A 56488-nucleotide genomic window follows, 5' to 3' on the forward strand; every position below is an offset into this window, starting at 1 on the left:
TGTTATGTACGTATTTACTGGTTCGGTTATGCGAAGCCGATATTAACCAGAACAACTTCCATACTCGTGTGAGTTTTCGCATTTATCGTGAAACACTTTCGCGTTTTTCGTGCGCCGCTTCACCAGTCATTCTGGTGCTCACCAGAGAGGAAGGCGTGTTGCGTGCTTTTGCGCGGAGGGCTAAGCTGCTTCGCAGTAGCAAGCTCTCCGCAACCCAGTTGCTTTGTTATTCCCGCTTCCTCATCTATAAGGGGCGGGACAAGTACATAATCGACGATGCACAGCCGGTGGAGGTCTTTTTTGACTTGCGGCGCGACATCGGGAGCCTGTCCCTTGCCCAGTATTTCTGTGAGCTCGCCGGTGCGTTGGCTCCACAGGAGGCTGGGGCAGGGGATTTTTTGCGCCTGCTTTTGCGGGCTTTTTTCTACTTATCAAAAGCAACCCGCCCACATCTGCTTATCAAGGCGGCGGTGGAAATGCGGATGTTGTCCTTGGCGGGTTACATGCCCGACCTGGTCTGTTGCGCCGGTTGTGCCTGCTATGAGGCGGAAACGATGTTTATTTCTGCCGCGAAGTGGTACGCTCTATTGCAATTCCTGTTACTCTCAGATAACGGAACCCGCTCTTCCGCTTTCCACCGGTGCTCTGACAGCATTGCGGCACACGGTATATGCAGATTTTGATAAACTGTTTGCGTTTCGTTTGCCACAAGCAGGTCTATGGCAGGTGGCGCGTGCCAGTGAGGCTTATGTTCTCAGCACCTTGGGGCGTAGCTTTCCAACCCTGGATTTTTATCACCAGGCGGAACCAGGGGCAATGGCAGCCGTGGGCAATCCACCGCAGGACGCCTAAAATCGAATGATACTTCGTACCGTTGTTTTTCTAGGGACGAATACCGACAAAGGACGGGAATGACATGATTACCAATCGATGTACAAGAGGGTTGACGGAAAATCCAGAGGCGAAACAGATCCGTCAGACCGTATTTGTAGAGGAACAGGGTTTCCACAATGAATTTGATGCGATGGATGCGGAAGCTTGGCATGTGGTCTTATGGAAAGATGAACATGCCATTGCGACTGGCCGTACGTTTCCAGCGCAGGGAGAGACCCATGCTTGGACAATTGGCCGCGTGGCGGTTCGGAAACCCTACCGTGGCCAGGGGATTGGCGCGCTGGTTGTACGGAAACTGGAAGAGATTGCGCGGCAACATGGCGCGGTTTCATTTATGTTATCCGCCCAGGTGCGTGCACGCGGATTTTATGAAACCATTGGTTACCACGCCGTAGGAGAACCCTATTTGGACGAATACTGCCCGCATGTAACGATGATAAAAAGGGCGGGCGAGGACAATAAAGAGGAACTACCATGAGTGAAACAGTACAACGACATTTGAAGGCTTTGGAGCTGGATAAAATATTACATCTTTTGGCGGAAGAGACAGCTTGTGATGCGGCGGCGGAATTGGCGGTAAATCTTCGCCCTGCTACGTCGCTCTCACAGGTCAAACGCCTTTTAACGGAGACGGACGAGGCCCACACAATGATGGCGCGTTTTGGAGCGCCGTCCTTTGGAGGTCTCAAAGACGTTTCGAATTCCCTGCGCCGTGCAGAAGCGGGCGGAACGCTCAATATGGGCGAGTTACTGCGAATTTCGATGGTTCTGCGGACTTTGCGTGGAATTGTGGATTGGCGCAGTAAAAGTGAAGGCGTCAAAAGTATCCTCGACGATCGATTTGACGCAATTATGCCGAATAAATATCTGGAGGAACGGATCAACCATGCGATTCTTTCCGAAGAGGAGATGGCGGACAGTGCTTCTCCACAGTTGGCAACGATCCGGAGGAAAATTCGTTCCGCTTCTTCTCGTGCAAGAGAACAGCTGGAAAAAATGGTGCGTTCTCCTGCGACGCAGAAGTACCTACAGGACCCGATCATCACGATGCGTGACGGCCGCTTTGTTGTGCCCGTCAAAGCAGAATGCCGAGGTGACGTGCCGGGATTGGTGCACGACACCTCTTCTTCCGGTGCGACGGTGTTCGTCGAACCGATGGCGGTTGTAGAGGCAAACAATGAGGTTCGTGTGTTGCTCTCCCAAGAGCAAGCGGAAATCGACCGTATTCTGGGGGAACTCTCCGCAGAAGCCGGCAATTTTGCCAGCGGCATCATCTCCGGCTACAAAGAGGCGGTGGAGTTAAATCTGATTTTTGCCAAGGCGAATTTGGGGTACAAAATGAAGGCAACTATGCCGCTTGTCAATGAGGAAGGGAAAATCGAGCTGAAGCGGGCACGCCACCCGCTGATCGACAAGGAAAAAGTGGTTCCGACCGATATTGAACTTGGTATACACTTTGACACCTTGGTGATTACAGGTCCCAATACCGGCGGAAAAACAGTATCCCTAAAAACGGTCGGACTTTTAACACTAATGGCAATGTGTGGGCTGTTATTGCCCGTTGCAGATAACAGCCAGATATCCATCTTTACCAATGTTTTGGCTGATATTGGCGATGAACAGAGTATTGAGCAATCCCTGTCCACCTTTTCTGCCCATATGACAAACATAATCAAGATTCTGGAACACGCGGATGGTTCCAGTTTGATCTTGCTCGATGAGCTTGGCGCGGGGACGGACCCGATCGAGGGGGCGGCGCTGGCCATGTCGATTTTAGAGGCTTTGCGGAGAAAGGGGGCGCGCATTGCGGCGACAACCCACTATGCGGAGCTGAAAGCGTATGCTTTGCAGACCCCCGGCGTGGAAAATGCATGCTGTGAGTTCGACGTCACAACCCTGCGGCCAACATACCGCCTGCTGATCGGCGTGCCGGGCCGCTCCAATGCCTTTGCCATTTGCTTGCGCCTGGGGATGGTGCCAGAGATTGTTGAGCACGCAAAGGAATTGGTTTCCAGCGAAAATACCCGGTTTGAGGATGTTGTTCAAAGCTTGGAGACAAGCCGTCAGCGCTTAGAAGAAGAGCGAAAGGAAGCGCAGCGCCAGCGCTTGGAAGCCGAAGAAGCCAGTCGGGCGGCTAAGGAGCGAAAGGATTCCATTGATGCACAGGCGGAGCGTGAGATGGAGGAAGCGCGCCGCCGTGCCGCAGAATTGATTGCCCGAACGCGCGGCCAGATTGATGCCATGCTTAACGAGATGGAGGAGCTCAAAAAGCAGAAGAATAAAGCGCTGACCGCAGAGCAAAAGGCAAAGCTTAAATCCGGCCTGCGCGCACTGGAAAACGAGGCAGATCCGGTCCGAAAGAAGGACGGTGAAGCGTATGTTTTGCCCAGGCCACTTAAAAAAGGCGATTCTGTTTTGATTTATGACATCGACAAGAAGGGGACCGTTTTGCAGCCTCCGGAGAAAGGTGGCAAAACAGCTCTGATTCAGGCTGGCATTATTCAGACCCGCGTACCGGTTTCCAACCTCCGGTTGTTGGAAGAAAAGCCTGTGAAGAAACCCCAGGGTTCTGTTACCCGAAGCGTCACCCGGGCCAATGTTCGTGCAGCGATGGAACTCGACGTGCGTGGACAGACTTCTGACGAAGCGTTGATGAATGTCGATCAATTCATCGATTCTGCGGTATTGGCAGGGATCAATCTGCTCACTATCATCCACGGAAAAGGGACAGGAGCACTGCGGGCGGCTGTACAACAGCATCTTAAGAGGCACCCGAATGTAAAAAGCTTCCGTCTGGGGACCTTTGGAGAAGGGGAAGCGGGCGTTACGATCGTAGAGTTGAAATAAAGCGAGGAAACCGAATGACAAAGGGGAGAGAAAAGGACAGAATGTGGCTCATTTTTGCAGTTGGTTCCGCTGTATTTGCAGCGCTGACTTCCATCCTGGCAAAGATCGGCATTGAGGATATGAATTCCAACCTGGCAACGGCAATTCGTACGGTTGTGGTGTTAGTGTTGGCATGGGGGATTGTATTTGCAACTGGAGCGCAGACCGGTATTAGCCACATCTCTGCGAAGAGCTTTTTGTTCTTGATTTTGTCCGGATTGGCGACGGGGCTGTCTTGGATTTGCTATTACCATGCTATTCAAGTTGGTCCGGTTTCCAAGGTGGTCCCAATTGATAAATTTAGTGTGGTTATCACCATGGTTTTGGCCTTTTTGTTCCTGCATGAGAGAGTGGATGCAAAGACCGTCATAGGTGGAATTCTGATTACCGCAGGGACTTTGGTTATGATTTTGTAACTGTATAATCCAACTTTCCCCGACATATATAAGGAATTAAGGTCCAGGCAGGCGGTTGTACTGTCTGGACCTTTTCGAAAGTATCTGGAAAAGGAGGAATCACAATGAATGAGACGAGAAAAAGCAGAAAGGGGTGGCTATCGGAATAACGCTCATACTGTTGTTTTTGGCCGCTGTGGGCGTAACGATCGGCATGGCGGTCAGTGACCCCTATGAGGATACGGTACAAGCTACTGCACAGCCGGAGACAGTCGTACCCAAGTTGGCGAAGTCTTTGCTTACAGGGGAGCCGGCTTTATTGACCAAAGAGGAGGTCAGCAGCCTTTTATCCAGCCAAGTGGCCGGACTGCATGGAGGCGGCTTTCAGGTTTTAGATCTGCAATGTGTTTCTGTAGAGGATGGGACGGCGGAGTTCTATATTCCGGTGTCTTACTCCGGTTTGCGCTTGGGGGTCAGCGCCCGCTTCACCATGGGTTGTGATACGGAGGCGGAAACCATCTGGGCAGAATTGCAAACCGTGCACCTGGGGAGGCTGCCGATTAAGGCGGAATGGGTACTGGAAATTGCAAAAAATCTGCTTCCCTCTGAGGTTAAAGTCGAAGGAAAGCGTCTCTCTGTTTCCGATTCCTTTTTCGATGAAACCGTGTTAGGCGGCGCGGTGGGCCTGAAGGTTCAGGATTTGCGAGTAACGCCCGAGGGATTCCAGGTACAGGTACAGGGAAATCTAGAGCGAATTCAGAGCCATCTGGGGCAATATTTGGAACAGTTTCTGGCTACGGGGGATTGACAGATGAAAGGTTTTGTTGTATAATCTCCAACTGTAAAGGAAATGGCTTTACAGTTGGAGGGAGGGCCAAACGTGGCAAAGGATTTGGAAATTTCCTTTTTGCTGGATTTCTACGGCGACATGCTGACCGAAAAACAGCGTGAGGTGATTGAATTCTATTACAACGAAGACCTGTCCCTTTCTGAAATCGCCGACAACGAGGGAATTACACGCCAGGGGGTGCGCGATTCCATCAAGCGGGCAGAGGCGCAATTGTTCGATATGGAGCAGCGCCTTGGGCTTGCAAAGCGGTTTCGTGAGATGCGTGGCGGGCTGGAACAGATCCGCGAAGCGGCCCAACGCATCCAGGAGTATAATAAGCACTATGTGTATTCTCACGATCTTTCGGAGGATGCGCAGACGATTATAGACTTGGCGCAAAAGCTATGTGAATAGCAAAGCGCGCGGGAGGGAGATACGATTTGGCATTCGAAGGACTGGCTGATAAACTCTCCGCGGCCTTTAAACGGCTGAAGTCGAAGGGAAAACTGAGCGAGGACGATGTCAAAGAGGCCATGCGAGAAGTGCGGCTTGCGCTTCTGGAGGCTGATGTCAATTATAAGGTTGCAAAAGATTTTACCAAAAAGGTGACAGAGCGAGCTGTCGGCGCGGAGGTTATGGAGAGCTTGACCCCAGCGCAGATGGTTGTGAAGATTGTTGATGAAGAATTGACCGCCTTGATGGGCGGCGGTGAGACGCGTTTGGTTTCCCCACCGAGTCCGCCGGCGATTATCATGATGTGTGGATTACAGGGTTCTGGTAAGACCACACACTGTGGTAAATTGGCAAAGATGCTGAAAAGCAGGGGCCACCGGCCCCTGCTTGTGGCGGGCGACATCTACCGCCCCGCTGCGATTAAGCAGCTGCAAGTGGTGGGTTCCCAAGCGGGAGTTGCTGTGTTTGAAATGGGCACGGAAAAGCCGGTGAAAATTTGCAAAGAGGCGATCCGCAGGGCCAAGGATTATGGCAACGACTATGTAATTATCGATACGGCGGGCCGCCTGCAAATCGATGAAAAGCTGATGGAGGAGCTACACAATATCAAAGATGCGGTTCATCCAACGGATATTCTGTTGGTCGTCGATGCGATGACCGGCCAGGAAGCGGTCAATGTTTCTAAGACGTTCGATGAAAAACTGGATATTACCGGTGTTATCCTTACAAAGCTTGACGGCGATACCCGCGGCGGCGCGGCGCTTTCGGTGCGGGCTGTGACGGGCAAGCCGATCAAGTTTGCCGGCACTGGCGAAAAATTGGATGACTTGGAGGTTTTCCATCCGGACCGTATGGCGTCTCGAATCCTTGGGATGGGCGATGTGCTGACTCTGATTGAGGAAGCACAGGTCAAAATGGATCAGAAAGCGGCGGAGAAAGTATCCCGCAGGATGTTGGAAAACAAAATGGATCTCAACGACCTGTTGGATCAATTTAAGCAGGTCAAACGGATGGGGCCGCTAAAATCTGTCCTCAGCAAAATGCCGGGAATGGAAAAGCAGCTCAAGGATGTGGAGATCGATGATCGCGATATGGACCGTATGGCGGCGATTATTTTGTCGATGACCAAAGAGGAGCGTGCGAAGCCTTCCATTATCAATCCATCGCGTAAGCGCCGGATTGCGGCGGGCAGCGGCATGCGTGTGGAAGACGTCAACCGTTTGTTGCGCCAATTTGAACAGACACAAAAGCTCATAAAGCAGCTCAAAGGGAAGGGCGCAAGGCGCCGCTTTGGATTTTAAAAGGTGATCTTACCAAAACTTTTGGTGGAGATAGAAATGATTCTATTTTGGAGGTGAACATCAACATGGCAGTAAAAATCAGACTGCGCAGAATGGGTGCAAAGAAAGCTCCGTTCTATCGCATTGTTGTTGCAGATTCCCGTTATCCGCGTGATGGCCGTTTCATTGAGGAGATCGGTACGTACGATCCGATGCAGGAGCCTTCTGTAGTGAAGGTCGATGCAGAAAAGGCGAAGAAGTGGATTTCGAACGGTGCACAGCCGACCGATACCGTGAAGACGCTGTTCAAGAAGAACGGCATCCTGTAAGGGAGGCAATGCGTTGTATACGGAGGTTAAGATGAAGGAACTGCTGATTGCAATTGCTCAGGGCCTCGTGGAAGACCCGACCGCCGTGAACGTCGATGTTGACGATTCCGCGGAGGACGGCTCCATTGTGTACCATCTGCACGTTGCAGAGGCGGACATGGGCCGGGTGATCGGCAAGCAGGGACGCATCGCAAAGGCAATCCGTGTGGTGATGCGTGCCGCGGCAACCCGCACCAACAGCAAGATTTCTGTTGAGATCGACTGAGCATAAAAGAGGAGGGCAGACTCGCGTCCGCTCTCTTTTTGTTTTCTGCGAAGGAGGAAGAAAAATGCGCAAGCAATTTTTAGAGGCAGGCCGTATTGTGGGAACCCATGGGGTCAAAGGAGAACTGCGCGTGGAACCGTGGTGTGATTCTGCGGATTTTTTGGCCAAGATCCATACGCTATATTGGAACCGAGGGAGCGAGAAATTACCAGGTGGTTTCGTCGCGTGTCCACAAAAGCCTGCTGCTTCTGAAGCTGGAAGGGATCGATACGGTGGAGGAAGCGGATGCGCTGCGCGGCCGGATTCTCTATTTAGATCGAGCAGATGTGAAATTGCCCAAAGGGCGTTATTTCGTGCAGGATATGATCGGTCTGACCGTTATGGATGCGGATACAGGCAAACGGTATGGCTCATTGACAGAGGTAATGCCCACAGGGGCGAACGACGTCTATCAGGTGACCGGGGAGGATAAGGTGAACTATTTGGTTCCTGCTATCCCGGATGTGATTGTCGATGTGGACATCGACGGGGGCACTCTCAAAATTCGGCCCATAAGGGGGATCTTTGACGATGCGAATTGACATTCTCACGCTTTTTCCGGAGATGTGTGAGACCGTCATGGCTGAAAGCATCATCGGACGTGCCCGTAAGCGTGGAGCGGTTCAGGTGTGCTGTCACCAAATCCGTAATTTTGCGTATGATAAACATAACCGGGTAGATGATACCCTATTCGGCGGTGGGATGGGCATGCTGATGATGGCGGAACCCATCGCTTTGTGCATGGACGATTTGGTAGAACAGTTGGGGAAAAAGCCCTATGTTCTGTACATGTCTCCCCAGGGAAATGTTTTGTCCCAAGAAAAAGTGAAAGAATTGGCAATGCATGAGAATATTGCCATTCTATGTGGGCATTATGAAGGTGTGGACGAGCGCGTGCTAGAGGCATATGTCGACGAAGAGATTTCCATAGGAGACTATGTGCTGACCGGTGGCGAGCTGCCTGCGCTGGTGGTTGCGGACGCGGTTTGCCGGATGAAGGATGGCGTCCTGTCAAACGATGTTTGCTTTGAGGAGGAGAGCCACTACGACGGCTTGCTGGAATATCCGCAGTATACCCGGCCGGCAACTTGGCGAGGAAGGAGCGTCCCTCCCGTCCTCTTATCGGGTAATCATGCAGCAATTGCCCGTTGGCGCAGAGAGCAATCCATTTTGCGCACTATGCACAAACGTCCCGACTTGTTTGCCCGGGCAGAGCTGACCAAACAGGACAAAAAATACCTTGCTTCGTTGGAAACTCATGTAGAAAAAGAATAGATACTTATACAATCTGTCTGATTTTGACATTCTCGATTTTTTGAAAATATGGAATACGGCACAAAAGTTTTCAACAAACATGGCAAGGTGCACAAAGGAGTTGGGGACAAAAAAGCCCCAATTCGGTTATCAATCCAAAGTTTTTTCAAATTTGTTGACGGCCTTCCGAATTGTGATATAATAACTGCATGATCTAGCTTTCATGCTGTGTTGTATTTTAGATTTTGGTTGGTTGGAATGGTTTGATTTTGATTTTGTTTTAGGAGTGAGTAAGAATGTGCGTTAAAGAGGTTTTGGTTCAGAATCAGGTAGGTCTCCATGCACGTCCGGCAACGTTCTTTATCCAGAAGGCAAATGAGTATAAGTCCTCGATTTGGGTGGAAAAGGAAGAGAGACGTGTGAATGCAAAGAGCCTGCTGGGCGTATTGTCCCTCGGTATTGTGGGCGGCACGTCCATCCGCATCATTGCAGATGGTTCCGACGAGGAAGAGGCAGTGGAAAATCTGGTGGAGCTGGTAAAGTCCGGTTTTGCTGAGTAATTTTTCAGCTGTGTCCAATTGTATGGGATAGAGTTCCCATATGAGTCAAGTCCAATGGTTGGAACGAGATGAAAAAGGAACGCCCGATGGGCGTTCCATTTTTTTATGGTGCCTTACGGTCCGGAGATATAGATGAACCAATGGAGTGTCCAATCAAAGGGGGGAATTTCGATGGAAGAGCAAGAGCAACGTTTGGAGCACATACGCGAGTTGCGGAAAAAGGCGATGCGTCTGCCGTTGCATCCCGGGGTATATATCATGCACGATAAGACCGGCAAGATTATTTATATTGGTAAAGCGAAAGCCCTGAAAAATCGCGTTAGCCAATATTTTGGCAGTGAAAAGAATCACGATGAAAAGGTTCGCCGGATGGTCAGTAACGTAGAATACTTTGAATATATTCTAACGGACAGTGAGTTTGAGGCGTTGGTGTTGGAGTGCAGCCTGATTAAGCAGCATACGCCCAAATACAATATTCTCCTCAAAGATGACAAGGGGTATCATTATATCAAGGTAACCCGAGGACCATGGCCGCGGATTTCGCAGGCAAAGCAGATGCTGGACGACGGCGCGGATTACATCGGCCCATTTGTCAGTTCTTGGGCGACAAAGGAATCGGTGGACGAAGCGTTGAAGATCTTTCGTCTGCCCTCCTGCTCGCGCAGATTTCCGCAGGACATCGGGAAAGGACGTCCCTGTTTGAATTATTATATCAAGCAATGTAGCGCCCCTTGCCAAGGAAAGATTTCGCAGGAGGATTATAACGAGGCAGTCAAAGAAGCGATCGACTTTTTGCGGGGTGGAAGTGCGGAATGTGTGCGTAGTTTGACGAAAAAAATGGAAGAAGCAGCGGAAAACCTTGAGTTTGAGCGTGCAGCACGCATCCGCGATCGTCTTGCCGCCATCAAGCGCATGAGCGACCGCCAGAAGGTGGTAGCCTTAAAGGTCCCGGAACAGGACATCATTGCACTGGCACAAGGCCCTGAGCGAAATTGTTTTGAGGTGTTTCGCTTTATGAATGGCCGCCTGTGTGACCGGGAAACGTACTTGATGGGAGAGATCGGCGAACCAGAGGCGGCCCGCAGCGAATTTATCGAACGTTATTACTCCATGCGAGATCGTGTGCCGCCGCGTGTGAGTCTGGATGCGCCCGCTGCAGATATGGACTTGCTTTCCGAATGGCTTAGCCAGAAGGCAGGGCGGAAGGTGACGGTTTACGTCCCGCAAAAGGGAGAACAAGCGCAACTGGTGGAGATGTGCCGCAACAATGCAGCCGAGCAATTGGCACAGTCGGTCGGAAGGACTGGCAGAGAGGCTTCCGCGCTGGATGAGCTTGCCCGCCTGTTGGGAATGGCGCATCCACCGGCCTATATTGAGGCATACGACATCAGCAATTTGGCCGGTGGAGACAATGTAGCGGGTATGGTGGTCTTTGAAAACGGTCGTCCGCTGAAAAGCGCTTACCGGAAGTTTAAAATCAAGACCGTTGTGGGGCAGGACGACTATGGTTCCATGCGTGAGGTTATAGGGCGCCGGTTACAGGAGTATTTTGACCAGAAGGATAGTGGAGAGGGCTTTGGGCGTCTTCCAGATCTAATCCTTTTGGACGGAGGAAAGGGCCATGTGTCTGCGGTCCGGCCTATTCTGGAAGCCTCCGGGCTGGATATTGCCCTGTTTGGTATGGTCAAAGATGATAAGCACCGCACGAGAGCCATCGCGGAAGACGGGGGAGAAATTGCAATCAATTCCAATCGCAAGGCGTTTACCCTGGGTATCCTCTATTCAGGAGGAGGTCCACCGTTTTGCAATTGGGTATCATCGCCAGACACGAAAGAAAAATACCCTGACCTCTACTTTGACGGAGATTGAAGGGATCGGCGAGACGCGCGCACGCGCGCTTTTGCGCCATTTTCGAACGCTGACAGCTATCCGGGAGGCGGACCTTGCTGAATTGGAGGCGGCCCCCGGAATGACCAAACCGGCCGCTCGAAAAGTCTACGTGCATTTTCATGGCGAAGAGGTTCCCCAAAAGCCTTGAAACCGTTAGTCCGTGTATCGCTGCACGCTTGACAGACGCGGAAGATAATGGGATAATAAAAAGACCATTTTACGTCTTCGATTTTTGAAGGAGCATTGCATATGCGAATTATTACAGGTTCAGCCCGTGGCAGACGTCTTTTAACGTTGGAAGGCGAACATGTTCGTCCAACAACGGAGCGGGTAAAGGAGGCTTTGTTTAGCATCCTACAGTTTCAGATCGAGGGGCGGCGTGTGCTGGATCTTATTTGCGGGGTCTGGCCAGCTCGGTTTGGAAGCGCTCAGCCGCGGTGCACGAGAAGCCGTCTTTGTGGATGCGGGAAAGGAACCCATATCGATCATTGAAAAAAATATCGCCAGCACCGGTTTGGGAGAGCGTGCAAAGGTTTTGCATATGGATTATGCAGCCTTTCTTTTACGCCGTAACGAGCCCTTTGACATCGCCTTTTTAGACCCGCCTTATCGGACAGGCCTACTACAAAAGGCGATACCGTTGACAGTGGCTATTCTGAACAAGGGCGGCGTCCTCGTCTGTGAACATCCAATCGACGAGGAGATTCCCGAGGCGGCAGGGGATTTCGAAAAAAAGCGCGACTACCGCTATGGAAAGATTGTGCTGTCGGTCTACCGGCACAAAGATCTATAAGGGATTCGTGTGGATACAGGATTCCACACATGGGAAGAGTTTTGGAAAGGAAGAGACCTATGAAAATTGCAATTTGCCCAGGCAGCTTTGATCCGGTCACCATCGGACATTTGGATATTATTGAACGTGCAAGAAAGATTTTCGATCATGTGATTGTGGCTGTAATGGTGAACCCGGAGAAACACACGATGTTCACCACGGAAGAGCGAATTGCCCTGATTCAGAAGTGCACCAATGGCATGAGCGGTGTGGAAGTGGTCAGCTTTGACGGTTTGCTGGCAGATTATGCCAAGATGCGCGGGGCGACGGCGATTGTCAAAGGCCTGCGGGCCATGTCCGACTTCGAATATGAATTTCAGCAGGCGCTGACCAATCGGAAACTCAATTCCGAGTTAGAAACCGTATTTATGATTACCAGGTCGGAAAACATGTTCCTGAGTTCCAGCATAGTCAAACAGATCGCCAACTTTGGCGGCGATGTCTCCAACTTTGTTCCAGCGTGTATCTTGGATGACATCAAAGAAAGAATGTATGCCGCGAAGAAGTAAACATATTCTGGGTGGGAATGCGTGTATCCGGTTCCGTTTTCCCATGCGCAACTCTGCGGCCCTCTGAAAGGATGGATCAATACGATGAACGTGGAAGAACTGATCGACGAATTGTATGAGATGGTAGAGAAGGCGTGGAACCTTCCGCTCAGCCGCGGCCGCGCGGTGCTGGATGGCGAAGAGGTCAAACAGATTTTGGATGAGATCCGCGAAAACCTGCCCCAGGAATTGCTCAAAGCGAAAGCGATTGTGGCGGATCGCAATCAGATTATCAGCACGGCAAAGATGGAAGCCGAGACAAAGATTCGGGTCGCAGAAGAGCGGGCCCGGGCGATGGTGAACCAGGATGAGATTGTCAAGCAGGCGCAGCAGAAGGCAAACGACCTATTGACGCAAACACAGATAAAAACACGTGAAATGCGGAAAGCAGCAAACGAGTATGTGGACGATCTGATGCGCCGTACAGATGAGGCCCTTGCGGCAAACCTGGCAGAACTGCGCAAGACCCGTCAAAACATCAAAGCGACTCAGCGTTCCGGTCAGAATTGATCGAAACATTTGTAAGTTTCCGCTAGAAAAATTTGGTAATATTTGGATAATATAGAAAATCTCAATTCTTAACCTAAAAAATGCACCACAAGATATTGTGGTGCATTTTTTTATGCTACTAAATAAGCGAATTTTGTTCAAAAGAGAGTCGGTATTTGTTGGATTAGTTGACATAATCAAAATAAATCAGTTGCATTTTTGTTACGAATCGAGTATAATCGTAATCAACAAGTGGAGGAAGGTGGGGCAAAATAGCACGATGTGGTTCAAGTACCCATCTTTTGCCCTGAAAAGGCACAGCGGTTATGTTGATTGGCGAATACCAACATAATATTGACGCGAAGGGCCGCGTGATCGTTCCGCCCGGTTCCGGGAGGACCTGGGGGAACGTTTTTATGTCACGAAGGGCCTGGATCATTGTCTCTTCGTTCTTCCGCCTACAGAATGGACTAAATTGCAGGAAAAAATCATGGCAATGCCCATGGGAAAAGCCCGCGGTATCCAACGCTTCTTTTTTCCGGCGCTGCTGAGGTGGAGCCGGACAAGCAGGGACGCATCCTTCTTCCACAGCATTTGCGGGAATACGCTGGGCTGGAAAAAGATGTAGCCTTTATAGGAACCTCAAACCGGGCGGAACTTTGGGATGCCCAACGCTGGGCTTCGTTTAATGCGGAGTTGGATGACAGCAGCTTGATTGAGGTGATGGAAGAACTGCAATTTTAAGTGTATCTTGTTAGAGAGAATCCACAGTGGGCGCTTCCGAACGGAATTTTAGGCGGTAGGACAGGCCCCGGGAACCGGAGGCGCACAGAGATGGAATTTCAGCATAAACCCGTGTTGTTTGATGAGGCGATTGCTTCTTTGGCGATTCAGCCCGACGGAATCTACATCGATGGAACAGCGGGAGGCGGTGGCCATTCCAAGGCCATTGCAAGCCGTTTAACAACTGGAAAACTGCTTTCGATTGATCAGGACCCAGATGCGATTGCCGTGGTGCGAGAACGCTTGAAGGGGATGAAGTGTTCCCTTGTTGCACACGCCAATTTCAGCGAAATGGCTCAAGTTGCAAAGGAGCGAGATTTGGTGCCTGTGGATGGTGTCCTCTTGGACATCGGCGTATCCTCTTATCAACTGGATACCCCTGATAGGGGATTTTCGTATCATTCGGATGCACCGCTTGATATGCGTATGAGTAAACAGGGCCCCAGTGCAAAGGATTTGGTGAATACGCTTTCTTGGCAGGAGTTGGCTGGGATTATCAGCCGCTATGGGGAAGACCGTAACGCAAAGAGTATTGCCAAGGGGATTGTTCACGCCCGAGAGAGCGGACCAATTGAAACCACAGGGCAACTAGCCGAGATCATCAAGGCTTCTGTTCCCGCGGCTGTACGCAGAGAACAGGGACATCCCGCGCGTAAGACGTTTCAGGCTTTGCGCATTGAGGTCAATGGCGAACTGGACGCTCTTTCGGACGGATTGGATGCCGCATTCTCAATTTTAAAGCCGGGGGGACGCTTGGCTGTAATCACCTTTCATTCCCTGGAGGACCGCATAGTCAAGCAGCGCATGGCATCCTGGTGTCAAGGATGTACGTGTCCGCCGGATTTTCCTGTGTGTGTCTGTGGGAAGAAGCCGAGAGCAAAGCTGCTTTATAAAAAAGGACTTGCTCCGACGGAAAAAGAATTGGAACAAAACCCAAGGAGCCGCAGCGCGCGGTTGCGGGTTTGTATCAAGCTATAGATATAAAACATAGATGAGGAAAGAAGGGTCTGTGAATGGCGACGCGAACCAGAGGCGAAGCGTATGATTTTGAGCTTTTTGAACCAAAGAGAAAATCGGAACCGCAGCAACAAACGAATAATATCATACGGCTTCCGCAGGAAGAACTGGAAAGAAACCGCCGTCCAAAGCACAGATCGTTAAAGGTCCTTTCCATGAGTGTCTTTTTAACCGTCATGTTGGGAATTGTTGGGACCTTTGTCTATGGACAGGTTCGTCTTTCAGAATTGACGAACGAGATCAATCTTTCTACAACAGAACTGGCCGAACAGGAAAGCCTGTACACCCAATTGAAGATGAAATCGCAGTCCAAGCTGTCGCTTGAAACGGTGGAGGAATACGCGGAGACACAGCTCGGAATGCGTAAGCTGGAGCAGAGCCAAGTGGAATATATCAGTTTATCCCAGGGGGACAAGGGCCAGGTGTTAGAGGGGGATTCTTCAGAAAATTGGCTCACATCGATTTGGAACTTTATCGAACAGTTGCTGTCATAAAGCAAACCATTTCTCATATAGATAAAAAGGGACCGTTCAGAAGAGGGGATTCCTGTTCCATATGGATGCGTCAGGACTGATCCCGGAATCAATGATTGTAAAAGCGGGAGAGTTAAGAGAACATCTTGACTCTCCGCTTTGTAATATGGAGGTTGCAAATGGCAAAAGGAACAACGATCCGTATGTGGAGACGTACCGCTTTTCTGTTGGCTTTGATTATCGCCGGCTTTGCCGTGGTTGTCGTAAGTCTTTTCCGCTTGCAGCTGGTGCAGGGAGAAGAGATGCAGACCCGCGCCGTGGACCAGTATTTGAAGGATACGTCCATCAGCGCGCAGCGCGGTACAATCTATGACTGCAATATGAAGGTTTTAGCGAAGAGCGCCGCCGTCTGGAAGGTGGTGTTGGAGCCCAATTATATCGACGACGACAACCGGGAGTTGATCTGCAACGGACTCTCCCAAATTCTCGGTTTGGACAAAGCCGATCTGATCGAACGAAGCAAAAAAAGAACCTACTATGATGTGGTCAAGAATAAGGTAGAGACCGATGTGAAAGATCAGATTGTTGCTTTTAAGGAAGAGAACGAAATTACCAATGGGATTCGCTTGATTCCTGACTACAAGCGGTACTATCCGTATGGAAAGTTTGCCTCATCCGTCCTGGGCTTCACTGGGTCGGATAACCAGGGCTTGGCGGGCATCGAAGCGCAGTATGATTCAGAGTTGACCGGCGTTCCTGGGAGGCTCGTGACAGCTAAGAATGCCGTTGGAACCGATATGCCATTTGATTATGAGCAGATGGTGGACGCACAGAATGGAAACAGCTTGGTTCTCACCATCGACGAGGTCGTGCAGCATTTCTTGGAAAAGTATTTGGAAGAGGGCGTAGCCAACAGCGGTACCCGAAACCGCGCCTGTGGCATTGTGATGAACGTCAAAACCGGCGCCATTTTGGGAATGGCTGTGAAAGGAGACTTTGATCCCAACGACCCATTTACTTTGACCGACCCAAAAGAACAGGCTGCCGTTGATGCGCTTCAGGGGGAGGAACGCACGAAAGCATTGAACGAAGCGCGCCAAAAGCAATGGCGTAACAAATGTGTCAGCGATACATATTATCCCGGTTCTGTTTTTAAGATGGTGACCTCATCCATGGGCTTTGAAGAGGGCATTATCAGTGAAAATACCCCTTTCTCCTGTCCTGGCTATTATGTGGTTGCCGACCGGCGCATCAGCTGCTGGAAGTCGGGAGGCCATGGGTCCGAAACATTTGCGCAGGGGTTGTGTAATTCTTGTAACCCGGTGTTTATCCAGGTGGGTGAAAAGCTTGGTGCGCAGACATTCTTTGAGTACTTTGAAGCGTTTGGATTTACCCAGAAGACAGGTATTGACTTACCTGGCGAATCCAGAAGTATCTATTACGATGAGACGATGGGACCTGTAGAATTGGCGACGGAATCCTTTGGTCAGAACTTCAGTATTACACCGATTCAGATGATTACTGCGGCTGCAGCAGTCGCAAATGGCGGTTATTTGGTACAGCCGCATGTGGTGGCACAGGTAATCGACGACGAGGGCAATATCATTCGCACCACGGATACAACGGTGAAGCGTCAGGTGATCTCGAATGAGACATCCCGTCGTGTCAGCGCTATTTTACAGCAAACCGCTACCACTGGGACGGCAAAAAATGGCTATATTGCAGGTTATCGGGTAGCCGGAAAGACCGGTACCTCGGAAAAAATTGCGGAATGGATTGCGCAGGGAAAGCAAGGGGAAAAAAAGTACATTGCTTCTTACTGCGGCTATGCTCCGGCTGACGATCCACAGGTGGCAATGCTGGTGTTCTTTGACGAACCTTTGCCGCAGGGCGGACAGGTGTTTGGCAGTGCAATTGCAGGCCCACCATTTGCAAAGACCATGAGTGAGATTCTGCCGTACCTCGGGGTAGAAGCCAAATATACGGAGGAAGAACTTGCAAAGCTGGATACCAGTGCCCCGGATGTCCTTGGGAAAAGTGTCCAAGAAGCCCAAAACCTGATTCAGAGCGCAGAGCTCAACGTGAAAGTGTATGGTCAGGGGGATACGGTGCTCTCGCAGGTACCGGAGCCGGGCAAGAGCATTCCGAAGAGCGGCCAGGTGGTGCTGTTTACCGATGAGGAGAGTGCCGCGCAGACTGTGACCGTTCCGAAACTGACCGGGCTTACTCTGGCACAGGCAAATTCTACGGCGGCCAATGCGGGAATCAATATCAGTATTTCTGGCGCTGCACTCACTGGGAAAAATGCAGTTTCCAATCTACAAAGTATTCCAGAGGGCAGCCAAGTTCCGCCAGGTACGATGGTGACGGTCGATTTTGTGGAATTGGATTCCGTAGAATAGAACCAAGAAATGGTCTGAAAAAGGCTATATATCCGTGCTTTTTTCCAATGAACCAGCGGGGAAAAGATGGTATAATAAAGATCATATAAAAATTCCCATTTGGAATGTAAAAAGCCGCCTGTATGGCAATCATGGGCGGCTTTTCCATTCGAATGGGTTATAATAAAATCAACCGCATGGGCGCGGCAAACGGTGACAAAGGGGATATTGCATATGGCGGACGGCATCTGGATATTGGCGGCGGCAGTGATTGCATTTGCAGTGACGGGGCTTTTGGGGAAATGGATGGTGCCATTTCTGCACAAAATCAATTTTGGACAGACCATCCGGGAAGTAGGACCAAAGTGGCATCAAAAGAAAAACGGTACGCCGACGATGGGCGGGTTCATGTTCATCATCGGTATTTTTGTGGCTGCAGCTGCCAGTTTGGTGCTATTCTATCGGACCTCGGGACAGAACCCGCAGGATATGAACATGCAGACAAAACTGGTAGCCGGATTTCTGATGGCGTTGGGCTTTGGCGGCGTGGGTTTTATTGATGATTATATCAAGGTGGTAAAAAAGCGCAATCTCGGTTTGAATGAAAAGCAAAAGCTGATTTTGCAGTTTTTGGTCGCAGGGGCGTATCTGTTTTCTTTGTATCTCTCCGGAGGCTCGTCGGTGACCTTGATTCCCTTCTTGGGCGGCGTGGACCTGGGGATATTTTATTGGGTGATTTCCCTGCTTGGGATTGTTGGAATGGTGAACGCTGTCAATTTCACCGATGGAATCGATGGACTGAATGCGTCGGTGACATTCTTCGCCTCTCTCATCTTTATGGTGATCGCTGGCGTTCTAGGCGCCAGCGGTATGGGGATTCTTGCGGCGGCAACGGCGGGTGGCTGCTTAGGCTTCCTGATCTGGAATTTCAACCCGGCCAAAGTTTTTATGGGCGACACAGGTTCCCTATTTTTGGGGGGATGGTTTGCGCACTGGGCTATGGCCTGAATTTGCCAGTTTTAATTCTGCCAGTGGGTATCATTTATATTGTGGAGATCCTCTCCGTTGTGCTACAGGTCACCTATTTTAAGGCCACTGGCGGGAAGCGATTGTTTAAAATGAGCCCCATCCACCACCACTTCGAAATGTGTGGTTGGAGCGAAGTGAAAATCTGTACAGTTTTCAGCCTGATTACCTTGTTGTTTGGCGTGCTTAGCGTAGCGTCGGTTTGGTTTGGGCTGTAAGCGTTAAAATGACATTTTTGGCAGCCGGTTTGTGGTTAAATGAGGAAAGGCCCCACAGAATCTAGGGGGTTTTCCGGAATTTGTCTGGATTTGAAAGGAGGCGGCTTTATGGCGACAAGGGCGGACAGTAAACGCGGAGCAAACGTGACGCACTTGCCAACCGCGCGAAAATCCGACACAAAGGAGATGCCTCCAAAGGTGTCGTTTGGAAGACGGATTCGAAAGAAATTTCGTCTTTTTCTGTACGCGCGGGTATGGATCTGCCTTTTTTCTTTCTGGTGCTCACCCTCCTGGTGATCGGCCTGATTATGTTGTTTTCCTCCAGTTATGCTTATGCCTATTACAATTATGGAAACAGCTATTACTTTATCATCCGTCAGGCGGGATTTGCCGTCGCAGGGATTTTTATTATGGTGGTGATCTCTTACTTTGATTACCACCACCTGCATAAATTGGCTATCCCCATCCTTCTGGTCACGTATATGCTTTTGGTTCTGGTTCTGTTTATGCCGGAGCGCAACGGTGTACGGCGCTGGATTTATCTAGGCCCAGTCAATTTTCAGCCTTCAGAGATCGCAAAATTTGCTTTAATTTTGATCTTTGCACATCTGATCTCGATTAATTTCAAGCGGATGAATACCTTCCGGTTTGGCGTTCTTCCGTATCTGTTGATTTTGGGTTCAATCGCAGTTTTGGTTCTTTTGGAAAAACACGTTTCTGCGACGCTGATTTTAGTTGCTTTAGCAGGTGTTATGCTTTTTATCGGCGGCGTTCAGCTGCGCTGGTTTGGAATTGCGTTCGGTATGTTGGCGGCAGCTGTGGCGTATGTCGTTCTATTTAGTGCAAAATTCGGATATGCGAGCGACCGTATTTCTGGTTGGCTCGACCCTTTTGGAAATACCGTGGATACATGGCAGACGCGCCAATCCTTGATGTCGATCGGTTCGGGCGGGCTGCTGGGGCTTGGCTTGGGCAATCCCGGCAAAAGTATTTGTATTTGCCAGAGCCACAGAACGATTTTATTTTTGCCGTGGTTTGCGAGGAGCTCGGGTTTATCGGCGCTCTGTTGATTGTCATTCTTTTTGCGATGCTGGTTTGGAGAGGGATAACCGTATCCCTCAAAGCCAAGGATAAATTTGGCATGTTGTTGGGTATCGGTCTGACCGTACAGGTGGGCTTGCAGGTGATCTTGAATATTGCCGTTGTGACGAACACCATTCCAAATACAGGCATCAGTTTGCCCTTTTTCAGCTATGGAGGCACCTCCCTGTTGATTCTATTGGCAGAAATGGGAGTTGTGCTGTCGATTTCACGGACATCGACGATTGAAAAAACCTAGCCTTTAGGCGGTTGTACCACGATAGGGAGACGGTATTTTATGAAAGTTTTATTTGCAGGCGGAGGAACCGCCGGACATATCAATCCCGCACTGGCGATTGCAGGATATTTACGCGAGCGCGAGCCAGATGTGGAAATTTTGTATATCGGGGCAAAAGGCGGTATGGAGGAGCGATTGGTCCCCGCCGCCGGATATCCTTTTAAAAGCATCACCATCTCCGGCTTTCAGCGAAAACTGAGCTGGGAAAACCTAAAGAAAAATGCCAAAACGGTGGTACGCATGTTCACCTCGAGTCAAGAAGCGCGGAAGATCCTAGAAGCATTTCGGCCGGATGTCTGTGTAGGGACGGGCGGCTATGTCAGCGGCCCGGTGATCCGAGATGCGATAAAAATGGGCATTCCATCCGTCGTTCATGAGCAAAATGCATATCCGGGCGTGACCAATAAGGCACTGAGCCGGCACGCGACCCGGACTATGTTGGCGGTGGCGGACGCACAGCGGCATCTGGACCCAAAGGCCCGCTGTGTGCTGACGGGAAATCCCGTGAGACAGGAGGTCATCCGTGCCCGGCGTGCCGATGCGCGCAAGAAACTGGGACTGGATGAGCGGCCTCTGATCTTGTCCTTTGGTGGAAGTTTGGGCGCCCGCAAGATCAATGAAGCAGTTGCCTCTCTTTTGGTTTGGAGCGCCCGTTCGGACAAGTTCCAGCATATTCACGCTTACGGCCAATGGGGAAATGGTTCCCCGATCTCCTCAAAGAAAAAGGTCTGGATGTTGCCGGGCACCCCAATATGGACATTCGCGAGTACATCAACGATATGCCGGATTGTCTGGCAGCAGCAGATCTTGTGATCTGCCGTGCCGGTGCGATTACGCTCAGTGAATTGCAGGCACAAGGGCGCGCGTCTATATTGATTCCATCCCCAAATGTGGCGGAGAATCATCAGTACCATAACGCAATGGCTCTTGTGAATCGCGGTGCAGCAGCCATTCTGGAGGAAAAAGATTTGAGTGGAGAAGCGCTGTGCCAAAAAGTAGAAGAGTTGTTTAACAATCCTGACACGATTCCCACCTTTGCAGCAAACGCCAAGAAGATGGCAATTTTGGATGCAAATGAACGAATTTATCATATCATAAAGGAGATTGTAAAGTAGCGATTGCGCCTTTTTCCCTGTGTGCACAGCATACCTTCCCGGTGCATAGTATACAGCAGTTCAAAAAAACCTGTGATACGTGGAAAACGCCGGGCACCGGCATTTTTCCCGGGGAAAAGGGGTGCGGCTATGTCAAAACTTTTGATTCAGGGACCCAGCCGGTTAAAGGGGGAGGTTCGCGTACATGGTGCGAAAAACAGTACGCTGCCGTTAATGGCTGCCTCGCTGCTCTGTGACAGCACTTGTGTGCTACATAACTGTCCAGTTCTCTCCGATGTCCAAACTTCGGAAAAGATTTTACAGCATTTAGGATGCCATACAGAGCGATCCGGTGCGGATGTTGCGATTGATCCACGCAGTGTGGAGCAGAGCGACATACCGGAGTATTTGATGCGGGAAATGCGTTCCTCCATTGTCTTTTTGGGAGCGATTATCTCCCGTATGGGTCGGGCGGAGCTTTCTTTTCCTGGAGGCTGCGAACTGGGCCCCCGCCCGATTGATCTGCATCTTTCCGCACTGCGGAAGATGGGGGTGGAGATTCAGGAAGATCACGGTTGCTTAAAATGCAGTGCTCCAGAGGGGCTCAAGGGCGTAAATATTGCCTTTTCTTTCCCAAGTGTTGGTGCAACCGAAAACGTTCTTTTAGCCGCCTGCTGTGCGCAGGGAACAACTGTAATTACCAATGCAGCGCGTGAACCAGAGATCTGTGATTTAGCGGAGTTCCTCAATCAATGTGGCGCCAATATCCTTGGAGCGGGAGAGAGCACCATCGTCATAGAGGGGGTCAAAAACCTTCATGGCTGTGAGCATGAGGTGATTCCAGATCGGATCACAGCGGCCACCTTCCTTGCAGCAGCAGCGGCGACGGGAAGCAGCATTACGCTAACTCATGTACTCCCAGCCCACTTGGCGCCGGTCCTTCCTCTATTTGAGGAGAGCGGGTGCCGTTTTGAGATTCGGGGAAAAGAAATCCGTATGCATACCCCGGACCGTCTGAGCCGCATTAAGAATGTACGGACTATGCCTTATCCGGGCTTTCCGACGGACGCGCAGGCCCCGATGATGGCAATGACAGCAGTGGCGAATGGTACGAGTATCTTTGTAGAAAATATCTTTGAAAGCCGCTATAAGCACGTGGGAGAATTGCTTCGCTTGGGGGCGAATATCAAAGTGGAAGGCCGTGTAGCCGTGGTAGAAGGGGTAGGACATCTTTCCGGGGCTCCGGTCGAGGCGGCAGACCTGCGGGGTGGAGCGGCCTTGGTAGTGGCTGGCTTGGCTGCCCAAGGGGAGACACTCGTCAGCGGCGTACGGCACATCGATCGCGGGTATGAATGTTTGGAGAAGAGTTTGTGTGCACTCGGTGCACAGGTAACGCGTCTTTCGGATTGAACAAAGAACTGGAAAGGAAGTCCAGATGGAAGGAAGTGAAACCGTATGGCAAGGACACCCAATGGCACGCGAGGTGGACCGCCCGGCCGAAGGCCTCCGCAAAATCCACGGCGGGAACCACCGGAGCCGCCGCCGCGCTTTTCGAATGGGCGGCAAGTGCCGCGTGGAACAGAGCAGAGAGCAGCCCTGCGGCGCCGTCGAAAGCGCCGGCGTGCGATTTTGTTTTACATAGCGACATTTCTGCTTGTCGTGGTCGCCGCGGTTACACTTTCCTTAACCGTGTTGTTTAAAATTGACACGATTCAAGTGACGGGAACATCCCGTTACCCAGCGCAACAGATCGTGCAAATCAGTGGAATTGTGCGGGGGAGAACCTTTTTTTAGCAAAGACCAAAGAGGCCCGCGCATCCATTGAAAGGGAACTTCCCTATATTAAATCAGCGAAGGTTTCCAGACAGCTTCCTGCCACCATTGTCATTCACGTGGAAGATGATACAGCGAGTGGAGCGATTGCCTATGAAGGGCGGTATGCATTGCTTGGAAGCAGTGAAAAGGTGCTGGAGTTTGCAGATACCGTCCCGGAAGGAATCACATTGGTCAAAGGCCTGGAACTAGCCAAAGCAGAGGTAGGAAAGCCGATTGTCTATGCAGACGATGTGGAAGAGAATACTTCCTCTTCCACAGCAGAAGGCGATGCCTCTGCTTCGGCTGAATCCTCCACAAGCTCATCGGAAGCCGTTTCGGCAGAGAGTACAGGGGTTAGTGGAGAAGAATCCACTCTGCATAAATCGAAGGAGATTTTTCAAGAATTGCGTGGGGCCATCGAGGACAGCGGGTTGGACAAGATCACAGAGATCGACCTCAGCGACCGGTACAACCTGACGATTTTGTATGACGGCCGTATCACGATGGAACTTGGCCTTCCTACCGATTTAGATTATAAACTCGATTACGCAAAAGGAATTCTCGATACTGGTGGAATCAAAGAAAATGAAAAAGGAACGTTAAACCTATCGGATGCAGTAAATAACAGGGTACCATTCGAACCGGACTATTCGAATGAGAGTGCTTCGGCGCCTGGATAGGGTAGAAATACTTGGAAACTTTCAAGCTTATGTAAATAGTTATTGAAATTACTTTGCAAAAGTGATAAATTAGTAATATCCTAGGCAAAGTCTGGCGCTATGGAATAAAAGGATGTTTAAGGGGGACGCAGCAATGCCTTTTGAGATTGATAATGATTTTGACAATATTGTACAGATAAAAGTAATTGGTGTCGGCGGCGGTGGCGGAAACGCGATCGACCGCATGGTTACGATGGGCGTACAAGGGGTGGAATTTATCTCCATCAACACCGATAAACAAGCGCTCTATCGTTCCAAGGCGACTCAAAAAATTCAGATTGGTGAAAAGGTGACCCATGGAAAGGGCGCAGGGTCCAAGCCTGAGATGGGGCAGAAGGCTGGCGAAGAGAGCCGTGAGGCGATTGCAGCGGCAATTCGCGGCAGCGATATGGTGTTTATCACCGCAGGTATGGGCGGGGGTACCGGTACAGGTGCAGCTCCTATTGTTGCAGAAGTTGCCCGTGACATGGGCGTGTTGACCGTAGGTATTGTGACAAAACCCTTTGCATTTGAAGGCAGGCGCCGCATGGAACAGGCAGAAAGTGGCATTGCTGCCCTGCGAGAGCATGTGGACTCCCTTGTTGTCATTCCAAATGAACGCCTTAAGCTGGTGAGCGAGCAGCGGATTACGCTTGTTAATGCGTTCTCCATTGCGGACGATGTGCTTCGTCAGGGTGTACAGAGCATTTCGGACCTCATCAAGCTTCCCGGCCTTGTCAATTTGGACTTTGCAGATGTTACAGCTATTATGAAGGATGCTGGCTATGCACACATGGGCGTTGGACGCGCTTCCGGCAAGGATAAGGCGGAGACAGCGGCCAATATGGCGATTTCCAGCCCATTGTTGGAGACAGCGATCAATGGCGCCAAGGGCGTTATTGTAAACATCACTTCTTCTCCGGATATTGGCTTGGACGAAATTGAAACCGCTTCTTCTATGATCGCCTCTCAGGCGCACGAGGATGCAAATATCATCTGGGGTGCCGCATTCGATGAGAGCATGGAGGATGAGATGAGCGTCACAGTCATTGCGACTGGTTTTGCGACACATGACGGAACCAATGAGGCGATGTTGGATGAACGCAAGAGCAGTACATCGGCAGGTGCCTATGCCAATACGGCGCGTGATAGCCGAGAGGGCCAATCCCGCAGACCCGCCCCAGCGCCGATCGACGACGATGATACCTTTACGGATATTATGTCCATTTTCAATCGCAAGTAATTTTACATATTGAATTGTTTGAAAGCCCGGATTTTTTTCCGGGCTTTTTGTTGGCCTTTTCTCATGGTTTGATGAAAAAAGAATGATTTTAGGCCAAATTGGGCTGTGTACGGCATTGGAGGGCAAATTTTCGGGAATAATATGCAAAATGTGCTTCACACCCTTGAAATCTCCTTTTTCTGTGCTATAATGAATTTGTTATAAATGATTATCATATTCGCGCGTGGACCCGCGCGCATTTTTTTGCGCATTCCGGCGCTCGTTGGGAGGTGGCATTGTGAAACCGGACCCTTTATGCGGCGACATACGAAAAGATAATAAAGGAGATGAACGCAATGCTGTCCTACTACAAGACGATTGACGGACACATTACCCAGTTGGAGGCATGCGAGCCCGGTTGTTGGATCAACTGTATTGCTCCGACGGATGCAGAGATCAGCGGTTTGATTGAGGATTTTCAAATTGAGCCAGATTTCTTCCGTGCGGCAATGGACGAGGAGGAATCTTCCCATATTGATACAGAGGATTACAGTACATTGGTGATTATCGATATGCCGGTGATTGAGACGACTGGCAGCCATGTGACTTATACCACGACGCCGCTCGGTATCATTATCACAGAGAAAAACGTAATTACGGTCTGCACGCGGGAAAATCCTGTAATTGATGAGTTTACCGACGGAGTGGTCAAAGGGGTACAGACGAATCTGAAAACGCGCTTTATCCTCCATCTGATGCTTCGGATTGCAACAAAGTATTTGCAGTATTTGAAGCAGATTGATAAGCTCAGCAGCCATGTGGAGCGGGAATTGCGCAAATCGATGAAGAACTCTGAGCTGATTCAGCTTTTGGATATTGAAAAGTCCCTTGTTTATTTCTCTTCTTCACTCAAAGGCAGCGAAATCACAATCGAAAAGATTTCGAGAGGAAGAGTGATTAAGCTCTATGAGGATGACCAAGATCTGCTAGAGGATGTGTTGATTGAAGTGCGGCAGGCGATTGAGATGTCCAGCATCTACCTCAACATTCTTTCCGGAACGATGGATGCCTTTGCTTCGGTCATCAGCAATAACCTGAATATTGTGATGAAGGTTTTGGCTTCGATCACACTGTTGATTTCTATCCCGACGGTTATTTCCAGTTTTTATGGCATGAATGTATCGGGCCTGCCTTTGCCGTATTTTTGGTTCCCGTTGCTTTTGGCGATTGTGAGCATGGGGGCTGCTTACCTGATTCTTCGAAAGAAGGATATGTTCTAAACAGACGGACTGAAATGGGGAACTGCTGGGCAGCTCCCTTTTTTATGGAGGATTCAACTATGGAACGCATTCAGATTCATACAAATGAGCTGCTTCAATGTGCGAAGACACTTCGCGCAGGGGATCAAATTTTGCTGAGCGGCACCATTTACACTGCGCGCGATGCCGCGCATAAGCGGATTTGCGAGCAATTGGACCACGGGGAAGAGCCTCCGTTTCCTTTAAAAGGAGCTACGGTGTATTACGCAGGGCCAACTCCAGCCCCAGAGGGGTTGCCGATTGGTTCGTGCGGGCCTACGACTTCTTCCCGCATGGATGTCTTTGCGCCACGCCTGCTAGATCTGGGCATGATTTGTATGATTGGAAAGGGGAATCGTGCCCCGGCAGTGGTGGATGCGATTCGCCGCAATGGGGCTGTGTATCTTTGCGCCATTGGTGGTGCTGGTGCGTTGGCTGCCAAATGTGTGCGAAATCTCAAAGTGCTTGCTTATGAGGACCTCGGTTGTGAGTCGGTCAAGGAGCTTCAGATCGAACAGTTTCCCCTATTTGTAACGATCGATTGTGTGGAGGAAGCCTCTTTGTGGATTAGAGCGCCAAAGCGAGGAGAATGGTATGACCGATTTCTTAGTGCGTCTGTTCATTAAAAATTATCAAGATGTAGAGAACCATGCAGTGCGGGAACAATATGGTAAATTTGCAGGGATTGTAGGAATTGCCACCAATGTGCTGTTATTCTGTATCAAGATTTTGGCAGGCATCGCATTTCACAGCGTCGCCATTGTGGCCGATGCAGTCAATAACCTGTCGGATTCAGCGTCCTCGGTGGTAACCCTAGTGGGTTTTAAGCTTTCTGCAAAACCAGCGGATAAAGAACATCCGTATGGCCATGCGAGAATTGAGTATATCAGTGGGCTGATTGTATCGTTGGTTATTCTATTGTTGGGATTTCAGTTGGCGCAGTCCTCTTTGGAGAAGATTCTTCATCCAGAGGATAGTGAGATCAGCTTATTGGCAGTGGTGGTCCTGGTGGTCTCTGTATTACTCAAGCTGTGGCAGTTTGTGTTCTACCGCACAATTGGCCGGCGGATTGCATCGACGACGCTGGAAGCAACGGCGGCAGACAGCCGGAATGATGTGTTCAGTACAATTGCCATTTTAGCCGGTATGGCGGTCACCAAGCTGACCGGTTACAATCTGGACGGTTGGATGGGGATGGTTGTCGCTATTTTGATTGTCATTGGTGGTGTTCACCTGATTATGGAAACCAGCAATCCCCTGTTGGGAAGTGCTCCAACAGAAGAGCTGGTGCAAAGTATCTATGAAAAAATACTCAGTTATGACGGTGTTTTGGGCCTCCATGATTTGACTGTGCATAACTATGGGCCAGGGCGTTGTTTTGCCTCCGTTCACTGTGAAGTTCCTGCGGAGCAGGACATTTTGGTCAGTCATGACATCATTGACAATATTGAAAGAGATTTTTTGCGGGATATGAATATTCATCTGGTCATTCACTTGGACCCGGTGGTCACAGACGATGCGCGTACGACAAAGCTGAAAGAACAAGTGATACATCTGCTCGAAGAACTTTCCGAGCAAATCAGTATGCATGATTTTCGCGTTGTTTGGGGAACGACGCATACCAATGTAATTTTTGATGTCTGTGTACCATTTGATTTTCAGTGGAGTGATTCTGAGTTGATACAGCGGATTTCGCAGGGCATTTCCCGATTGGACCCAACCTATTTTACAGTGCTGACGGTAGACCACGATTATGTACCGCATTTGGCAAAAAAATGAAATTCCTACCAACGAAAACAGACTTGTGTATCCTGAATCGGACATTCCGGCGGCGCTGGAGTGTCCGATTTTAGTATAAACGCAGCTTATGAAAATCAATTTGTGGAGGGACAAACATGAAGAGATTTCTTATAACTGGTGGGACTGTCTTTGTAAGCAGATATATTGCTGAGTATTATGTTTCAAAGGGATATGACGTATACGTATTAAATCGGAATACGAGAGAACAGTCGAAAGGCGTAAAGCTTATTCAAGCGGATAGGCATCATCTGGGAAACGCACTTCGCAATACTCATTTTGATGTTGTGATCGATACTGCATACACTGGTAACGATATTGCATTATTGCTGGATGCTTTGGATGGTTATGAAGATTACATCTTTATTAGTTCAAGCGCTGTATATCCGGAGTATTCCCCTCAACCCATTAAAGAAGAGGCGCCATTAGCAATTAATAAGTTTTGGGGGGAATATGGGACAAGGAAAATAGACGCTGAAGCAGTTCTATTGAAAAGAAACCCAAATGCGTACATTCTTAGGCCCCCGTATTTATATGGTCCCATGAATAATGTGTACAGAGAAGCGTTTGTTTTTGATTGTGCCATGAAAAACAGAACGTTCTATCTGCCCCAAAATGGGGATATGAAATTGCAGTTTTTTCATATTGGCGATTTATGCAAATTTATAGACATTCTCTTAGATAATAAACCTTCTCGACACGTTTTTAACGTAGGGAATCAAACGACAGTATCTGTCCATGATTGGGTAAAAATTTGTTATCAGGTTGTAGGTGCTCAACTTGAATGTGTGAATGTGTACAAGGACATTGAACAGAGAAACTATTTTAGTTTTTATAACTATGAATATGATCTTGATGTTACAAAGCAGTACGAACTCATGCAAGAGGTGAAACCATTGTATGAAGGACTACAGGAAGCGTTTGATTGGTATAGGAATCATCCAGATAAAGTGAATAAAAAACCATTCTTTGAATTCATTGATAAAAATTTTTGATTCAACCCAATTGGAAGGGAGTGGAGGCATCCCCATTGCATATATGATTAATAACAGAGAATCATTTTTTCGAAATATGTTACCGATGGGCTAGCGAAAAGACATACAAATATCAAAACGATTATGCAGGAGAGAACAAAGAAATGGGATCGTTTAGCGGGATCTTTCAAATTTGAGACAGCCCTAAGAATCGGGATAGGTAGAAGGTAATTGGGAGGGGGCTGTCCTATGCCACAGCATATAACCGTTTTGGATTATAATCCGGAATGGCCGTTAAAATATGAGCAAGAAAAAGAAAAGATAAGCGCAATATTAAAAGGTAATTGTATTACAATCTATCACATCGGCAGTACATCTGTTCCGGGACTGGCGGCTAAACCGATTATTGACATTATGGCAGTAGTGAGAAGCCTTGAACAAGTGGATATTGTTTCAGGGGACTTTTCTAGTATAGGTTATGAATACCTCGGAGAATTTGGAATAGCTGGCAGGCGCTATCTCCGGAAGGGTGGAGATGAACGAACTCATCAAATCCATATCTTCCACGCGGACGATTGGAACAACATCGGAAGGCACCTTGCATTCCGGGATTATATGCGCACTCATAAAAAAGAACGGGATGAATACGCACAAATAAAAAAAATCCTTGCACAAAATTTTCCCTACGATATAGATCGTTATTGTGAGGGAAAAGAGGATTTTGTGCGAAGAATGGAAGAACAAGCGCTTTCACAATATGACGGGACATGGGACAAACTATATATTGCTGCAAGGAAAGTACAGTACGAAAGGAAATCTTCCCACTTACTTGAAGTTGGCTCTGTTTCGGTTGCACTTCTTACAGAAAAGGGAGACATCTGCGTCGGTGTTTGTATGGATGCCACTTGCTCTTTGAGAATGTGTGCAGAAAGAAATGCGATAGCAAATATGATTACAAATGGAGAAAATCAAATTGTGAAAATAGTTGTAGTGATGTCGGACGGAAAAGTAGGTATGCCTTGCAGGACGTGTCAGAAATTTTTTATGCAGTTGGATAAAGATGCCGGAAAAATAGAAATTTTGTGCGATTATGCAACAAAAAAGGTGATACAGCTAGGAAAGCTATTCCAAGATTGGTAGTGTACAAAAGTTTGGGAGAGAGGATGACGGGGAATTTATAACAATTGCTTCCAGTTCCGATAGGATGAGTATCCATATAGGTCGGCAAATCCGATATATATAAAGTCCCCATTATGGGCATAAAAATGGGGTGATGCAATGATTGCGTTTGCTTTATGTTCCGATAGCCCTAGGCGCTGCTATCGGTTTCCTGGTATTGAAGGGCATAAAGATGAACCCGCGGTCTCGTATGATTGGAAAAAGATTCCTTATATATTTAAAGATATGCTCCATATAGACTGTATTTGCAAAAGTACAAGGGATCATGAACATTTTCCAGACGCGTGTTGAACAACGGAAGAAAGTACTGAATCTAAAAAAAATTTATGATTTAGATAAAGCAATCGCAAAAATCGTTGATCATGCAGAGTGGATGACACTTGTATTTAAATCTTTATTGGATGATGGAGAAGGATTCGAGGGGAAAAGGCTTTCTAAATCATTCCCATAGAATAAATGAAGGAAATTTATGCCAGCCGTTTACTACGATTTAAACGTGTTTCATACAGTTGAAATGAAAAATGACCTTGTCACAAATATGAAAAGTATTTCCAATATAAGGCGATAAGCGGGAGAAAGGTTTTTAGGTAATGCCAAGACAAGCGGGGCATTACACCTCTGAGAGAAGCCGTTAGAAGCATACCGACTGATTTCTACTTTACCATTCGGTATAAAATATGTAGATGAAAAAATAAATTCTGTAAGTTTTAACGGTTGTCGAAAAAAGAACTTGACATTTCAAGAATTGGCCGTATAATGTTCTATACAAAACAGTTTGAAATAAAACAGATGGAGGCACAATATGAATCCGGAAAAAGCTCTGACGTTCCAAATCCGGACACTGGGGAACCTGATCGAGCGGAAGATGAATTATATCATTGCTAAAAATGTCCATGACGATATTACACCCATGCACAGTATGATCTTAGCTTATTTGCATCGCAATGAAGGGCATGACATTTATCAGAAAGATATTGAATCCCGCTTTGATATTACACGTTCTACTGTCACCAGCATTTTAAAGCTGATGGAACACAAAGGGTATATTCGTCGGGAAGGTGTGGCGCATGATGCGCGTTTAAAAAAAATTGTACCGACGCCATTGGGAAAGGAGATTCATTGCCGTGTAGAGTCATCCATTTTGCAAGCGGAGGAGCTGGTGGAGTCCGCTATCACCCCAAAGGAGCACGAGGAATTATTGGTTTTGTTAAAGAAGCTACGCGATCGGATTCAAGAACCTATGGAGTAATTTCGTTTCAACATCAAGCTGTTTTTGAACCATATAGTTCTATATCGTACAGTTTTGTGCCAAACAAAATGGAAGGAGGATTTCTATGATCCACACACTTACTTCTCAGATCCGGCAGTATAAGCGGGACTCCTTTTTAGCCCCACTTTTTACGATGCTGGAGTCGGTCATGGAATTGACCATTCCTCTCATGATGGCGTCGATTATCGACGACGGCATTAACACAGGAGAGATGTCCACCGTTTATCGTGTGGGGGCCATGATGCTGGTTGCAGCCGCACTGTGCCTGCTTTTTGGAATTCTGGCTGGAAAATTTGCAGCCAATGCGGCAACAGGTTTTTCCTGTAATTTGCGCGATGCGATGTTTGCCAACATCCAGCGCTTTTCTTTTTCCAACATCGACAAATATTCCACCGCTGGGTTGGTGACCCGTTTGACCACGGATGTCACCAATGTGCAGAATGCTTATCAGATGGTCTTGCGCATGTGTGTGCGTGCGCCGGTGATGATGATTTGTGCGCTTTTTATGGCGTTTTCGATCAATAATCGGATCAGTATGGTTTTTGTTGTGGCGATTATCTTTTTGGCGATCTGCTTGGGTCTGATTATGTGGAGAACCATGAGCTTATTCGATCAGGTGTTCCGCAAATACGACGATCTAAACGCGAGCGTTCAAGAAAATGTTTCCGCCATTCGGGTGGTCAAATCCTTTGTACGGGAGAAATTTGAGACCGAAAAGTTTCAAAAGGCAGCTCAGAATCTTTATCGCTTGTTTGTAAAGGCTGAAGGTATGCTTGCTTTTAACAATCCCGCTATGATGCTGGCGATGTATGGGTGCATTCTGTCCCTCAGCTGGTTTGGTGCGCAGATGATTACGGTCGGCAGCTTGACCACTGGTGAACTGACGAGTCTGTTCAGCTACGTTATGAATATCTTGATGAGTTTGATGATGCTCTCCATGGTGTTCGTTATGATTACAATGAGTGTTGCAAGTATGCACCGCATTGCTGAAGTTATCAACGAAAATCCTGACATCCAGAGCCCAACAGAGGCTTGCACCGAAATTGCAGACGGCAGCGTCGATTTTGACCATGTGAGTTTTTCTTACCGGCATGGCAGTGGAAAACCAGTCTTACAAGACATCGATCTACATGTTCGCCCCGGGGAGACCATCGGCGTGATTGGCGGGACCGGCAGCGCAAAGTCGAGCCTTGTCAATTTAATCAGCCGCCTGTACGATGTATCCGAGGGTACAGTACGTGTGGGTGGCCGCGATGTACGTGACTATGACTTGGAAACATTGCGCAATGAGGTAGCGGTGGTTCTGCAAAAGAACGTGTTGTTTAGCGGGACGATTTTGGAGAACTTGCGTTGGGGCGATAAAAATGCAACGGAAGAGGCATGCAAACGCGCCTGTCAGTTGGCCTGCGCAGATGAGTTTATCCAGCAGATGCCGAAGGGGTATCATACTTATATCGAACAGGGCGGAACGAACGTCTCTGGTGGACAGAAACAGCGCCTTTGCATTGCGCGCGCATTGTTAAAGAAGCCGAAGATTTTAATTTTGGATGATTCTACCAGCGCAGTGGATACCGCCACGGATGCCAAAATCCGCCGGGCGTTCCGCGAGGAGATTCCCAACACGACAAAATTTATTATCGCTCAGAGGATCTCCAGTGTACAGGATGCAGATCGCATTTTGGTGCTGGACGACGGGCGAATCGATGGACTGGACACCCATGAAAATCTGCTGAAGACCAATAAGATCTATCAGGAGGTCTATGAGAATCAGACAAAAGGTGGCGGCGACTTCGATCAGAAGGGAGGCGAGTTGGCATGAGTGAAACCAGACAAGTAGGAAGACGAAATGTGCCCGGTGTCAAAGGAAAAGGCCCCAAAAATGCCAAAGGGGTTTTGAAACGTCTATTGGCCTTTATTTTTAAAAATTATTTACCGCATTGTATTCTGGTTTTGGTGTGTATCATCGGTGCTGCATTAGCCCAGGTACGCGGGACGTTGTTTCTTCAGACGCTGATCGACGACTATATCACACCGATGATTGGTTCACCGGACCCGGATTTTGGCCCGCTTGCGGCTGCTCTGTTGCAGATCGTAGGGGTCTATGCATTTGGTATTCTCTGTTCCTTCTTGTTCACCCGCGTGATGGTCAATGTCTCGCAGGGAACGCTGCGAAATCTGCGTGTGGAATTGTTTTCCCGCATGGAGCGGTTGCCCATCCGTTATTTTGATACCCACGCGCATGGCGACATCATGAGCATCTATACCAATGATACAGATACCCTGCGTCAGTTTATCAGCCAGAGCTTGCCGCAGATTTGTTCCTGTGGCGTTACAGTACTGAGCATCTTTTGCAGCATGGTGATTTTGGACATTCCACTCACCCTGCTTACATTGGCGATGATCTGTGTCTCGCTGCTGGTGACGCGCAAAATCGCTGGGAAATCGGGCAAATACTTTGCAGAACAACAAAAGAACCTCGGTATTGTGAATGGCTACATTGAAGAGATGATGGATGGCCAGAAGGTGGTCAAGGTCTTTTGCCATGAGGATGAAACCCTGGAAAAATTTCGGGAATTAAATGAAAACCTGCGGGAAAGCGCCAAACAGGCAAATACATTTGCCAATATCCTGATGCCCGCCAATGTGCAAATTGGCAATCTGAGTTATGTGCTCTGTGCAGTCGTCGGGGCGACCTTGGCAATCATGGGTATGTTGGACTGACGCTGGGGACCCTGGTATCCTTCCTGACGCTCAATAAGAGCTTTACGCAGCCGATCTCGCAGATCAGCCAACAGCTCAACAGCGTTGTCATGGCGCTTGCAGGCGCGGAGCGCGTCTTTACGCTGTTGGATGAAGAACCGGAAACGGACGAGGGCTATGTTACCCTGGTGAATGTCAAGGAACAGGCCGACAGTTCCCTTGTAGAATGCGAAGAGCGCACTTGCCGTTGGGCATGGAAACATCCGCACAGCGATGGTTCGGTGACTTATACCCGCTTGACGGGTGACGTGGTGTTTAACGATGTAGACTTTGGCTACACACCGGATAAAATTGTGCTGCACAATATCAAGCTGTATGCTACGCCGGGACAGAAAGTGGCCTTTGTCGGCAGTACAGGAGCCGGAAAGACAACCATTACAAATCTGATCAACCGGTTTTACGATATTCAAGACGGAAAGATTCGTTATGACGGAATCAACATCAACAAGATCAAGAAGGATGATCTGCGCCGCAGTTTGGGCATTGTTTTGCAGGATACGCATCTTTTCACCGGGACGGTTATGGAGAATATCCGATATGGCCGTTTAGAGGCAACCGATGAGGAATGCATTGCAGCAGCACGCTTGGCAAATGCAGACGGCTTTATCCGCCGTTTGCCGGACGGCTATCATACCATGTTGACTGGCGATGGATCGAATTTGAGCCAGGGTCAGAGACAGCTGCTGGCGATTGCTCGTGCTGCTGTGGCAGACCCGCCAGTCTTGATTTTGGACGAAGCGACCAGTTCCATTGACACCCGTACAGAAGCATTGGTTCAGCAAGGTATGGATGGATTGATGTATGGCCGTACAACGTTTGTGATTGCGCATCGCTTGTCCACAGTTAAGAATGCGGATTGTATCATGGTTCTGGAACAAGGCCGAATCATTGAACGCGGTACACACGACGAGTTGATTGCCCAGAAGGGGCGTTACTATCAGCTCTATACGGGCAATCTGGCATAAAAGAATAGACGGCAAAAGCGTGGCTGAATTCCTCGCTTTTGCCGTCTTTGTTTTCTTTAATTATTTCGGATGGCTTCATAGGAAGAATGGATGTCCCCAAAAATATTGTACAAGATCCGGAGGTTCAAGCGGTAGAAAGGTCCGGCGCCTATAGGCTGCCAGAGGAGGGCTGCTGAACCTCAATGGGCCTTCTGCGATTGTGATCGTCAAGAGAGGCAATCCGTCCGGATGTTTTGTTCATAATTTGTTCATTGCATTTTTTCAAAAGTTGTACTACAATACAATTAGCACTTGATTAATAAGAGTGCTAAATTAAAATGCAAGAGGTTGATAAAAATGGCAATGAAACAGTTTCAGGCGGAATCAAAACGCCTTTTGGATTTGATGATTCATTCGATCTATACGCACCGTGAGATCTTTCTGCGCGAGTTGATTTCCAACGCAAGCGACGCCATCGACAAGCTCTACTATAAAACGCTGTCTGACGGAGATACCGGGCTCTCGCGGGAGGACTTCTCTATTTGCATCCAACCGAATAAGGAAGAGCGCACATTGACTATTTCGGACAATGGTTGCGGTATGACGAAAGACGAACTGGAAAACAATCTGGGTACCATCGCCAAAAGCGGTTCGCTCAGCTTTAAAAAGGACAACGAGCCAAAAGAGGATATCGAGATTATCGGCCAGTTTGGGGTCGGCTTTTATTCAGCGTTTATGGTCAGCGACTGTGTGACCGTGACGAGCCGCGCGTTTGGAAGCGATGAAGCATGGAAGTGGTCCAGCAAAGGAGCCGAAGGGTACACCATCGAGCCCTGTGAAAAGGAAAGTTACGGTACGGAGATTCTTCTGAACATCAAGCCAAATACAGAAGAAAACAATTACGACGAATTCTTGGATACCTACACCATAAAGAATCTTGTCAAGAAGTATTCGGATTACATTCGCTATCCCATCCGAATGGATGTGGAAAAAAGCCGCATGAAAGAGGGCTGCGATGAGAAAAATCCCGAATTTGAAACCTATACGGAGAATGAAACCCTAAACAGCATGGTTCCGCTCTGGCGTAAGAATAAAAATGAGATTACCGAGGAAGAGTACAATCGGTTTTATCAGGACAAATTCAATGACTATGAAAAACCGCTGAAGGTTATTCACAGCAGTACAGAAGGGGTGGCTACGTACAACGCCCTATTGTTTATTCCGGCACGCGCACCGTTCGATTTTTATACCCGCGATTACGAAAAGGGACTCCAACTCTACTCGAACGGGGTATTGATTATGGAGAAATGCCCGGATCTTCTGCCGGATTATTTCAGTTTTGTGAAAGGCCTTGTCGATTCGCAGGATTTGTCGCTAAATATTTCCAGAGAAATGTTGCAACACGACCGCCAGTTGAAGGTCATTGCCTCCAGATTGGAAAAGAAGATCAAGTCCGAGTTGGAAAGTATGTTGCTCAACGAGCGTGAGAAATACGAATCCTTCTATAAAAACTTTGGTTTACAGCTAAAATATGGCGTGTACGCCGACTACGGTATGCATAAGGAGATCCTACAGGATCTGTTGCTGTTCCACTCTTCCAGTGAGAAGAAATTGGTGACGCTCAAAGAGTATGTGGGCCGCATGAAGGAAGAGCAAAAGTATATCTACTATGCCTGCGGCGAGACAGTGGACAAAATTGATCTCCTTCCGCAGACAGAGGCACTGAAAGATAAGGGGTATGAGATCCTATATCTTACGGATAATGTGGATGAATTTGCTCTGCGCATGATGATGAAGTACGAGGAGAAGGAATTCCGTTCCGTTTCCGCTGACAATTTGGACTTGGAGACTGAGGAAGAAAAGCAGGAAGCTGCAAAGAAAGTGGAAGAGAATAAAGATTTGCTCGCGTTCATGAAGGATGCTTTGGATGGAAAGGTAAAAGAGGTAATTCTTTCTCAAAAGCTCAAATCCCACCCAGTTTGCCTGTCCTCTGAGGGAGCGATCTCTATTGAGATGGAAAAAGTGCTCAATGCAATGCCGAACGACCAAAAGGTCCAGGCGCAGCGGGTTTTGGAGATCAACGCGAACCATCCGATCTTTGAAAAACTCTGTAAGCTGTATACGGAGAATCAGGATCAGTTGAAGGAATATGCAAAGCTGCTGTACGATCAGGCACTTCTGATTGAAGGCGTATCCATTGACGATCCAGTAGCATTTTCCAATCGAGTCTGCAATTTGATGGTATAAGATTTCTGTATGGTCCCCCGAATATAAAAAGGCTCTGTAGTCCGGCCACTCAGCCGATTACAGAGCCTTTTTATTCCTTCATTTAGGTATTTAAGAAAGACGAAACAAAATTCCCCGATATGCGGAGAAAAAAGAAATTATGCAAAAGATCCCAAACCCAGTACAATAAGGTTCAGGCTTATTGTGAAAAGGAAAGGGGATTGATTAGGAAAACCGCTGGTTCCGCTGGTAGAGATGCCACGTAAAAAAGTTTTCGCTTCAAGTATTAGACAAAGCAAGCTACTAACAACAATCTTTCAATGGATAGAAGTTTGTTGTTAGTAGGGTGCTTACTCGTTTACAGGCCGTGGGCAAGTGATACAAAGGGGAATGTTCTATGCGTTTGAAGGCGCTCGCCGGTAATAGGGTCCCCTTACAAGCCTACTTGGAGAGGGTTCCAAACGTTATGAAATAACGGGAGAGTCCCCTCTTTTTTAGAAACTCAGATATTTTTCAAACAGAAAGAGGATGCCCCTTTCCTATAAATCGTAAAATTCGTAGTTTTGGGACACCCTCTTGACTTCGAGTATGGGAACGGGAATCGCCAATACAACCCGAAAACATTCCATATTGTTTACGGATTCTCCGCAACGAAGGTGGAAGGAAACCTTCTGCTTAAAGCAGACATTTTCCGTATTTAAAGACCAGCTTACGGAACACGGGTAAAGTGGGATAGAGTGCACGCGCCATTTTATGGGCATCGGACCGCAATTCTTCAACCTCATCCTGTGTGAGAATATGTGGGCTAAACTTGGCCTTTAGCGCCAGTTCTTCCGAACGCGGGTTGATAGAAGCACCAAAGGCAGTGAGGTCTGTCAGATAAGCGTAAATTGCAAGGGCCGCCTGATTGGTATTGACCAGATGAAACCGTTTTTCACGCCGCTTCAAAAGAATAACCCGCCGCAGGGCAACCAGGAAAATTCCACCGCCAGCCGACAAAAATACCAAAAGAATGGCGGAAAGTGGGCCAAAATCAAATGAGGCAGATTCGGCAGTAGAAGATGCGCTGGAAGAAGTCTCCACCGGAGAGGAGGAAGATGTAACTTCACTGGAAGACGGCTCACTGCTGCTTTCCGGTTTGCTTTCTGGTAAACTGGAGGACTCTTCTGGAAGAACATCGCCTGATTCGTTCAACTCACCGGTGGAAAGTTGGATGCCCGGGGTAACCTCCAAAGGCTGCCAACCCAGCCCCGGAGTATAGACCTCCGCCCAAGCGTGGGCGTGCCGATCCGGAATATCCGCCCAGCCATCCTCCCCATAGTCCCCTGCGGTAACAGCATATCCCTCGGCATAGCGCGCGGGAATCCCCTGTGAACGCAAAAGTGCGACAGCTGTGCTGGCAAAATGAACACAGTATCCTTTATGGTTTTCAAAGAGAAAATAATCCACAAAATCGCGCCCCTCCGGTGTTGTTCCGGGGGATAGGGTGTATTCGCCGCTGGATAGGACCAAATCCGTGATCGCGCGAACGACGGCCTCCTGTCCAGCGATTTCTACGGAGGGAATCCCCATCTGTATGCAGTACCATTGTAACTTTTCCAGAAGGTTTTGTGGCAACTGCGTATAATGGGTATTGGCAAAGGAACGATACGCCTGTTCCGCAGAATAGAACGGTTCGGAGACCAATTCAAGGTCTGCAGTCCGAGAAAAGCGGGTCAAATCCCATGTCTGTAGCGTATAATTTGCCATGCCAAATGGAGAAGTCGCGCGAATGTAAGCGTCATGGACAAATGCGGTACCGGGCAATTCCTCTGGACGGGAAGCCAGGCCATAAGGCGCGTAGATACAGTTCCGATTGGCAGCAACATTTTGTATTTCAATTTCCACCAAAAGCGATTGCTCTTCTGGAAGGGCATAAAAGGAGAGAAACTGTCCTGACATGTTCTGTGGGTTAAAGTAAAGGGCGTCCTCCAGCTCGGCGTAGGAAGAGTCGGGAAGAGGTTCCCAACTGACACCGGTATAAACGCTTCCGGAAAATGCGTGCAGATACAAAGGCGTTTTGTCTGGATTCTTGACCCGCAAGACGGTTTGCCCGGTATATTCCCGGTTGCCCGCTGTGTTAAGATTGACACGCCCCAGCGTCCCGCCTTGTGTAGAAAAGAGGGAGGATTGATAAATCCCGCTTTCCAAATCCTTTCGAAGCTCTTCGATGGCGGCCGGACGGGTATAGGTATCTTGAGGAATCAACAAGCTCATACCCACCAGACAAAGGCCAACGGCGGGAAGTACAAGCAGGACGACACGGCCTGCGGCGGAGGTTCGGCCAAAGGAACTGTGCGCGCAAAAGCGGCTAAATAACAGCGTAGCCCAAAAGGCGAGCAGCATCAATACGGAAGGCCATGCAGGCGTGATCGTGAAACCCAGTGGAACAAGCAGGAAAGGGGCTGTCCCCAATAGAGAAAGCCAAAAGCTGTGCCGGCGGACGGTCCAGCATATATAACACGACAAAAAGAACAATACAAACGCCAGAAAGATCGTGCAGGCATTTGTATATTCTCCGACCGGCAAATCGACCCGAAATTGTGGAAAATCAAAACGAGAGTGCGTACTCATGGTAGACAGAATTTGATTGGTAGTCAGAACGAATCCCTGAAGGAAATAGGTTCGCAAAAAGTACGCGGTGACACAATAGGCCGCGGATAAGGCCAATAAGAATGGAAGGCGCCATCGCTTTAAAGAAAATACTACAAGAAATAGAAAGGTAAACAATGCGATACACAGGGATAAAAATAAAGGCTTGACCGACAGAGAGAACGCCGATACAAGACATTGCGCAGTTCCAAACAGGCTGAGTAGAACCAAGAGCATATCTGCCAACAGAATGGATAAACTCCCCCGTTTTGGGTTCTTCCAGGCCGGACGGCTCAGGAGAATCCCCGCTTGATTTTGCTCTTTCATGGCACTTCCTCCCATACCGTGCCGCTGACGAGTTCCTCAATGTGCTGCGGCGTAATGGAAAACATATAGGGATACTCTTTTACGTCCCCCAAACGCATCCGGCATTCCGGAACGGATAAACCAGCCTTCGGTGCTGGATGCGCCAGCAATTGGTTTAAAAGAGCATAAAGATCGTCAAAACTTGCCAAGTGTACTTGGCGAAGCTGAACAGCGTTGGGATCGTACCACTGCACCTCGTATTCCAGACCATTTTCCAATAAAAAATGGGAGAGAGCGGCAAGCCTGTCCAAGACACCGTCCAACATGTCGGTGTCACCAAACAGATCGATCATAATTAAAGCGGAACTGCAAATAGGAAGGCTGAACTCCTTGACCATGAGGTCTCCTGTGCGGGAAGAAAGCTTCCAATGAATGCTGCGCAACCGATCCCCCTCCCGATAGGGACGGACTCCGAAAATTTCGGAAGGATCGTCTCCGGGCTTTTCTGTGGAAAAGGTATCGCTTTCCGGGTCTGGAGTAGAAGAGGATTCCAAGGCAAGTTCCAAAGGGGCAATATGAGGAAGAATGAACAATTCCTTTGGCTTTGGAGCTCTATGCCGGCAAGTAAACAGACCGAGAAAATCGTAACATCGTATTTCTTCCAAAGAGAACAACAGCTTTCCGCAGTGCTGGGCAATCGCTTCGCGCTCGATCCGTTGCTTTCCATGAAAGACAGGCATAAAAACCGTTTCGGACGTTTCCTCGTGACTGAATGTATTGGAGTAACGGAGACGAATACGTGCACGTGCCATAGGAAATGGCGTTCGGTTTTCCACAATCAATTGGACGGGAAACGGACTTTTTCGGACAACGGCTGTGAGGGGAATTTCCACATGGGCGCGCATCGCACACATCCCAGGCAGGCTCAAAACGAGGGAGAGAAACGGCAAAACCAGTGCGAAAATCAGGACAAAATAGGACAAATATCCATTAAAGAAAATATAAAATAGAACAGCCCCTACAAGGGCAAGCAAATAAACCAGTCGACATCGCAGCATAGGCACACCTCATTTAACGGTGGGCGCATTGACGCAATTCAGAATTTTTTCCAGAGAGAGGCGACAGAAACATCCGCCATTTTGGCCTGAGGGCTCAATACAATGCGGTGGCCAATGACGTCGTGAAAGACAATTTGGACATCCCGCGGAATGACATAGTCGCGTCCACTCAGATAAGCGGCAGCCTGTGCCATACGGGTCAATGCAATGGAGCCGCGGGGACTTGCACCCAGACGGATGAGAGGTTCTTTGCGGGTGGCAGCCGTCAGCCGTGCAATGTAATCATAGAGGCTGTCTGCCAGATAGATGCGTTCCACCTCCCGCTGCATGGATAAAATTTCCGTTGTTGCCTACCACCTTTTGGACTTGTTCCAAGGGATCTCCCCTTGTTTCCGGCGTAGAATCTCAATTTCATCTTCCAATTTGGGGTACCCCATCGTCAGGCATACCATAAAGCGATCCATCTGGGATTCTGGAAGAAGCTGTGTACCCGCAGATCCGACAGGATTCTGCGTGGCAATCACGATATATGGCTTGGGGGTTTCACGTGTTACGCCGTCTACGGTGATGCGTCCTTCTTCCATCACTTCCAGAAGTGCCGCTTGCGTTTTACTGGATGTTCGATTGATTTCATCCGCCAAGAAGAGGTTGCACAGAGCCGCGCCCGGCTTGTATTCGAGCTGGCCGGTGGACTTGTTGTACACAGAGAAACCGGTCACATCCGTAGGCATCACATCCGGCGTGAACTGCATTCGCCGGTAGTCTAGGGCCATCGCTTTTGAAAAAGCCAAGGCCAGAGTGGTTTTTCCAACCCCTGGAATATCCTCCAGCAGGATATGCCCCTGGGCCAGGATTACCATCAGCATTTTGCCGATCACGGCATTCTTTCCGACAACCGCCTTTTTTACTTCCTCTATAATTTCTAAAGCCTTCTGCATTCTTCATTCTCCTATTAAGAAAGTCATATGTTTTACAAATATTTTTCCAAGAAATTTCTTAACTGTGTCTATTATAGGGAATGTGGGCCTACTTTGCAATGGAAGGGGAAAAGAGTTCAAAAAACATTTAAATTTACTTGCCGCGTCCTTAGGGGCGCAGTACAATAGGAGTATCAACAGTGGGAGGTGGCCGATATGCAGGAACTTGAAAAATTGCAGAAGTTACAGGAGCTTGTAGACCAAAGCAGAAAAATAGTCTTTTTCGGTGGTGCGGGTGTATCCACAGAAAGCGGAATCCCGGACTTCCGCAGTGTGGATGGGCTTTACAATCAGCATTATTCCTATCCGCCAGAGGTGATGTTAAGTCATCATTTTTATGTAACGCATACGAAAGAGTTTTTCGATTTTTACCGGGCAAAAATGCTCTATCTGGATGCACAGCCCAATGCCGCCCACATAAAATTGGCAGAATTGGAACGGGCAGGAAAAGCTGACAGCGGTCGTCACACAAAATATTGATGGATTGCATCAGAAGGCGGGAAGTGAACGTGTAATGGAGCTGCACGGATCGGTGCATCGCAATTTCTGTCAGCGCTGCCATCAGATATATGACGCGCAATTTATACTGCACAGTACTGGAATCCCAACTTGTACATGTGGCGGTACGATCAAGCCGGACGTGGTGCTTTATGAGGAGAGCTTGAATCCGAATACATTGACCGAAGCTGTGGACGCTATTGAGCATGCTGACCTTTTGGTGATCGGAGGAACATCGCTGGCGGTTTATCCCGCAGCCAGTTTGATTCATTATTATCGGGGGAATCGTCTGGTTCTCATCAATAAATCGACCACATCGATGGATCAAAATGCAAATTTGGCAATTCAGGGAAGCATTGGAGAGATTCTTGGCGCTATCCAGGTTCGATAGCCGTTTGATACCAGGGTAAAATAAGAAAAGGCTGCGCAGCAACGGGTTCCCCGTCCATGCGCAGCCAATTTTTGGCTTATTTCATTTTAAAGGTAGCACATTCTGTCTGGCTCTTGCAATCTGCCTTCCCACAGGAACCGTCTGCTACATGAATGTTTTCAGCAACACATTCGTTGTTCTCGTTGTAAATGCAATTGCGCGCTTCACAACGGACATGCAGGGACGGGTTCGGATTGGAACAGCCGCAGGAAGAGACATTGGATGCAGAGCTGGAACCGCTTTTCTCCATGAAGTCGGAGCAGCAGGTCTGTTCACATCCACAGGCACAGGCGCCTGCTACTTTGATGTCCGGGCGGCAGCAGCATTCTCGGCTGTTGTTGGCGCAGGTTGTGACGGTACATTTTAAATTCGTCATATCCACACTTCCATTACAATAGAATCACATCCGTGTTCTGCCGGAGCGGTTTTTCAATCACTCCGGCAGAAGAGGATGCAACTCTATTGTTAGCCGAATATAAGATATTTATTCACGTTTCTGCGCGCGTATTTCCAGAATATGGTCAAAAATACGCGAAGCAGTTTCTTCCTTGGAGAGCTGTGGAAGTTCCATCTCCGTTTCAGCGGTAATCAGTGTGACAATGTTGGTATCCGTACCAAAACCGGCTCCGGAAACCTTTAAATTGTTTGCAACAATCATATCTGCGTGCTTTTTAGCAAGTTTTTTTCGTGAATTTTCCAACATGTTTTGTGTTTCCATGGAGAATCCACAGAGAAATTGCCCTGGCCGGCGGTGTTCTCCCAAATATTGAAGAATATCGGTGGTACGTTCCAAGGCCAAGCTGCAATCGCTGTCCTGCTTTTTCATCTTCTCTTCATGAACCAATGCAGGGCGATAATCTGCAACAGCGGCTGCTTTTACAAGAATGTCCTGCTGCTCGCTGCGGGAGGCAACGGCCTCAAACATTTCCTGTGCGGTAGTAATAGGGACGACATCGACAAATGCCGGCGGCTTCAGAGCGGTAGGTCCGGTAACCAGCGTGACGGTTGCACCGCGCCGCGCTGCATTTTGTGCAAGCGCATAGCCCATTTTTCCGGTAGAATGATTGGTGATGTAGCGCACCGGATCGATGGATTCCTGTGTCGGTCCAGCGGTGACCAGCACGTGCAGCCCAACCATATCTTTTGCATATTCCAATTCTTGGTAGACATATTCCAAGATCACTTCAGGGTCGGGGAATTTTCCGGCGCCGGTATCTCCACAAGCAAGATAGCCCGAACTGGGTTCAATGACGGTGAATCCATACTTTCGCAGAATATTCAGATTATCTTGCGTAATTGGATTTTCATACATCCTGGTATTCATGGCAGGAGAAACCAGTTTTTTACACTGGCAGGCCAAAACGGTTGTAGTCAGCATGTCGTCTGCCAAGCCATGGGCCATTTTTGCAATCACATTGGCGGTTGCCGGGGCAATCAGGCAGAGATCGGCAGCCTTGGCAATCGAAACGTGTTCTACTTGAAATTGGAAGTTGCGGTCAAAGGTATCTACGAGACATTTGTTTCCCGTCAAACTTTCAAAGGTGATGGGATTGATAAAATTTGTGGCATTTTGGGTCATCAAAACATGGACATGGCATCCCTGCTTGTGAAGAGCACTGGCCAAATAGGCGGCTTTGTACGCGGCAATTCCACCGGTGACGCCCAACAGTATGGTCTTTCCTCGCAACAATGTTATTCCCCCATTTCTCGTGATTGTTCCACCGTGTACTTTGTGCGTTTTCTGTGAATATATCAGGTTTCTTACAGGAGAATACCTGAATAGCCCCATAGGCTGGTCCATATAACGCCTGATTCGAAAACGGCTCTGAAACAGACGCACTATAGCTACCGGGCAATGTTATGGAACAACAGTCCATTGGTTTGTTTCATATGCCTGTAAAAAGCGGATGGCCTTTTCAATGTTATTATAACACGGATTCTAGTCCGCGTATAGTTGCAGAAATGGCTTGCTCATTGGATATGGGGAAATATATTGTTGATTTTTTAACGATCTTAGCGTATAATAAAGGCGAAAAATTGCGCTGCATCTTTTTCAAAAGAGCAGCAGCAGGAGGTAGTAAAAATGAATCGTCAGACCGCAAAGTACCGCGATTTTGTGCTGTTAGCCTTGTTCGCGGCCATCATCCTGTTGTTGGCCTTTACGCCGATTGGTTATATTCAGCTTCCAATCATCAAGGCCACGATCGTCCACGTGCCGGTAATACTTGGTGCAATTGTTCTAGGGCCAAAGAAGGGCGCTATTTTGGGCGTATTGTTTGGGCTGACAAGTTTTATCAGCAATACCTTTATGCCGACGGCGCTTTCCTTTGCATTTTCGCCGGCGATCCCGCTTCCGGGCACGCCGAACGGCAGCATTTGGAGTTTGTTTATCTGTTTTATCCCGCGTATTTTGGTGGGGGTTGTGGCGTATTATGTATTTGCGCTGTTCCAAAAGCTGATGAAAAAAAGCACAAAGGGAGAATTTTTGTCCCTGGCCGTTGGAGCTTTGGCTGGCTCTTTTACCAACACGATTTTGGTTATGGGCAGTATTTTCCTGATTTTTAAGGATGCTTATGCGGCGATTAAAGGAATCCCTGCCGACGCAGTTATGGGTGCCATTCTGGCGGTAGTGGGTGCAAATGGTGTACCGGAGGCTGCCGCCGCCATTGTATTGACGGTAGCGATTGGAAAGGCCCTGCTGGGATTGCAAAGAAAGGGCCGCGTATAAGACAGTAAAAGGCAGAAAGGATGACACACAGATGATTCTTGCCATTGATGTTGGAAATAGCAACATTGTGTTGGGCGGCATCGACAATGAAAAAATCTATTTTACTGTGCGGATCTCCACAGACCGCTTTAAATCCAACGATGAGTATGCGGTTTTAATGAAAAATCTGATTGAATTAAATGGATATACGCCGTCTGAGATGGAAGGAAGCATCATATCCACGGTGGTCCCCGCGTTGGCAACTACGCTACGCCTTGCTTTAGAAAAAATCACAGGGAAACCATGTATGGTGGTGGGGAGCGGCCTAAAGACCGGGTTGAATATTTTGATTGACAACCCGGCGCAGCTTGGCAGCGATCTGGTGGTTGATGCAGTGGCAGCGATCGCCGAGTACCCAAAACCTGTTATGATTTTTGATCTCGGAACAGCGACCACCCTTTCTGTGGTGGACAAAAAGGGGAACTACTTGGGTGGCATGATTATGCCTGGCGTTGTCGTTGGAGTAGAGGCAATTTCGAACCGTGCATCGCAGTTGCCGCATATCGGTCTGGAGGCGCCCAAACGCTTGGTTGGGACGAATACGATCGATTGCATGAAGAGTGGTGCGATTTATGGAAATGCCGCCATGCTGGACGGTATCGTAGAACGTGTTGCAGAAGAACTGGGAGAAGCGCCGACGGTCATTGCGACTGGCGGCCTTGCGCGTGTGATTGTTCCACATTGCCGCAGAAAGATTATCTGTGACGACAATCTGATGTTAAAAGGCCTATTGATCGTCTACAATAAAAACCGGCGTGATTAAATACCCTTTTGATGCAATGAGGAGCCCTTCCCATACTATGGGAAGGGCTCCTCATTTCGGTTTAAAGATCCGTCGTACTCGGGTTCTGGACTTGAATGGAAACCTGAGTGACATAATCCTGGATGTCAGACACAGCAAAATCATTGATCCCGATTTCGTAAGCGTAGCCGGTAAAGTGCAATCCGTGCTCTTTTGCCAGGCGAAACATCTTCTGATACAGCGCTGGAAGGCGTTCCCAACTTCCACATAAATAGCCACATAAATAGGTCCCCTTTGGTTTTAATAGGACACGATCGTTCTCTTTTGGTTTTTCAGTTGGGGAAAACAAGCCGTCGTATACCTCAAACGCCGCATTTTGGACTTTTTCGAGAGATATATAGCTTCCGACTCCCAAACGGTATTGTTCCGGTTGCCAGATGTTCTGGACAAATCGGAATACCTCGGCAACATCGTCATTTGCAAAGCGATAGGGGGCAGTCAATAGATATTCATCTTGACAGGAGACAAAGCGTAATTCCATGTCCGTGATCTCCTGGGACAACAACAGTTGCTTCTGCTTCTTTTCAAGAATTTTCTGGGTTCTTTCTAATGCTTTGATCTCCTCTGCAATTTCTTCCTGTTTGCGGTCCACTGTTTGTAAAAATTTCTGCTCATCAAGTTTACAAACAATCTCTTTGATCTCATCAATGCGCAAATTTAGTTCTTTTAGCATACGTATAAAAGCGAATTCCATGCTTTGCGCATAGTCGTAGTAACGATAGCCGTTCGCTCCTTTCCATTTAGGGGAAAATAGACCGATGCTGTCGTAATAATGAAGCGTCCTTTTGTTCACATGGTGTAGTTTTGCAAATTGGGAGGTCGTTAACTTTAACTCATTTGATTTCACAAAAATTCTCCTTGACTTTACAGTTGCTGAATCGTTTATGATGCGTATAGAATTTTTTAAGAATAGGCAGAAAGGAAAAAAGATGAACATTCTATTGAGAGATCTGAAATGGGACGATTTGAAAGCACTGGAAGATGTGATCCGAGTGACTTGGAACTATGATCGATTTGCCTCTCCAAAGACGGCGAAAAAACTGGCAAAGGTTTATTTGGCATCCTGTTTGGCAAACCAGACCTTTTCGCGCATAGCGGAAGCCGACGGCCTTCCGGTGGGCGTCATTTTGGGAAAAGACATCGAGAACCACCATTGTCCATTCAAGTATCGAATGCGCCAGATCCTAGGAGTCATCCAACTTCTCATGATGAAAGAGGGAAGGCAGTTTCTCAAATTTTATCAGGCAATCGATGGGGTGGATCAAAAGCTTTTGGAACAATGTGATAAGCCTTATAAAGGAGAAGTAGCCTTATTTGCTTTATCTCCGGAATATCGTGGATTGGGACTTGGAAAGCAACTGTTTCACAGTTTGCTTCAGTATATGGCTCGAAGGGGGGTTCCCAGTTTCTATCTATTCACGGATACAAGTTGTAATTTTGGATTCTATGAACACCAAGGAATGATTCGCCGGCAGCAGTACAGATGCACAGTCACCCTTAAAGGACAATCCGCCACAATGGAATTCTACCTTTACGATCGGCCGGTTGCAAAAGAGGGGAACGCTCCTTCCTGCAAGAGATAGATGAAAAATAAGCGGACAGCATTCCATACTGTCCGCCGCGGTTATACGGTTGTGGAAGGAGTGACAATGGTTTTCTTTTTCCAGCCGCCATGTAGATAGGATACCAAGACGATGATAATGCCAATCGCCCAGCTGACGGGATAGGAATAGTAGATAAATTCTTTCCCCCAGACACCTGCAATCCAATAGGCGATAGGAACCCTTGCCAACCACAGCGAAAGCAAGCTTGCCGCCATGGGGACGATCATGGAACCAGCTCCGCGTAGGACAGCGCTGAGAATAAAAAGAATTGCACACAAGAAATAGAAGGGAAGCAATGCATGCAGATAATAAACACCAGCTTCTATGACGGCGGGGCTTTGGCTGAACATATGCATCAACAGATCACTGAGCGGAAAAACCACCACACTGATGAGGATGCTTGCACCTACACACAGTGTCAGTCCAGCGCGCGTACCGCGGTGTACCCGTACCATACGGGCGGCGCCGACATTTTGGCCGACATAGGTGGTGACAGCAGTAGACATACTTTGAATGGGAAGAAACACAAATGTATCGATTTTATTGGCGCCATTAAAACCAGCGGTAAAGGTAGAGCCATAACTGTTGACCAATGCCTGCATGGCCATAATCCCAACGGCAAATAAAGCTTGCTGAATACCGGAAGGAACCCCTAGCTTAATAGCCTTTTGAAACAGGGAACGATTGAAGTGAAATTGGAAGAGATGAATATGTAGGAATGTGTAATGCCGGTTGATAAAGTACACGCCGAACAACCAGGAAGTGATCTGTGCAAGAATGGTGCTAAGGCTACCCAAAACACCATCCCGCAGAATGTGAAAGCCAGGTCCAACACGATATTGATTCCTGCTGCGGTAGAAAGAAACAGTAAGGATGTACGGCTGTCTCCTAAACCCTGTAGAATACCTGCGTTGATATTAAATCCAAGGGTGCCGATCATACCGACAAAAATCACAATCATATAGATTTCTGCGAGCTCCAATGTACCATCGTTTGGGACATTCATCAAGAGGAGCAATGGCCGGCTGCATAAAATGCCGATGATTGTGAGTGGGATGATCCCAATCATCATCGCGGTGTAGATGGTGTTGACCGTCGCACGGACATTTTCCATGTCCCTCGCACCGTAGTATTGTGAAATCATAATCGTTGCACCCGTGCTCAGTCCCATAAACAGAGAGCTCATCATAAAGATGATGGGAAACCCGGTTCCTACTGCGGCAAGCGCCTTTTCTCCGATAAAATTTCCTACAACAATGCTATCCACCATATTGTAGAGCTGCTGAAACACATTTCCCAACAGCAACGGAGCGGTAAATCAGGAACAAGAGCCGGTAAGGGCTGCCACTGGTCATATCTGTGGCGCCAGCGTGAAGTTTTTTCACGGAAAGAACTCCTTTACTTTTAGATTTCCGAATGAGAAAAGGCCCCTTCAGGAGGCCGTTTGACGGCGATCCGAAAGGGCCCGATCAGAAAAGCACGGTAGGGAATGGATTACCGGGCGTTTTCCTTCATCTCTACAGCTTTGCAGATCAAGTCGATGGAATTTTCAATGCCAAAGGCAGAGGATTCCAACATAAGGTGATAATTTTCCGGGCTTCCCCACTTTTGGTTGGAGTAAAAGTTGTAATAATTTGCACGCTGTTTATCTTGTTTCACCAGTGTATCTGCTGCTTTAGCCGGATCGACGTCGTATTTTTTGATGATTCGGTCCATACGTGCAAAATGATCCGCGTAGATAAATACATGCAGACAATTTTTATTTTCACGCAGAACGTAATCGGCGCAGCGGCCCACTATGACACAGGGGCCTTTTTCCGCCGCCTCGCGGATGATTTGAGACTGTGCTAAGAATAATTTGTCATTGATGGGCAAATTATCCATCGGTGTTATTTGGCTTCCAAAGGTATAGTTTCCCATCATCAATGAATATAACAAACTGTTGGTAGCTTTTTCATCCGCCTTTTCAAAAATTTCGGGGCTCATGCCGCTTTGCTTTGCCGCTAATGTAATCAAATCCTTATTATAAAAAGGAATCCCCAACCGCTTGGCGACTTTTTCCCCGATTTCTCTTCCGCCGCTGCCATATTGCCGCGCAATGGTAATGATGGTTTTGGTACTCATGCTCAACTCCTCCTATCAGATGAGGTTCTAACCCCAAAAAATTCTACAAAGAATGGACTTTTCTGTGAATTTCTTTTATTTTACTGCGGTTCTACAGGTTTGTCAAACGGTCTTTTCCGGCAAAGGAACGCGCTCTGAGGTTGCCTACAACCCAGAGCGCGTTCCTTTGTTTTAGAACTTATTCTGCATCAAATACACCAGTGGAGAGGTAGCGCTCTCCTGTATCCGGCAGCAGGACGACAATTTGTTTCCCTTTGTTTTCTGGACGTTTTGCAAGCTGTGTTGCCGCATAGACAGCAGCACCGGAGGAAATGCCGGCCAGTAGACCTTCTGTTCTTGCGAGTTCCTTAGTGGTAGCATATGCGTCCTCGTTGGTCACAGTGAGAACCTCATCGAGAATGTCTGTATTGAGAATATCCGGAACAAATCCAGCGCCAATGCCCTGAATTTTGTGAGGTCCAGCCTTTCCCTGCGTGATGACGGGGGAGGACGCAGGTTCCACACCGACAATTCGAATCTTCGGATTGTAGGATTTCAGACCTTCCCCTGTGCCGGTGATGGTTCCACCAGTTCCCATTCCAGCGACAAAAATATCGACTTTGCCGTCCGTATCAGCCCAAATCTCCTGGGCAGTTGTGGCACGATGAGCGGCCGGATTGGCTGGATTGGTGAACTGGCCAGGGATAAAGGAGTTGGGAATTTCTTTTGCGAGCTCCTCTGCCTTGGCAATGGCGCCTTTCATACCGGCAGCCCCCTCGGTGAGGACAAGTTCTGCACCGAGGGCGGATACCAAGCGGCGGCGTTCTAAGCTCATGGTTTCCGGCATGGTCAAAATCAGTCGATACCCTTTGGAAGCTGCCACAAAGGCAAGCCCTACGCCAGTATTGCCGCTGGTCGGTTCAATAATAGTTGTATCCGAATTGATAAGACCACGCTCTTCTGCGTCTTGAATCAGTGCGAAACCGACGCGATCCTTTACAGAGGAAAGCGGGTTAAAGGACTCCAGCTTTGCCACAAGTGTGGCTTCCAGGTTGTGCTTTGCTTCATAATTTGACAATTCGAGAAGAGGGGTATGGCCGATCAGATCCGTCAATTTTTTGGAAATCTTCATGTACATTCGCTCCATTCTATCTGGTTTTTAGCAGACTGCTTGAATTCCTATTAAATTAGTAAGGATTAAATTTTTCCCTATTATATTCCATATATATGACAAAGTCAATAGGAAAAATCTTGTTTTTATTGCATCGGTCCCCAAATCATAGTATAATAGTAGACAATCAAATGCAGTCATACAGAGGGGAAGTGCTATGAAGCTTTCAACCAAGGGCCGTTATGCACTCGAGGGGCTTTTTTATATGGCGATTGCGACGCCGGATCGAGCGGTAAGCATCAAAGAGATCGCTACAGGGACTGGGATTTCCGCTGCTTATTTGGAGCAAATCTTTTTTAAGCTTAAACAGTCGGGCATCATTCGTACTGTGCGCGGTGCCCGGGGAGGTTTCATTTTTAATCAACCGCTTTCGGAAATTTCTGTTGGCCAAATCATCCGAGCAGTAGAGGGGAGTTTGGTTCCTGTCAAGTGTGTGGAGTCGCTCTCCGCCTGTACCAGCAGGGTACGAGGCACTTGTATCAGCAGGCAGGTGTGGGTGGAATTATCGGATGCCCTTGCGCGTGCAGCGGATAGTATTACACTCGATCGCCTTCGGACTGAATGGAAGACCGAACAGGAAGGGGGAATGCCCCGATGAAAATATCGACTCGAGGCCGCTATGGACTGCGGGCGATGATCGATCTAGCCTTGCATGCCGAGGAGGGGCGTGTGCCATTGGCTGCAATTGCCGCGCGACAGGACCTGTCCCTCAACTACTTGGAAAGTATTTTTTCTGCATTAAAGCGCGCGGGTTTTGTTTTGGGAATGGCTGGTGCGCAAGGGGGATATTCTCTTGCCAGACCAGCGGAACAGATTTCTTTGCAGTCAATATTAGAGGCGTTGGAGGGGGATCTGTCCATTTCTGAAGAGCTTGATGCAGGGACACCGTTGCGCGCTTTTTTGAAGCGGCATGTTTGGGACGCCATCGATCAAGAGGTGGAGATTACCTTGCGGGCCACCTCCTTGGCGGAAATGGTTGAACGTATTCAACTGCAAGCATCATCCGCCGATAGTTCGATCCTTTAATCGAATTGAGAGTTATTTAAAAGAAGCCGCTGTCCAATGTGTGCAGAATGGACAGCGGCTTTTCATATTAATTTTTATACCAATAAGAATGCAAGTTATACACGCCAACGAAATGCCTCTTGAAACGCTGTAGCAAAACCGTGTTCCTGCGTACGTCGGACTTCTCTCAACTCAGGATTGGGCTGTGTCTCCAGAAGGAAGTCGACCGAACAATCCACTTCCAGGTACTGTATGGCCTCTGGGCATTGAATCATCGGCATTCCAAAGCCAAGCGGTGTTTCCAACATTCGATCACCCTTCCATAGCATTCGCCTATGGAAGTAAAAATATGCGTCAATTTTCGTTTAATATTGCGGCACGCTGTAATGGGCAATGTTCCATCTGCTTACATTCCTGTGCGTATTTGCAACAATAGTTGGAAAATTTCCTGCCATGATGTGGAATCAGGGTATATGTAGCGCGGATAGAATGCTCCGCATGGAGATAGGGACAATAGCCTGCAATGATCTTGATGGTGGTTTGTTCCATGATCCATCCCTCTTTCTGGAAAAAATGATACGCTCATCTACCGCAAATGTCAAATCCTCCTACGATCTGTAGGGGCATCTGGTACTAGCTGGTCTGTCCGGTGCATATGTATTGATGAATTCATTCGTAATGGAGGATTTCCCGTGGAAAAGCGTGACATGCACATAGAAACCGCAAAGGTATATGCCTCTCCGGAACCCTATCCACCGATTGAAGTGGCAGGGAAAAATCGTCTGTATGCCGGGCTGATGCATATGAATCTGTGCGCAGCCCAGAGTGAAATGACCGCTGTGATGCAATATCTCTACCAGGGGTGGGTTATCGAGGCGAAGAATGCTGAGGCATCCCAAGCTTTAAAGCAAATTGCAATGGTAGAGATGCACCATATCGACATTTTTGCGCAGCTTATTTGTCTTTTGGGTGGTGACCCAGTTTACTCGGTCTCTTTTCGACAGCGAAGGCGGACATGGGACGGAAATATGGTATCGCCCTGCAAAAACTTTTTTCACATGATGCAGAGCAACTTATTGGCAGAACAAGAGACAATTGACCGTTACCGGCGCCAAGCGGCGATGGTGCACGACGCTTCGCTTTCCGCTATCCTGCTGCGAATCGTGGAGGATGAAAAGGTACATGTAAAGATCTTCCGGTCCTACTTGGATGAATTGATTCAATAAGAAACATCCCGCGGAAGGCGAATAGCGATCCGCGGGATGTTTTTGTCCGTTAAGACGGCCGTTCATAAAATCGCACACAGGACTGGAAAGAACTTTTCCTTAGTAGGTGTGACAAAGAATAAAGAGAGGAGCACCCTTTTAATCAAACAATTGGAAAAGCCATTTTTATTCGGCAGGTTGTTTTTTGGTTAGATTTTCTGCACACTGCTTCAGCTCATTTTCAGTGCTTGCACCCACGCCGGTCTGCATAATGCTCTCCTGTACAAAAAAGGGCTGTGCTGAGAAAAATTTCTTCATCTGTGGGTTGTTTAAAACGGCATTGGCTTTCTCTTCCGGCATATGATTCACCTCCTGTCTATACGCTTGGTCCGATGAAATGACAAAAATACCTTTTTAATATGCAAATAGGCAGAAAAGTCCCATCGGATAAAAGCGCACTCTTATCATTTGCAGATTCATCAAAAATACAGAAGGGAATATTTTGTTTTACAAAATTTGCTTGCGAATTTCAAATCTTTGTGGATATAATGAATCGAAGAATGGACAAGCAAGACCCGCTAATAAAAGCCAATTCCTACATTTCAGAAAAATGCTTACTGAAATAAACGCAAGACAATTGGGCCGCTTCCACGCAGTTTTTGAGCGGCGGCCAGTGGGTGGGTCTATGGACGAGAGGAGGAACATGCGATGCACATCGCGGACCTAGTACAGGCACAGCGCTCCTTTTATGATCACGGCAAGACAAGAAACCTTGCATTTCGTGCAGTGGCTTTGGAGCGTCTCGCGCGGGAAATGCGCGCTCGAGAGCACAGGTTCTTGCGCGCTTTACGGCAGGACCTTGGAAAATCCAATATGGAAGGGTATATGACAGAGCTCGGACTCACATATAGCGAACTTCGTTACATAGCCGCGCATATGACGCGCTGGGCAACCAAAAAACGGGTGCCAACACCGCTAAGCCAGTTTCCATCCAGGAGTTTTTGCCTAGCAGAACCATATGGAGTGGTTTTAATACTGTCTCCATGGAACTATCCGTTTTTGCTGAGTATGGAGCCGTTGATCGGCGCTTTAGCTGCGGGAAATACCGTGATTCTCAAGCCCTCTGCCTATGCGCCCCATGTAGCGCAGGAAATCGAAGAACTGCTCCGTGCTTGTTTTCCGCCGGAATATGTGACCGTGGTACAAGGTGGGCGCGAGACCAATACCGCCCTGCTGGAACAGCAATTTGATTATATCTTTTTCACGGGAAGCGTAGCGGTTGGGAAGCTTGTGATGGAGAAAGCGGCCGCACATCTGACCCCAGTCACCTTGGAATTGGGTGGGAAAAGCCCCTGTATCGTGGACCGAACGGCCAATAGCAAGCTGGCAGCAAAGCGGATTGTCTTTGGAAAATTTCTCAACGCAGGCCAGACCTGCGTGGCCCCCGACTATCTGTTGGTGCATCGGGAGGTAAAAAATGAACTTGTGGCGTATATGCGCCGGTACCTCTTATGGTTTTATGGAAAGAATCCTATAGATAATCCCCATTATCCAAAGATTATCAATGAAAAACACTTTCTACGTCTCAAAGGACTGTTGGAAAACCAACACATTCTACTGGGCGGCCAGGACAACGGCACGGATAAAATTGCACCAACCTTACTGGATGCCGTATCGCCCGATGCGCCGGTGATGCAGGAGGAAATCTTTGGCCCGATTCTTCCGATCCTGACCTTCTCGACATTGGATGAAGCGATCCATTTTGTCAAAGGGCGAGAAAAACCTCTCGCGCTGTATCTTTTTACCAGGGATCGCATTGCAGAGAAGAGAGTCTTGCAGGAAATTCCATTTGGCGGCGGATGCATCAACGACACTGTGGTACATCTTGCCACGCCGTACATGGGATTTGGGGGCGTTGGTCAGAGCGGGATGGGGAGCTATCACGGCAAAAAGAGTTTTGACACATTTAGCCATTATAAGAGCATTCTAAAGAATTCCAGTTTTTTGGATTTGCCTGTGCGTTATCCGCCGGCAACGGCGAGAAAAGAACAACTTCTCCGATGGTTCTTGCGGTAGGTGTTTCAAAAGTTGAATATACAAAATAACATGAGGCTGTAAGCCGGAGCAATCCAGCTTACAGCCTCATGTTTTGGTGTTTTATATGGATAAGGAACCCATTAAATCCGTACAAGATTTAACAGAACGTCCACCATCTTGTCCATACTCTGAATGGGGATGTATTCAAAACGGCCATGGAAATTGTGGCCGCCGGTGGAGAGGTTGGGGCATGGAAGTCCCATATAGGAGAGACGGGCGCCGTCCGTGCCGCCGCGAATCGGCACAACCAGGGGTTCAACCCCAGCTTTACGCATCGCTTGTTCGGCATTTTCAATCAGGAACATATGAGGAGCGATCTGTTGTTTCATATTATAATA

Annotated in this window: 60 protein-coding genes and 5 pseudogenes (1 of these 65 cut by a window edge); 49 read left to right on the top strand and 16 right to left on the bottom strand. The window is 48.3% G+C overall.

The window, feature by feature from the left end:
• The 41 genes and pseudogenes from recO to htpG form a co-directional block, all read left to right on the top strand.
• The coding region (gene recO, locus ACGCCZ_RS11530) for a DNA repair protein RecO (protein ID WP_411656100.1) at positions 1 to 683 on the top strand (683 nt) is incomplete at its 5' end.
• Positions 684 to 726: 43 nt separating this feature from the next.
• Positions 727 to 852: a hypothetical protein gene (locus ACGCCZ_RS11535; RefSeq protein ID WP_411656101.1), complete on the top strand. Its 126-nt coding sequence runs from the start codon at positions 727 to 729 to the stop codon at positions 850 to 852.
• A gap of 64 nt (positions 853 to 916) precedes the next feature.
• Positions 917 to 1372, top strand: coding sequence for a GNAT family N-acetyltransferase (locus ACGCCZ_RS11540; RefSeq protein WP_411656102.1), 456 nt, complete (start codon positions 917 to 919; stop codon positions 1370 to 1372).
• Complete coding sequence (locus ACGCCZ_RS11545; RefSeq protein WP_411656103.1) at positions 1369 to 3741, top strand: endonuclease MutS2; 2373 nt, start codon at positions 1369 to 1371, stop codon at positions 3739 to 3741. Before ACGCCZ_RS11540 ends, ACGCCZ_RS11545 begins: the two co-directional genes overlap by 4 nt.
• 41 nt (positions 3742 to 3782) lie before the next feature.
• Positions 3783 to 4196 carry an EamA family transporter gene (locus ACGCCZ_RS11550; protein ID WP_054324404.1) on the top strand — a complete coding sequence of 138 codons (414 nt, stop codon included), beginning with the start codon at positions 3783 to 3785 and terminating at the stop codon, positions 4194 to 4196.
• Between the two features lie 175 nt (positions 4197 to 4371).
• Positions 4372 to 4983: a hypothetical protein gene (locus ACGCCZ_RS11555; RefSeq protein ID WP_411656104.1), complete on the top strand. Its 612-nt coding sequence runs from the start codon at positions 4372 to 4374 to the stop codon at positions 4981 to 4983.
• A gap of 72 nt (positions 4984 to 5055) precedes the next feature.
• Positions 5056 to 5418 carry a YlxM family DNA-binding protein gene (gene ylxM / locus ACGCCZ_RS11560; protein WP_054324380.1) on the top strand — a complete coding sequence of 121 codons (363 nt, stop codon included), beginning with the start codon at positions 5056 to 5058 and terminating at the stop codon, positions 5416 to 5418.
• A 26-nt stretch (positions 5419 to 5444) separates the two neighbouring features.
• Complete coding sequence (gene ffh / locus ACGCCZ_RS11565) at positions 5445 to 6758, top strand: signal recognition particle protein (RefSeq protein WP_054324379.1); 1314 nt, start codon at positions 5445 to 5447, stop codon at positions 6756 to 6758.
• Between the two features lie 65 nt (positions 6759 to 6823).
• The gene (rpsP, locus tag ACGCCZ_RS11570) at positions 6824 to 7066 is read left to right on the top strand and encodes a 30S ribosomal protein S16 (RefSeq protein ID WP_054324378.1); all 243 of its coding nucleotides are present in this window, start codon (positions 6824 to 6826) and stop codon (positions 7064 to 7066) included.
• 31 nt (positions 7067 to 7097) lie between these two features.
• A complete protein-coding gene (locus ACGCCZ_RS11575; protein ID WP_054324403.1) occupies positions 7098 to 7331 on the top strand; it encodes a KH domain-containing protein in 234 nt (77 codons plus the stop codon).
• Between the two features lie 64 nt (positions 7332 to 7395).
• Positions 7396 to 7912 (top strand): annotated as a pseudogene (rimM, locus tag ACGCCZ_RS11580) (ribosome maturation factor RimM).
• Entirely contained in the window at positions 7902 to 8645 is a 744-nt protein-coding gene (gene trmD / locus ACGCCZ_RS11585; protein WP_054324376.1) for a tRNA (guanosine(37)-N1)-methyltransferase TrmD, read from the top strand. The pseudogene rimM and the gene trmD overlap by 11 nt, the downstream one beginning before the upstream one ends.
• Before the next feature lie 275 nt (positions 8646 to 8920).
• Entirely contained in the window at positions 8921 to 9184 is a 264-nt protein-coding gene (locus ACGCCZ_RS11590) for an HPr family phosphocarrier protein (protein WP_054324375.1), read from the top strand.
• A 171-nt stretch (positions 9185 to 9355) separates the two neighbouring features.
• The gene (gene uvrC / locus ACGCCZ_RS11595; protein WP_411656105.1) at positions 9356 to 11053 is read left to right on the top strand and encodes an excinuclease ABC subunit UvrC; all 1698 of its coding nucleotides are present in this window, start codon (positions 9356 to 9358) and stop codon (positions 11051 to 11053) included.
• Positions 11040 to 11222 carry a helix-hairpin-helix domain-containing protein gene (locus ACGCCZ_RS11600; RefSeq protein WP_411656106.1) on the top strand — a complete coding sequence of 61 codons (183 nt, stop codon included), beginning with the start codon at positions 11040 to 11042 and terminating at the stop codon, positions 11220 to 11222. The genes uvrC and ACGCCZ_RS11600 overlap by 14 nt, the downstream gene beginning before the upstream one ends.
• Positions 11223 to 11323: 101 nt before the next feature.
• Entirely contained in the window at positions 11324 to 11566 is a 243-nt protein-coding gene (locus ACGCCZ_RS11605; protein WP_411656107.1) for an RsmD family RNA methyltransferase, read from the top strand.
• Entirely contained in the window at positions 11454 to 11867 is a 414-nt protein-coding gene (locus ACGCCZ_RS11610; protein ID WP_411656108.1) for an RsmD family RNA methyltransferase, read from the top strand. Before ACGCCZ_RS11605 ends, ACGCCZ_RS11610 begins: the two co-directional genes overlap by 113 nt.
• Positions 11868 to 11926: 59 nt before the next feature.
• Positions 11927 to 12415, top strand: coding sequence for a pantetheine-phosphate adenylyltransferase (gene coaD / locus ACGCCZ_RS11615; RefSeq protein ID WP_054324374.1), 489 nt, complete (start codon positions 11927 to 11929; stop codon positions 12413 to 12415).
• A 21-nt stretch (positions 12416 to 12436) separates the two neighbouring features.
• The gene (locus tag ACGCCZ_RS11620) at positions 12437 to 12964 is read left to right on the top strand and encodes an ATPase (protein WP_411656109.1); all 528 of its coding nucleotides are present in this window, start codon (positions 12437 to 12439) and stop codon (positions 12962 to 12964) included.
• A gap of 305 nt (positions 12965 to 13269) precedes the next feature.
• Positions 13270 to 13687 (top strand): annotated as a pseudogene (gene mraZ / locus ACGCCZ_RS11625) (division/cell wall cluster transcriptional repressor MraZ).
• A gap of 90 nt (positions 13688 to 13777) precedes the next feature.
• Positions 13778 to 14704, top strand: coding sequence for a 16S rRNA (cytosine(1402)-N(4))-methyltransferase RsmH (gene rsmH / locus ACGCCZ_RS11630; protein ID WP_054324373.1), 927 nt, complete (start codon positions 13778 to 13780; stop codon positions 14702 to 14704).
• A gap of 35 nt (positions 14705 to 14739) precedes the next feature.
• Entirely contained in the window at positions 14740 to 15237 is a 498-nt protein-coding gene (locus ACGCCZ_RS11635; RefSeq protein WP_054324372.1) for a hypothetical protein, read from the top strand.
• A gap of 158 nt (positions 15238 to 15395) precedes the next feature.
• Entirely contained in the window at positions 15396 to 17618 is a 2223-nt protein-coding gene (locus ACGCCZ_RS11640; protein ID WP_054324371.1) for a penicillin-binding transpeptidase domain-containing protein, read from the top strand.
• Positions 17619 to 17831: 213 nt separating this feature from the next.
• Entirely contained in the window at positions 17832 to 18605 is a 774-nt protein-coding gene (locus ACGCCZ_RS11645; protein WP_411656110.1) for a phospho-N-acetylmuramoyl-pentapeptide-transferase, read from the top strand.
• Between the two features lie 2 nt (positions 18606 to 18607).
• Positions 18608 to 18841: a hypothetical protein gene (locus ACGCCZ_RS11650; protein WP_411656111.1), complete on the top strand. Its 234-nt coding sequence runs from the start codon at positions 18608 to 18610 to the stop codon at positions 18839 to 18841.
• Between the two features lie 308 nt (positions 18842 to 19149).
• Positions 19150 to 20180, top strand: a pseudogene (locus tag ACGCCZ_RS11655) (FtsW/RodA/SpoVE family cell cycle protein).
• 39 nt (positions 20181 to 20219) lie between these two features.
• Entirely contained in the window at positions 20220 to 21032 is an 813-nt protein-coding gene (locus ACGCCZ_RS11660; RefSeq protein WP_411656112.1) for a UDP-N-acetylglucosamine--N-acetylmuramyl-(pentapeptide) pyrophosphoryl-undecaprenol N-acetylglucosamine transferase, read from the top strand.
• Positions 20972 to 21334 (top strand): UDP-N-acetylglucosamine--N-acetylmuramyl-(pentapeptide) pyrophosphoryl-undecaprenol N-acetylglucosamine transferase, encoded by a 363-nt coding sequence (locus tag ACGCCZ_RS11665; RefSeq protein WP_411656113.1) that lies wholly within the window; start codon positions 20972 to 20974, stop codon positions 21332 to 21334. The genes ACGCCZ_RS11660 and ACGCCZ_RS11665 overlap by 61 nt, the downstream gene beginning before the upstream one ends.
• A gap of 129 nt (positions 21335 to 21463) precedes the next feature.
• A complete protein-coding gene (gene murA, locus ACGCCZ_RS11670; RefSeq protein ID WP_411656114.1) occupies positions 21464 to 22723 on the top strand; it encodes a UDP-N-acetylglucosamine 1-carboxyvinyltransferase in 1260 nt (419 codons plus the stop codon).
• A gap of 45 nt (positions 22724 to 22768) precedes the next feature.
• Positions 22769 to 23107, top strand: coding sequence for a hypothetical protein (locus ACGCCZ_RS11675; RefSeq protein WP_411656115.1), 339 nt, complete (start codon positions 22769 to 22771; stop codon positions 23105 to 23107).
• Between the two features lie 98 nt (positions 23108 to 23205).
• The gene (locus ACGCCZ_RS11680; protein ID WP_411656116.1) at positions 23206 to 23808 is read left to right on the top strand and encodes a hypothetical protein; all 603 of its coding nucleotides are present in this window, start codon (positions 23206 to 23208) and stop codon (positions 23806 to 23808) included.
• 133 nt (positions 23809 to 23941) lie between these two features.
• The gene (gene ftsZ, locus ACGCCZ_RS11685; RefSeq protein WP_054324368.1) at positions 23942 to 25069 is read left to right on the top strand and encodes a cell division protein FtsZ; all 1128 of its coding nucleotides are present in this window, start codon (positions 23942 to 23944) and stop codon (positions 25067 to 25069) included.
• A 335-nt stretch (positions 25070 to 25404) separates the two neighbouring features.
• The gene (locus ACGCCZ_RS11690; RefSeq protein WP_054324367.1) at positions 25405 to 26328 is read left to right on the top strand and encodes a magnesium transporter CorA family protein; all 924 of its coding nucleotides are present in this window, start codon (positions 25405 to 25407) and stop codon (positions 26326 to 26328) included.
• 59 nt (positions 26329 to 26387) lie between these two features.
• Entirely contained in the window at positions 26388 to 26972 is a 585-nt protein-coding gene (locus tag ACGCCZ_RS11695; RefSeq protein ID WP_411656117.1) for a FumA C-terminus/TtdB family hydratase beta subunit, read from the top strand.
• Positions 26941 to 28125, top strand: a complete 1185-nt coding sequence (locus ACGCCZ_RS11700; RefSeq protein WP_411656118.1) for a cation diffusion facilitator family transporter — start codon at positions 26941 to 26943, stop codon at positions 28123 to 28125. The genes ACGCCZ_RS11695 and ACGCCZ_RS11700 overlap by 32 nt, the downstream gene beginning before the upstream one ends.
• Before the next feature lie 116 nt (positions 28126 to 28241).
• On the top strand, positions 28242 to 29138 hold the full coding sequence (locus ACGCCZ_RS11705; protein ID WP_411656119.1) for an NAD-dependent epimerase/dehydratase family protein: 897 nt from the start codon (positions 28242 to 28244) through the stop codon (positions 29136 to 29138).
• 228 nt (positions 29139 to 29366) lie between these two features.
• Positions 29367 to 30257, top strand: coding sequence for a GrpB family protein (locus ACGCCZ_RS11710; RefSeq protein WP_411656120.1), 891 nt, complete (start codon positions 29367 to 29369; stop codon positions 30255 to 30257).
• Positions 30258 to 31098: 841 nt separating this feature from the next.
• Entirely contained in the window at positions 31099 to 31545 is a 447-nt protein-coding gene (locus ACGCCZ_RS11715) for a MarR family winged helix-turn-helix transcriptional regulator (protein ID WP_054324363.1), read from the top strand.
• An 85-nt stretch (positions 31546 to 31630) separates the two neighbouring features.
• Complete coding sequence (locus ACGCCZ_RS11720; protein WP_085533198.1) at positions 31631 to 33385, top strand: ABC transporter ATP-binding protein; 1755 nt, start codon at positions 31631 to 31633, stop codon at positions 33383 to 33385.
• Positions 33382 to 35291: pseudogene (locus ACGCCZ_RS11725) on the top strand (ABC transporter ATP-binding protein). The gene ACGCCZ_RS11720 and the pseudogene ACGCCZ_RS11725 overlap by 4 nt, the downstream one beginning before the upstream one ends.
• Positions 35292 to 35627: 336 nt before the next feature.
• The gene (gene htpG / locus ACGCCZ_RS11730; RefSeq protein ID WP_054324362.1) at positions 35628 to 37517 is read left to right on the top strand and encodes a molecular chaperone HtpG; all 1890 of its coding nucleotides are present in this window, start codon (positions 35628 to 35630) and stop codon (positions 37515 to 37517) included.
• Positions 37518 to 38171: 654 nt separating this feature from the next.
• On the opposite strand, the gene ACGCCZ_RS11735 is transcribed toward htpG, so the two are convergent.
• Genes ACGCCZ_RS11735 through ACGCCZ_RS11750 form a run of 4 tightly spaced genes read right to left on the bottom strand, consistent with a single transcriptional unit; the run spans position 38172 to position 42429 of the window.
• On the bottom strand, positions 38172 to 40454 hold the full coding sequence (locus tag ACGCCZ_RS11735; RefSeq protein ID WP_411656121.1) for a transglutaminaseTgpA domain-containing protein: 2283 nt from the start codon (positions 40452 to 40454) through the stop codon (positions 38172 to 38174).
• Positions 40451 to 41491, bottom strand: a complete 1041-nt coding sequence (locus ACGCCZ_RS11740; RefSeq protein WP_411656122.1) for a DUF58 domain-containing protein — start codon at positions 41489 to 41491, stop codon at positions 40451 to 40453. The genes ACGCCZ_RS11735 and ACGCCZ_RS11740 overlap by 4 nt, the downstream gene beginning before the upstream one ends.
• Before the next feature lie 38 nt (positions 41492 to 41529).
• On the bottom strand, positions 41530 to 41820 hold the full coding sequence (locus ACGCCZ_RS11745; RefSeq protein WP_411656123.1) for an AAA family ATPase: 291 nt from the start codon (positions 41818 to 41820) through the stop codon (positions 41530 to 41532).
• A 21-nt stretch (positions 41821 to 41841) separates the two neighbouring features.
• The gene (locus ACGCCZ_RS11750; protein WP_411656124.1) at positions 41842 to 42429 is read right to left on the bottom strand and encodes an AAA family ATPase; all 588 of its coding nucleotides are present in this window, start codon (positions 42427 to 42429) and stop codon (positions 41842 to 41844) included.
• Between the two features lie 195 nt (positions 42430 to 42624).
• On the opposite strand from ACGCCZ_RS11750, the pseudogene ACGCCZ_RS11755 reads away from it, so the two are divergent.
• A pseudogene (locus tag ACGCCZ_RS11755) lies at positions 42625 to 43357 on the top strand (NAD-dependent protein deacylase).
• Between the two features lie 76 nt (positions 43358 to 43433).
• On the opposite strand, the gene ACGCCZ_RS11760 reads toward ACGCCZ_RS11755, so the two are convergent.
• Both ACGCCZ_RS11760 and coaBC read right to left on the bottom strand, forming a co-directional pair.
• Positions 43434 to 43772 (bottom strand): DUF1540 domain-containing protein, encoded by a 339-nt coding sequence (locus tag ACGCCZ_RS11760; RefSeq protein WP_054324356.1) that lies wholly within the window; start codon positions 43770 to 43772, stop codon positions 43434 to 43436.
• A gap of 108 nt (positions 43773 to 43880) precedes the next feature.
• The gene (gene coaBC, locus ACGCCZ_RS11765) at positions 43881 to 45086 is read right to left on the bottom strand and encodes a bifunctional phosphopantothenoylcysteine decarboxylase/phosphopantothenate--cysteine ligase CoaBC (RefSeq protein ID WP_054324355.1); all 1206 of its coding nucleotides are present in this window, start codon (positions 45084 to 45086) and stop codon (positions 43881 to 43883) included.
• A gap of 393 nt (positions 45087 to 45479) precedes the next feature.
• On the opposite strand from coaBC, the gene ACGCCZ_RS11770 reads away from it, so the two are divergent.
• Both ACGCCZ_RS11770 and ACGCCZ_RS11775 read left to right on the top strand, forming a co-directional pair.
• Complete coding sequence (locus tag ACGCCZ_RS11770; RefSeq protein WP_085533188.1) at positions 45480 to 46124, top strand: ECF transporter S component; 645 nt, start codon at positions 45480 to 45482, stop codon at positions 46122 to 46124.
• 31 nt (positions 46125 to 46155) lie between these two features.
• Positions 46156 to 46926, top strand: a complete 771-nt coding sequence (locus tag ACGCCZ_RS11775) for a type III pantothenate kinase (protein ID WP_054324354.1) — start codon at positions 46156 to 46158, stop codon at positions 46924 to 46926.
• A 61-nt stretch (positions 46927 to 46987) separates the two neighbouring features.
• Here the strand turns inward: ACGCCZ_RS11775 and ACGCCZ_RS11780 are convergent, their stop codons facing one another.
• Entirely contained in the window at positions 46988 to 47812 is an 825-nt protein-coding gene (locus tag ACGCCZ_RS11780; protein ID WP_054324353.1) for a MerR family transcriptional regulator, read from the bottom strand.
• Between the two features lie 82 nt (positions 47813 to 47894).
• Between ACGCCZ_RS11780 and ACGCCZ_RS11785 the strand changes: the two genes are divergently transcribed.
• Positions 47895 to 48548: a GNAT family N-acetyltransferase gene (locus ACGCCZ_RS11785; protein ID WP_411656125.1), complete on the top strand. Its 654-nt coding sequence runs from the start codon at positions 47895 to 47897 to the stop codon at positions 48546 to 48548.
• A 41-nt stretch (positions 48549 to 48589) separates the two neighbouring features.
• Here the strand turns inward: ACGCCZ_RS11785 and ACGCCZ_RS11790 are convergent, their stop codons facing one another.
• The 5 genes from ACGCCZ_RS11790 to cysK form a co-directional block, all read right to left on the bottom strand.
• Positions 48590 to 49315 (bottom strand): MATE family efflux transporter, encoded by a 726-nt coding sequence (locus tag ACGCCZ_RS11790; RefSeq protein ID WP_411656226.1) that lies wholly within the window; start codon positions 49313 to 49315, stop codon positions 48590 to 48592.
• Complete coding sequence (locus ACGCCZ_RS11795; RefSeq protein WP_411656126.1) at positions 49222 to 49839, bottom strand: MATE family efflux transporter; 618 nt, start codon at positions 49837 to 49839, stop codon at positions 49222 to 49224. The genes ACGCCZ_RS11790 and ACGCCZ_RS11795 overlap by 94 nt, the downstream gene beginning before the upstream one ends.
• Complete coding sequence (locus tag ACGCCZ_RS11800) at positions 49829 to 49954, bottom strand: hypothetical protein (RefSeq protein ID WP_411656127.1); 126 nt, start codon at positions 49952 to 49954, stop codon at positions 49829 to 49831. Before ACGCCZ_RS11800 ends, ACGCCZ_RS11795 begins: the two co-directional genes overlap by 11 nt.
• 109 nt (positions 49955 to 50063) lie before the next feature.
• Positions 50064 to 50693 (bottom strand): AAA family ATPase, encoded by a 630-nt coding sequence (locus ACGCCZ_RS11805; RefSeq protein WP_054324351.1) that lies wholly within the window; start codon positions 50691 to 50693, stop codon positions 50064 to 50066.
• Between the two features lie 178 nt (positions 50694 to 50871).
• Positions 50872 to 51804 carry a cysteine synthase A gene (gene cysK, locus ACGCCZ_RS11810; protein WP_054324350.1) on the bottom strand — a complete coding sequence of 311 codons (933 nt, stop codon included), beginning with the start codon at positions 51802 to 51804 and terminating at the stop codon, positions 50872 to 50874.
• Between the two features lie 196 nt (positions 51805 to 52000).
• Here cysK and ACGCCZ_RS11815 point away from each other — a divergent pair, with 196 nt between their 5' ends.
• Complete coding sequence (locus tag ACGCCZ_RS11815) at positions 52001 to 52441, top strand: RrF2 family transcriptional regulator (RefSeq protein ID WP_054324349.1); 441 nt, start codon at positions 52001 to 52003, stop codon at positions 52439 to 52441.
• Entirely contained in the window at positions 52438 to 52869 is a 432-nt protein-coding gene (locus ACGCCZ_RS11820) for an RrF2 family transcriptional regulator (RefSeq protein WP_054324348.1), read from the top strand. The genes ACGCCZ_RS11815 and ACGCCZ_RS11820 overlap by 4 nt, the downstream gene beginning before the upstream one ends.
• Before the next feature lie 95 nt (positions 52870 to 52964).
• Here ACGCCZ_RS11820 and ACGCCZ_RS11825 read toward each other — a convergent pair whose 3' ends face one another.
• Both ACGCCZ_RS11825 and ACGCCZ_RS11830 read right to left on the bottom strand, forming a co-directional pair.
• Entirely contained in the window at positions 52965 to 53156 is a 192-nt protein-coding gene (locus ACGCCZ_RS11825; RefSeq protein WP_411656128.1) for a hypothetical protein, read from the bottom strand.
• A 46-nt stretch (positions 53157 to 53202) separates the two neighbouring features.
• Positions 53203 to 53397: a hypothetical protein gene (locus ACGCCZ_RS11830; protein WP_054324346.1), complete on the bottom strand. Its 195-nt coding sequence runs from the start codon at positions 53395 to 53397 to the stop codon at positions 53203 to 53205.
• 143 nt (positions 53398 to 53540) lie between these two features.
• Here ACGCCZ_RS11830 and ACGCCZ_RS11835 point away from each other — a divergent pair, with 143 nt between their 5' ends.
• Positions 53541 to 54074, top strand: a complete 534-nt coding sequence (locus ACGCCZ_RS11835) for a ferritin-like domain-containing protein (protein WP_054324345.1) — start codon at positions 53541 to 53543, stop codon at positions 54072 to 54074.
• 165 nt (positions 54075 to 54239) lie between these two features.
• Here the strand turns inward: ACGCCZ_RS11835 and ACGCCZ_RS11840 are convergent, their stop codons facing one another.
• Positions 54240 to 54413, bottom strand: a complete 174-nt coding sequence (locus ACGCCZ_RS11840) for a hypothetical protein (RefSeq protein ID WP_162838197.1) — start codon at positions 54411 to 54413, stop codon at positions 54240 to 54242.
• Positions 54414 to 54761: 348 nt separating this feature from the next.
• Here ACGCCZ_RS11840 and ACGCCZ_RS11845 point away from each other — a divergent pair, with 348 nt between their 5' ends.
• Entirely contained in the window at positions 54762 to 56129 is a 1368-nt protein-coding gene (locus ACGCCZ_RS11845; RefSeq protein ID WP_054324344.1) for an aldehyde dehydrogenase, read from the top strand.
• Between the two features lie 101 nt (positions 56130 to 56230).
• On the opposite strand, the gene pepT is transcribed toward ACGCCZ_RS11845, so the two are convergent.
• Positions 56231 to 56488, bottom strand: partial view of a peptidase T gene (gene pepT / locus ACGCCZ_RS11850; RefSeq protein ID WP_054324343.1) — the 3' end only. The gene runs 957 nt beyond the window's last position; the window shows 258 of its 1215 coding nt (coding positions 958-1215); the start codon falls outside the window, past its right edge — the gene reads right to left on this strand; it ends in the stop codon at positions 56231 to 56233.

The sequence above is a fragment of the Anaeromassilibacillus sp. SJQ-1 genome (assembly GCF_046693725.1).
In the GTDB taxonomy this organism is placed as follows: Bacteria; Bacillota; Clostridia; order Oscillospirales; family Acutalibacteraceae; genus Anaeromassilibacillus.

Bases quoted from the DNA above. Each gene is read 5' to 3' on its own strand.
- ACGCCZ_RS11540 (WP_411656102.1), top strand. From the start codon at position 917: ATGATTACCAATCGATGTACAAGAGGGTTGACGGAAAATCCAGAGGCG.
- ACGCCZ_RS11660 (WP_411656112.1), top strand. From the start codon at position 20,220: ATGAAAGTTTTATTTGCAGGCGGAGGAACCGCCGGACATATCAATCCC.
- ACGCCZ_RS11645 (WP_411656110.1), top strand. From the start codon at position 17,832: ATGGCGGACGGCATCTGGATATTGGCGGCGGCAGTGATTGCATTTGCA.
- murA (WP_411656114.1), top strand. From the start codon at position 21,464: ATGTCAAAACTTTTGATTCAGGGACCCAGCCGGTTAAAGGGGGAGGTT.
- coaD (WP_054324374.1), top strand. From the start codon at position 11,927: ATGAAAATTGCAATTTGCCCAGGCAGCTTTGATCCGGTCACCATCGGA.
- ACGCCZ_RS11715 (WP_054324363.1), top strand. From the start codon at position 31,099: ATGAATCCGGAAAAAGCTCTGACGTTCCAAATCCGGACACTGGGGAAC.
- ACGCCZ_RS11815 (WP_054324349.1), top strand. From the start codon at position 52,001: ATGAAGCTTTCAACCAAGGGCCGTTATGCACTCGAGGGGCTTTTTTAT.
- ACGCCZ_RS11775 (WP_054324354.1), top strand. From the start codon at position 46,156: ATGATTCTTGCCATTGATGTTGGAAATAGCAACATTGTGTTGGGCGGC.
- ACGCCZ_RS11635 (WP_054324372.1), top strand. From the start codon at position 14,740: ATGGCGACGCGAACCAGAGGCGAAGCGTATGATTTTGAGCTTTTTGAA.
- rsmH (WP_054324373.1), top strand. From the start codon at position 13,778: ATGGAATTTCAGCATAAACCCGTGTTGTTTGATGAGGCGATTGCTTCT.
- ACGCCZ_RS11590 (WP_054324375.1), top strand. From the start codon at position 8,921: ATGTGCGTTAAAGAGGTTTTGGTTCAGAATCAGGTAGGTCTCCATGCA.
- ACGCCZ_RS11750 (WP_411656124.1), bottom strand. From the start codon at position 42,429: ATGCAGAAGGCTTTAGAAATTATAGAGGAAGTAAAAAAGGCGGTTGTC.
- ACGCCZ_RS11550 (WP_054324404.1), top strand. From the start codon at position 3,783: ATGTGGCTCATTTTTGCAGTTGGTTCCGCTGTATTTGCAGCGCTGACT.
- rpsP (WP_054324378.1), top strand. From the start codon at position 6,824: ATGGCAGTAAAAATCAGACTGCGCAGAATGGGTGCAAAGAAAGCTCCG.
- ACGCCZ_RS11760 (WP_054324356.1), bottom strand. From the start codon at position 43,772: ATGACGAATTTAAAATGTACCGTCACAACCTGCGCCAACAACAGCCGA.
- trmD (WP_054324376.1), top strand. From the start codon at position 7,902: ATGCGAATTGACATTCTCACGCTTTTTCCGGAGATGTGTGAGACCGTC.
- ACGCCZ_RS11820 (WP_054324348.1), top strand. From the start codon at position 52,438: ATGAAAATATCGACTCGAGGCCGCTATGGACTGCGGGCGATGATCGAT.
- ACGCCZ_RS11665 (WP_411656113.1), top strand. From the start codon at position 20,972: ATGGACATTCGCGAGTACATCAACGATATGCCGGATTGTCTGGCAGCA.
- ACGCCZ_RS11735 (WP_411656121.1), bottom strand. From the start codon at position 40,454: ATGAAAGAGCAAAATCAAGCGGGGATTCTCCTGAGCCGTCCGGCCTGG.
- ACGCCZ_RS11640 (WP_054324371.1), top strand. From the start codon at position 15,396: ATGGCAAAAGGAACAACGATCCGTATGTGGAGACGTACCGCTTTTCTG.
- ACGCCZ_RS11695 (WP_411656117.1), top strand. From the start codon at position 26,388: ATGGAACGCATTCAGATTCATACAAATGAGCTGCTTCAATGTGCGAAG.
- ACGCCZ_RS11575 (WP_054324403.1), top strand. From the start codon at position 7,098: ATGAAGGAACTGCTGATTGCAATTGCTCAGGGCCTCGTGGAAGACCCG.
- ACGCCZ_RS11605 (WP_411656107.1), top strand. From the start codon at position 11,324: ATGCGAATTATTACAGGTTCAGCCCGTGGCAGACGTCTTTTAACGTTG.
- ACGCCZ_RS11690 (WP_054324367.1), top strand. From the start codon at position 25,405: ATGCTGTCCTACTACAAGACGATTGACGGACACATTACCCAGTTGGAG.
- ACGCCZ_RS11805 (WP_054324351.1), bottom strand. From the start codon at position 50,693: ATGAGTACCAAAACCATCATTACCATTGCGCGGCAATATGGCAGCGGC.
- htpG (WP_054324362.1), top strand. From the start codon at position 35,628: ATGGCAATGAAACAGTTTCAGGCGGAATCAAAACGCCTTTTGGATTTG.
- uvrC (WP_411656105.1), top strand. From the start codon at position 9,356: ATGGAAGAGCAAGAGCAACGTTTGGAGCACATACGCGAGTTGCGGAAA.
- ACGCCZ_RS11830 (WP_054324346.1), bottom strand. From the start codon at position 53,397: ATGGAACAAACCACCATCAAGATCATTGCAGGCTATTGTCCCTATCTC.
- ACGCCZ_RS11705 (WP_411656119.1), top strand. From the start codon at position 28,242: ATGAAGAGATTTCTTATAACTGGTGGGACTGTCTTTGTAAGCAGATAT.
- ACGCCZ_RS11545 (WP_411656103.1), top strand. From the start codon at position 1,369: ATGAGTGAAACAGTACAACGACATTTGAAGGCTTTGGAGCTGGATAAA.
- ACGCCZ_RS11745 (WP_411656123.1), bottom strand. From the start codon at position 41,820: ATGCAGCGGGAGGTGGAACGCATCTATCTGGCAGACAGCCTCTATGAT.
- ACGCCZ_RS11825 (WP_411656128.1), bottom strand. From the start codon at position 53,156: ATGTTGGAAACACCGCTTGGCTTTGGAATGCCGATGATTCAATGCCCA.
- ACGCCZ_RS11720 (WP_085533198.1), top strand. From the start codon at position 31,631: ATGATCCACACACTTACTTCTCAGATCCGGCAGTATAAGCGGGACTCC.
- ACGCCZ_RS11675 (WP_411656115.1), top strand. From the start codon at position 22,769: ATGGCAAGGACACCCAATGGCACGCGAGGTGGACCGCCCGGCCGAAGG.
- cysK (WP_054324350.1), bottom strand. From the start codon at position 51,804: ATGAAGATTTCCAAAAAATTGACGGATCTGATCGGCCATACCCCTCTT.
- ACGCCZ_RS11700 (WP_411656118.1), top strand. From the start codon at position 26,941: ATGACCGATTTCTTAGTGCGTCTGTTCATTAAAAATTATCAAGATGTA.
- ACGCCZ_RS11840 (WP_162838197.1), bottom strand. From the start codon at position 54,413: ATGCCGGAAGAGAAAGCCAATGCCGTTTTAAACAACCCACAGATGAAG.
- ACGCCZ_RS11770 (WP_085533188.1), top strand. From the start codon at position 45,480: ATGAATCGTCAGACCGCAAAGTACCGCGATTTTGTGCTGTTAGCCTTG.
- ACGCCZ_RS11785 (WP_411656125.1), top strand. From the start codon at position 47,895: ATGAACATTCTATTGAGAGATCTGAAATGGGACGATTTGAAAGCACTG.
- ACGCCZ_RS11740 (WP_411656122.1), bottom strand. From the start codon at position 41,491: ATGCTGCGATGTCGACTGGTTTATTTGCTTGCCCTTGTAGGGGCTGTT.
- ACGCCZ_RS11710 (WP_411656120.1), top strand. From the start codon at position 29,367: ATGCCACAGCATATAACCGTTTTGGATTATAATCCGGAATGGCCGTTA.
- ACGCCZ_RS11795 (WP_411656126.1), bottom strand. From the start codon at position 49,839: ATGGTGGATAGCATTGTTGTAGGAAATTTTATCGGAGAAAAGGCGCTT.
- ACGCCZ_RS11845 (WP_054324344.1), top strand. From the start codon at position 54,762: ATGCACATCGCGGACCTAGTACAGGCACAGCGCTCCTTTTATGATCAC.
- ftsZ (WP_054324368.1), top strand. From the start codon at position 23,942: ATGCCTTTTGAGATTGATAATGATTTTGACAATATTGTACAGATAAAA.